This is a genomic window from Variovorax frigidus (assembly GCF_051216515.1).
Lineage (GTDB): Bacteria > Pseudomonadota > Gammaproteobacteria > Burkholderiales > Burkholderiaceae_C > Variovorax.
Genome location: NZ_JBPJZF010000008.1, coordinates 226,712 through 283,561, shown reverse-complemented (window position 1 = coordinate 283,561; position 56,850 = coordinate 226,712). Strand labels below are relative to the sequence as shown.

The 56,850-nt window shown below is 64.0% G+C and carries 51 protein-coding genes (2 of these 51 only partly in view); 33 read left to right on the top strand and 18 right to left on the bottom strand.

Annotated elements, in window-relative coordinates:
- The 5 genes from tcuA to ACSFBC_RS24515 all read right to left on the bottom strand — a co-directional run.
- A protein-coding gene (gene tcuA, locus ACSFBC_RS24535) for an FAD-dependent tricarballylate dehydrogenase TcuA (protein ID WP_435512943.1) crosses the window boundary here: on the bottom strand, nt 1–791 show its 5' portion. It extends 634 nt beyond the left edge of the window; only the first 791 of its 1,425 coding nucleotides appear in the window; its start codon is at nt 789–791; its stop codon lies beyond the left edge, outside the window.
- Between the two features lie 75 nt (nt 792–866).
- Nucleotides 867–1,793, bottom strand: a complete 927-nt coding sequence (locus tag ACSFBC_RS24530; RefSeq protein ID WP_435512942.1) for a LysR family transcriptional regulator — start codon at nt 1,791–1,793, stop codon at nt 867–869.
- Between the two features lie 106 nt (nt 1,794–1,899).
- Nucleotides 1,900–2,844: a ribosome small subunit-dependent GTPase A gene (gene rsgA / locus ACSFBC_RS24525; RefSeq protein ID WP_435512941.1), complete on the bottom strand. Its 945-nt coding sequence runs from the start codon at nt 2,842–2,844 to the stop codon at nt 1,900–1,902.
- Between the two features lie 9 nt (nt 2,845–2,853).
- The gene (locus ACSFBC_RS24520) at nt 2,854–3,198 is read right to left on the bottom strand and encodes a 4a-hydroxytetrahydrobiopterin dehydratase (protein WP_219210079.1); all 345 of its coding nucleotides are present in this window, start codon (nt 3,196–3,198) and stop codon (nt 2,854–2,856) included.
- 25 nt (nt 3,199–3,223) lie between these two features.
- Nucleotides 3,224–4,483, bottom strand: a complete 1,260-nt coding sequence (locus ACSFBC_RS24515; protein WP_435512940.1) for a M48 family metallopeptidase — start codon at nt 4,481–4,483, stop codon at nt 3,224–3,226.
- 70 nt (nt 4,484–4,553) lie between these two features.
- On the opposite strand from ACSFBC_RS24515, the gene orn reads away from it, so the two are divergent.
- The 18 genes from orn to ACSFBC_RS24425 all read left to right on the top strand — a co-directional run bounded on the left by orn (nt 4,554) and on the right by ACSFBC_RS24425 (nt 25,878).
- Complete coding sequence (orn, locus tag ACSFBC_RS24510; protein ID WP_435512939.1) at nt 4,554–5,150, top strand: oligoribonuclease; 597 nt, start codon at nt 4,554–4,556, stop codon at nt 5,148–5,150.
- A 242-nt stretch (nt 5,151–5,392) separates the two neighbouring features.
- A complete protein-coding gene (locus ACSFBC_RS24505; protein ID WP_435512938.1) occupies nt 5,393–7,366 on the top strand; it encodes a DEAD/DEAH box helicase in 1,974 nt (657 codons plus the stop codon).
- Between the two features lie 330 nt (nt 7,367–7,696).
- Complete coding sequence (locus tag ACSFBC_RS24500) at nt 7,697–8,482, top strand: hypothetical protein (protein ID WP_435512937.1); 786 nt, start codon at nt 7,697–7,699, stop codon at nt 8,480–8,482.
- Between the two features lie 73 nt (nt 8,483–8,555).
- On the top strand, nt 8,556–10,847 hold the full coding sequence (locus ACSFBC_RS24495) for a YjbH domain-containing protein (protein ID WP_435512936.1): 2,292 nt from the start codon (nt 8,556–8,558) through the stop codon (nt 10,845–10,847).
- 79 nt (nt 10,848–10,926) lie between these two features.
- Nucleotides 10,927–12,168, top strand: coding sequence for an oligosaccharide flippase family protein (locus ACSFBC_RS24490; RefSeq protein ID WP_435512935.1), 1,242 nt, complete (start codon nt 10,927–10,929; stop codon nt 12,166–12,168).
- Nucleotides 12,168–12,677: an acyltransferase gene (locus tag ACSFBC_RS24485; RefSeq protein WP_435512934.1), complete on the top strand. Its 510-nt coding sequence runs from the start codon at nt 12,168–12,170 to the stop codon at nt 12,675–12,677. Before ACSFBC_RS24490 ends, ACSFBC_RS24485 begins: the two co-directional genes overlap by 1 nt.
- 250 nt (nt 12,678–12,927) lie before the next feature.
- The gene (locus tag ACSFBC_RS24480; RefSeq protein WP_435512933.1) at nt 12,928–14,094 is read left to right on the top strand and encodes a hypothetical protein; all 1,167 of its coding nucleotides are present in this window, start codon (nt 12,928–12,930) and stop codon (nt 14,092–14,094) included.
- A 51-nt stretch (nt 14,095–14,145) separates the two neighbouring features.
- On the top strand, nt 14,146–15,219 hold the full coding sequence (locus ACSFBC_RS24475; RefSeq protein WP_435512932.1) for a glycosyltransferase family 4 protein: 1,074 nt from the start codon (nt 14,146–14,148) through the stop codon (nt 15,217–15,219).
- A gap of 10 nt (nt 15,220–15,229) precedes the next feature.
- Nucleotides 15,230–16,372 carry a glycosyltransferase gene (locus ACSFBC_RS24470; RefSeq protein ID WP_435512931.1) on the top strand — a complete coding sequence of 381 codons (1,143 nt, stop codon included), beginning with the start codon at nt 15,230–15,232 and terminating at the stop codon, nt 16,370–16,372.
- Nucleotides 16,365–17,417 (top strand): polysaccharide biosynthesis protein, encoded by a 1,053-nt coding sequence (locus tag ACSFBC_RS24465; RefSeq protein WP_435512930.1) that lies wholly within the window; start codon nt 16,365–16,367, stop codon nt 17,415–17,417. The genes ACSFBC_RS24470 and ACSFBC_RS24465 overlap by 8 nt, the downstream gene beginning before the upstream one ends.
- 3 nt (nt 17,418–17,420) lie before the next feature.
- Nucleotides 17,421–18,548 carry a UDP-2-acetamido-2,6-beta-L-arabino-hexul-4-ose reductase gene (gene wbjC, locus ACSFBC_RS24460; protein WP_435512929.1) on the top strand — a complete coding sequence of 376 codons (1,128 nt, stop codon included), beginning with the start codon at nt 17,421–17,423 and terminating at the stop codon, nt 18,546–18,548.
- A 19-nt stretch (nt 18,549–18,567) separates the two neighbouring features.
- Nucleotides 18,568–19,704 (top strand): non-hydrolyzing UDP-N-acetylglucosamine 2-epimerase, encoded by a 1,137-nt coding sequence (gene wecB, locus ACSFBC_RS24455; RefSeq protein WP_435512928.1) that lies wholly within the window; start codon nt 18,568–18,570, stop codon nt 19,702–19,704.
- Nucleotides 19,705–19,708: 4 nt separating this feature from the next.
- Complete coding sequence (locus ACSFBC_RS24450; protein ID WP_435512927.1) at nt 19,709–20,932, top strand: glycosyltransferase family 4 protein; 1,224 nt, start codon at nt 19,709–19,711, stop codon at nt 20,930–20,932.
- Nucleotides 20,929–21,537, top strand: coding sequence for a sugar transferase (locus ACSFBC_RS24445; RefSeq protein ID WP_435512926.1), 609 nt, complete (start codon nt 20,929–20,931; stop codon nt 21,535–21,537). Before ACSFBC_RS24450 ends, ACSFBC_RS24445 begins: the two co-directional genes overlap by 4 nt.
- Nucleotides 21,534–22,196, top strand: a complete 663-nt coding sequence (locus ACSFBC_RS24440; RefSeq protein WP_435512925.1) for an acetyltransferase — start codon at nt 21,534–21,536, stop codon at nt 22,194–22,196. The genes ACSFBC_RS24445 and ACSFBC_RS24440 overlap by 4 nt, the downstream gene beginning before the upstream one ends.
- Before the next feature lie 5 nt (nt 22,197–22,201).
- Nucleotides 22,202–23,377 carry a DegT/DnrJ/EryC1/StrS family aminotransferase gene (locus tag ACSFBC_RS24435; RefSeq protein ID WP_435512924.1) on the top strand — a complete coding sequence of 392 codons (1,176 nt, stop codon included), beginning with the start codon at nt 22,202–22,204 and terminating at the stop codon, nt 23,375–23,377.
- Nucleotides 23,374–23,739: a VanZ family protein gene (locus tag ACSFBC_RS24430; RefSeq protein ID WP_435512923.1), complete on the top strand. Its 366-nt coding sequence runs from the start codon at nt 23,374–23,376 to the stop codon at nt 23,737–23,739. The genes ACSFBC_RS24435 and ACSFBC_RS24430 overlap by 4 nt, the downstream gene beginning before the upstream one ends.
- 189 nt (nt 23,740–23,928) lie before the next feature.
- A complete protein-coding gene (locus tag ACSFBC_RS24425) occupies nt 23,929–25,878 on the top strand; it encodes a polysaccharide biosynthesis protein (RefSeq protein ID WP_435512967.1) in 1,950 nt (649 codons plus the stop codon).
- Nucleotides 25,879–26,250: 372 nt separating this feature from the next.
- Here ACSFBC_RS24425 and ACSFBC_RS24420 read toward each other — a convergent pair whose 3' ends face one another.
- The 3 genes from ACSFBC_RS24420 to ACSFBC_RS24410 are packed head-to-tail and all read right to left on the bottom strand — an operon-like array spanning nt 26,251 to nt 30,037.
- Nucleotides 26,251–28,479 carry a polysaccharide biosynthesis tyrosine autokinase gene (locus ACSFBC_RS24420; RefSeq protein WP_435512922.1) on the bottom strand — a complete coding sequence of 743 codons (2,229 nt, stop codon included), beginning with the start codon at nt 28,477–28,479 and terminating at the stop codon, nt 26,251–26,253.
- Nucleotides 28,476–28,910 carry a low molecular weight protein-tyrosine-phosphatase gene (locus ACSFBC_RS24415; protein WP_435512921.1) on the bottom strand — a complete coding sequence of 145 codons (435 nt, stop codon included), beginning with the start codon at nt 28,908–28,910 and terminating at the stop codon, nt 28,476–28,478. The genes ACSFBC_RS24420 and ACSFBC_RS24415 overlap by 4 nt, the downstream gene beginning before the upstream one ends.
- Nucleotides 28,907–30,037, bottom strand: coding sequence for a polysaccharide biosynthesis/export family protein (locus tag ACSFBC_RS24410; protein WP_435512920.1), 1,131 nt, complete (start codon nt 30,035–30,037; stop codon nt 28,907–28,909). Before ACSFBC_RS24410 ends, ACSFBC_RS24415 begins: the two co-directional genes overlap by 4 nt.
- Nucleotides 30,038–30,585: 548 nt before the next feature.
- On the opposite strand from ACSFBC_RS24410, the gene ACSFBC_RS24405 reads away from it, so the two are divergent.
- Complete coding sequence (locus ACSFBC_RS24405) at nt 30,586–31,758, top strand: nucleotide sugar dehydrogenase (RefSeq protein WP_435512919.1); 1,173 nt, start codon at nt 30,586–30,588, stop codon at nt 31,756–31,758.
- 81 nt (nt 31,759–31,839) lie between these two features.
- Here the strand turns inward: ACSFBC_RS24405 and ACSFBC_RS24400 are convergent, their stop codons facing one another.
- On the bottom strand, nt 31,840–32,091 hold the full coding sequence (locus ACSFBC_RS24400; RefSeq protein WP_435512918.1) for a DUF1508 domain-containing protein: 252 nt from the start codon (nt 32,089–32,091) through the stop codon (nt 31,840–31,842).
- A 245-nt stretch (nt 32,092–32,336) separates the two neighbouring features.
- On the opposite strand from ACSFBC_RS24400, the gene ACSFBC_RS24395 reads away from it, so the two are divergent.
- Nucleotides 32,337–32,717 carry a response regulator gene (locus ACSFBC_RS24395; RefSeq protein WP_435512917.1) on the top strand — a complete coding sequence of 127 codons (381 nt, stop codon included), beginning with the start codon at nt 32,337–32,339 and terminating at the stop codon, nt 32,715–32,717.
- Nucleotides 32,718–32,780: 63 nt separating this feature from the next.
- On the opposite strand, the gene ACSFBC_RS24390 is transcribed toward ACSFBC_RS24395, so the two are convergent.
- Complete coding sequence (locus ACSFBC_RS24390; RefSeq protein WP_435512916.1) at nt 32,781–33,440, bottom strand: hypothetical protein; 660 nt, start codon at nt 33,438–33,440, stop codon at nt 32,781–32,783.
- Between the two features lie 384 nt (nt 33,441–33,824).
- Here ACSFBC_RS24390 and ACSFBC_RS24385 point away from each other — a divergent pair, with 384 nt between their 5' ends.
- Nucleotides 33,825–34,337 (top strand): ClbS/DfsB family four-helix bundle protein, encoded by a 513-nt coding sequence (locus ACSFBC_RS24385; RefSeq protein ID WP_435512915.1) that lies wholly within the window; start codon nt 33,825–33,827, stop codon nt 34,335–34,337.
- Between the two features lie 119 nt (nt 34,338–34,456).
- Here ACSFBC_RS24385 and ACSFBC_RS24380 read toward each other — a convergent pair whose 3' ends face one another.
- Nucleotides 34,457–34,969: a hypothetical protein gene (locus ACSFBC_RS24380; RefSeq protein WP_435512914.1), complete on the bottom strand. Its 513-nt coding sequence runs from the start codon at nt 34,967–34,969 to the stop codon at nt 34,457–34,459.
- Between the two features lie 116 nt (nt 34,970–35,085).
- On the bottom strand, nt 35,086–36,126 hold the full coding sequence (locus ACSFBC_RS24375) for an endonuclease/exonuclease/phosphatase family protein (RefSeq protein WP_435512913.1): 1,041 nt from the start codon (nt 36,124–36,126) through the stop codon (nt 35,086–35,088).
- A gap of 227 nt (nt 36,127–36,353) precedes the next feature.
- Here ACSFBC_RS24375 and ACSFBC_RS24370 point away from each other — a divergent pair, with 227 nt between their 5' ends.
- On the top strand, nt 36,354–36,611 hold the full coding sequence (locus tag ACSFBC_RS24370; RefSeq protein ID WP_435512912.1) for an SWIB/MDM2 domain-containing protein: 258 nt from the start codon (nt 36,354–36,356) through the stop codon (nt 36,609–36,611).
- Nucleotides 36,612–36,777: 166 nt separating this feature from the next.
- Nucleotides 36,778–38,112, top strand: a complete 1,335-nt coding sequence (locus ACSFBC_RS24365; RefSeq protein ID WP_435512911.1) for a glycerate kinase type-2 family protein — start codon at nt 36,778–36,780, stop codon at nt 38,110–38,112.
- Nucleotides 38,113–38,118: 6 nt separating this feature from the next.
- On the opposite strand, the gene ACSFBC_RS24360 is transcribed toward ACSFBC_RS24365, so the two are convergent.
- Nucleotides 38,119–38,952, bottom strand: a complete 834-nt coding sequence (locus tag ACSFBC_RS24360; RefSeq protein ID WP_435512910.1) for an alpha/beta hydrolase — start codon at nt 38,950–38,952, stop codon at nt 38,119–38,121.
- 91 nt (nt 38,953–39,043) lie between these two features.
- Between ACSFBC_RS24360 and ACSFBC_RS24355 the strand changes: the two genes are divergently transcribed.
- Entirely contained in the window at nt 39,044–40,306 is a 1,263-nt protein-coding gene (locus ACSFBC_RS24355; RefSeq protein ID WP_435512909.1) for an Nramp family divalent metal transporter, read from the top strand.
- A 40-nt stretch (nt 40,307–40,346) separates the two neighbouring features.
- Here the strand turns inward: ACSFBC_RS24355 and ACSFBC_RS24350 are convergent, their stop codons facing one another.
- The 4 genes from ACSFBC_RS24350 to ACSFBC_RS24335 form a co-directional block, all read right to left on the bottom strand.
- Nucleotides 40,347–40,670: an NIPSNAP family protein gene (locus ACSFBC_RS24350; RefSeq protein ID WP_435512908.1), complete on the bottom strand. Its 324-nt coding sequence runs from the start codon at nt 40,668–40,670 to the stop codon at nt 40,347–40,349.
- A gap of 102 nt (nt 40,671–40,772) precedes the next feature.
- Nucleotides 40,773–41,750, bottom strand: coding sequence for a tripartite tricarboxylate transporter substrate binding protein (locus ACSFBC_RS24345; protein WP_435512907.1), 978 nt, complete (start codon nt 41,748–41,750; stop codon nt 40,773–40,775).
- Between the two features lie 32 nt (nt 41,751–41,782).
- The gene (locus ACSFBC_RS24340) at nt 41,783–43,468 is read right to left on the bottom strand and encodes a thiamine pyrophosphate-binding protein (RefSeq protein WP_435512906.1); all 1,686 of its coding nucleotides are present in this window, start codon (nt 43,466–43,468) and stop codon (nt 41,783–41,785) included.
- 147 nt (nt 43,469–43,615) lie between these two features.
- Entirely contained in the window at nt 43,616–44,503 is an 888-nt protein-coding gene (locus ACSFBC_RS24335) for a helix-turn-helix domain-containing protein (RefSeq protein ID WP_435512905.1), read from the bottom strand.
- A gap of 218 nt (nt 44,504–44,721) precedes the next feature.
- Here ACSFBC_RS24335 and xdhA point away from each other — a divergent pair, with 218 nt between their 5' ends.
- The 9 genes from xdhA (at nt 44,722) to ACSFBC_RS24290 (ending at nt 55,688) form a co-directional block, all read left to right on the top strand.
- Nucleotides 44,722–46,317, top strand: a complete 1,596-nt coding sequence (xdhA, locus tag ACSFBC_RS24330) for a xanthine dehydrogenase small subunit (RefSeq protein WP_435512904.1) — start codon at nt 44,722–44,724, stop codon at nt 46,315–46,317.
- Nucleotides 46,314–48,758, top strand: a complete 2,445-nt coding sequence (gene xdhB / locus ACSFBC_RS24325) for a xanthine dehydrogenase molybdopterin binding subunit (protein ID WP_435512903.1) — start codon at nt 46,314–46,316, stop codon at nt 48,756–48,758. The genes xdhA and xdhB overlap by 4 nt, the downstream gene beginning before the upstream one ends.
- A 46-nt stretch (nt 48,759–48,804) precedes the next feature.
- Complete coding sequence (locus ACSFBC_RS24320) at nt 48,805–49,758, top strand: LysR family transcriptional regulator (RefSeq protein ID WP_435512902.1); 954 nt, start codon at nt 48,805–48,807, stop codon at nt 49,756–49,758.
- Between the two features lie 127 nt (nt 49,759–49,885).
- The gene (locus tag ACSFBC_RS24315) at nt 49,886–51,424 is read left to right on the top strand and encodes an ABC transporter ATP-binding protein (RefSeq protein ID WP_435512901.1); all 1,539 of its coding nucleotides are present in this window, start codon (nt 49,886–49,888) and stop codon (nt 51,422–51,424) included.
- Nucleotides 51,417–52,568 (top strand): ABC transporter permease, encoded by a 1,152-nt coding sequence (locus ACSFBC_RS24310; RefSeq protein ID WP_435512900.1) that lies wholly within the window; start codon nt 51,417–51,419, stop codon nt 52,566–52,568. The genes ACSFBC_RS24315 and ACSFBC_RS24310 overlap by 8 nt, the downstream gene beginning before the upstream one ends.
- Nucleotides 52,568–53,488 (top strand): ABC transporter permease, encoded by a 921-nt coding sequence (locus ACSFBC_RS24305; RefSeq protein ID WP_435512899.1) that lies wholly within the window; start codon nt 52,568–52,570, stop codon nt 53,486–53,488. The genes ACSFBC_RS24310 and ACSFBC_RS24305 overlap by 1 nt, the downstream gene beginning before the upstream one ends.
- Before the next feature lie 165 nt (nt 53,489–53,653).
- Nucleotides 53,654–54,823, top strand: coding sequence for a BMP family ABC transporter substrate-binding protein (locus ACSFBC_RS24300; RefSeq protein ID WP_435512898.1), 1,170 nt, complete (start codon nt 53,654–53,656; stop codon nt 54,821–54,823).
- Nucleotides 54,824–54,955: 132 nt separating this feature from the next.
- Nucleotides 54,956–55,267, top strand: a complete 312-nt coding sequence (locus tag ACSFBC_RS24295; RefSeq protein ID WP_435512897.1) for a type II toxin-antitoxin system HigB family toxin — start codon at nt 54,956–54,958, stop codon at nt 55,265–55,267.
- A gap of 43 nt (nt 55,268–55,310) precedes the next feature.
- Nucleotides 55,311–55,688 (top strand): helix-turn-helix domain-containing protein, encoded by a 378-nt coding sequence (locus ACSFBC_RS24290; protein ID WP_435512896.1) that lies wholly within the window; start codon nt 55,311–55,313, stop codon nt 55,686–55,688.
- A 31-nt stretch (nt 55,689–55,719) separates the two neighbouring features.
- Here ACSFBC_RS24290 and ACSFBC_RS24285 read toward each other — a convergent pair whose 3' ends face one another.
- Nucleotides 55,720–56,850, bottom strand: the 3' portion of a protein-coding gene (locus ACSFBC_RS24285) for a SulP family inorganic anion transporter (RefSeq protein ID WP_435512895.1). It continues 321 nt past the right edge of the window; 1,131 of the gene's 1,452 nt are visible here — the last part of the coding sequence; the start codon falls outside the window, past its right edge; it ends in the stop codon at nt 55,720–55,722.

Genomic DNA, 56,850 nt, shown 5'->3' with positions numbered 1-56,850 from the left:
CAGTCGATGCGCGTGCAGATGCCGCCGTCGTAGAGCGGTGCGCGGGCGTCGATGGCCACCATGTGACCCTGCGAGGGATCGCCGACGGTGTCGGCGCCGGCATCGATCAATTGCCTGAGCAGGACGCCCTGGTTGAACCGCGTGCCGCGGATCAGGAAATTGTCGGCCGGCCATTCGCCACGCTCGTTCTGGCCCCAGGCCTCGCGCAGCCATTCGCGGTTCGACTCGAAGCCGCCGGCTGCGAGCACGCAGCTTCTTGCGGTGATGCGTTCACCGCCCTCCGTTCGGACGGCTGTGAAACGCTCGCCGTCGAGTTCCACCGACACCACCGGCGTCTCGTAGCGGATCCGCACGCCGAGGCGCTCGGCGCTGCGGTAGTAGGCGTTCATCAGCGCCTTGCCGCCGCCCATGAAAAACGCGTTGGTGCGCGCCACATGCAGTGCGCCCGAAAGGGGCGGCTGGAAGTGCACGCCGTGGCTGCGCATCCAGTCGCGACAGCTGGATGAAGCACGAATGACCAGCCGGGCCAGGTGTTCGTCGGTCAGCCCGCCCGTCACCTTGAGCAGGTCCTGCCAGTATTCTTCCTCGGGGTAGGCTTCGACCAGCACGTCCTGCGGCGCGTCGTGCATGCAGCGCAGATTGCGCGTGTGCTGCGAGTTGCCGCCACGCCAGGCCTTGGGCGCCGCTTCGAGCAGCAGCACGCTGGCGCCGGCTTCGCGCGCCATCAGTGCGGCGCAGAGTGCGGCATTGCCGCCCCCTATGACCAGTACATCGGCCTGCTCATCGCTCATCTTCGTCTCCTTGTGGGTCAGGAGACTTTAGGCACGCAGCCCTTCTGCCGAAAGGCTACTTCAGGCAACGGGCGTTCAGTTTTCGTGAAGGCTCGCGCCGACCCATCGGCCTTCGCGCACCAGCGCACGGGCGGTGTCCGCCATCACCACGCGGGTGGCCAGAGCGGCCGGTGACAGTTCGTCGTCCGACAGGCTGACCAGCAGGCTGCGACGGCCCACATGCGCATCGGTGATCTGGCTGCTGTGCACGCCGTCCGCTGCCTGCCGCGCGATGGCGGCCCCGGGCTGGATCGTCGCGCCCAGGCCGGCACGTACGGCATCCATCAGGAGTGCGAGGCCGTCGATCTCGGCGACGACGCGGGGCACGACGCGCGCCCTTTGGAACGCGGCAGTGAGCGTGGCGCGCAGACCATGTCCGGCGCTCGGCATGATCAACGGCACCTCGGCGAGCTGGGTCAGCCGCACCTTGGCGCCAGCCGGCCGCTGCGCCAGTTCGGTGGCGGCGAGGACGAAGAGCTTTTCATCGAGCAAGGGCTCGATGCTCCAACGACGCGGCGTGGTGGTCTCGAACAGCACGGCCAAATCGAGTTGGCGAGCCTGCAACATGCTGGCCAGATTGCCCGACAGCGACTCCACCAGGTGCAGCCGCACGTCGGGGTAACGAGCGCGCATGGCCTGCATCAGGGGCAGCCCGAGCACGGAGGCGGTGGTGGGCGCCAGGCCCACGCTCACGTGCCCCGACAGACGCGCCTGCTGCGCCGCGCGCACCGCCTCGTCGGCATGGCGGAGCGTCAGCTGCGCCTGCTGCAGGAAAGCCACGCCGGCGTCGGTCGGGCTGACGCCGGTGCTGCTGCGCTGAAGCAACCGTGTGCTGAGTTCGCCCTCCAGACGGCTGATCTGCTGACTCAGCGCCGATGTCACCACACCCAGCTCGATGGCAGCACGGCCCATGCTGCGCAACTCGCAGACTTTCACGAAATACCGAAGTTGGCGGAGTTCCATGGAGTGCGTCCAGCAGCCTGCGGTGGGCCATCGAGATGATGTCGCCCCATCGTAAGGGCAAGGCGAAATCGCAGCGTCGTGAGGTGGGCTCGGCGGTCGACAGGTGTCAGTAGCGCGTCTGGCTCAGCTCGGCAAAGAGCTCGCCGTAGATCCGATAGCGCGTGGTGTTGATCGCGCCCGGGTGCGCCGGCGAATCGACCTGCGCGATCACGCCGCAGCCTGGTTCGTGCAGGTGCGAGCAGTTGTAGAACTTGCAGTTGTCCGCATGCGCGGCGATGTCGGGCATCAGCTTGGCGAGCTGCATCGGCTCGATGTGGTTGAGCCCGAATTCCTGAAAGCCCGGCGAGTCGATCAGCCCCGTGGTGCGCTCTGCATCGACCCAGTACCAGGTGGTGCTGGTGGTCGTGTGCTTGCCCGAGTTGAGCGCGTAGGAAATCTCGTTGGTCAGCGCCGAGGCGCTCGGCACCAGCAGGTTGATCAGCGTGCTCTTGCCCGCGCCCGAAGGCCCGAGCACCAGCGTGCTCTTGCCGGCCAGCTGCTGCATCAGCACCGCGCGGTCGTCGGCGCCCGAAGCCGTGAGCGACAGCGGCAGCACGCCGGGGTACATGCGCCGATAGGGTTCGAGCCGGGCCCAGGCACGCGCGAAGGGCACGGCCAGGTCGCGCTTGTTGAGCGCGATGATCGGCGTGATGCGCTCGGCCTCGGCCGCGATCAGCGCGCGCGCCAGCTGGTGCTCGGAAAACTCGGGCTCCGCCGCGATCAGGATCAGCACCTGGTCGAGGTTGGCCGCGAAGGACTTGGTGCGGATCTCGTCCTGCCGGTAGAACAGGTTCTTGCGCTCCACCACCTTCTCGATGGTGCCCTCGTCCTCGCTGGCCTGCCACTTCACGCGGTCACCGACCACGGACTGGCTCTTCTTCCCACGCGGATGGCAGATGCGGCGTTCGCCGTCGGGCGTCTCGACCAGGCAATGGCGGCCGTGGCTCGCGATCACCAGGCCGTCGCGGAGGGCGGCGTTGGCGGCGGCCGTGGCGCTGCGTGGCTTAGCCACGGTCAAACCTCATGCAGCCGCCAGCAATGCGTCGGCCTGGGCCGCGCACTCGAAGTCGGTGGCCGAGATGCCGGCCACGTCGTGCGTGTTGAAGCGCACCACGCAGCGGTTGTAGTGCACCGAGAGGTCGGGGTGGTGGTCGAAGCGGTGCGCCACCAGGGCCAGCGCGTTCACGAAGGCGATGGTCTCGAAGTAGTTCGTGAAGGTGTAGGTCTTCTCGATCGCCACGGCCGCGCCGTCGCCGGTGAGCTTCCAGCCCTCGAGGCGGGCGAGGGCGCTGACAATCTCCGTGGCGCTCTGGGCACGCCGTGGCGGCGTGTTCTTCCAGTCCTTGATGTTGAGCATGCTGGTCATGGTGCGGAATCTCCAGAGAGGGGCATCAGGCCGTGCCCATGCGCGCGAGGCGCTCCGAGGCCGGCGGGTGCGAATAGTAGAACTTGACGAACACCGGGTCGGGCGTGAGCGTCGACGCGTTGTCCTGGTAGAGCTTGAGCAGCGCGGCGGCCAGGTCGGCACCGCTGGTCTGGGCCACCGCATAGGCGTCGGCCTCGAACTCGTGCTTGCGCGACATCCGGGCCGACAGCGGCGCCACGAAGAAGCCGAACACCGGCACCGCCAGCATGAACAGCAGCAGCGCCAGCGCGTTGTTGGGCGCGGCCATGTTGGGCTGCACGCCCAGGCCCGCGTAGAACCAAGACTGGCTCGACACCCAGCCCAGCAGCGCGAAGCCGGCCAGGCTGAGCGCGAACATCGTGACCATGCGCTTGACGATGTGGCGGTGCTTGAAATGGCCCAGCTCGTGCGCCAGCACCGCCTCGACCTCGCCGGCGTTCAGCTGGCGCAGCAGCGTGTCGTAGAACACCACGCGCTTGCTGGCGCCGAAGCCGGTGAAGTAGGCGTTGGCATGTGCGCTGCGGCGGCTGCCATCCATCACGAACAGGCCCTTGGCCGCGAAGCCGCAGCGCTGCATCAGCGCCGTCACGCGGGCCTTGAGGCTGGCGTCGTCCAGCGGCTTGAACTTGTTGAACAGCGGCGCGATGAAGCTCGGGTACACCAGCATCAGCAGCAGGTTGAAGCCGGTCCACGCGGCCCAGGCCCAGAGCCACCAGAGTTCGCCGGCCGCGCCCATGAGCCAGAGGATCAGCGCCGCGATCGGCAGGCCGATGACCGCGCCGAGCACCATGCCCTTGACCGCGTCGCCCAGCCAGAGCTTGAAGCTCATCTTGTTGAAACCGAAGCGCTCCTCGAGCCGGAAGGTCTGCCACAGCGTGAAGGGCAGGTCGAGCAGCCCGCCGATCAGCACGAAGGCCGCGAGCAGCGTCAGTTGCTGCGCCATGCCGCCGCCGATCCACACCAGCAGCACCTTGTTGAGCAGGTCGAGGCCGCCGAGCAGCGTCCAGGCCAGCAGCAGCGCCGCGCCCCAGGCCATCTCGAGCAGGCCGAAGCGGGTCTTGGCGACGGTGTAGTCGGCCGCCTTCTGGTGGGCGGCCAGGGTCATGGTCTGCGCGAAGACGGCCGGCACGGCGTCGCGGTGACGCGCCACGTGGCGGATCTGGCGCGTGGCCAGCCAGAACTTCACGGCGAGGCCGGCGATGAGTGCGGCGGCGAAGGCGCAGGTGAAGCCGAGTGCGTGGGACATGGGGCGCCGAGTTTAGCCCCCGGCCCGTGCATCCCCGCGGTGCCCGTACACCTTCGACGACAATCCGGCGATGTCCGAATCCATCGCTCCGACCCCCGCCGCACCCGTCCCCACGCTGAAGAAGAGCGACCAGAATCTGGTCTGGCTCGACTGTGAAATGAGCGGCCTCGACCCCGAAAAAGAACACCTGCTGGAGATCGCCGTGGTGATCACCGGCCCCAACCTCACGCCGCGCATCGAAGGCCCGGTGCTGGTCATTCACCAGAGCGACGCCGTGCTCGACGCGATGGACGCCTGGAACAAGGGCACCCACGGCCGCAGCGGCCTGATCGACAAGGTCAAGGCCTCGACCATCGATGAAGCGGCCGCCGAGAAGCAGCTGATCGAGTTCATCTCGCGCTACATCCCCAGGCAGGGCTCGCCCATGTGCGGCAACACCATCGGCCAGGACCGCCGTTTCCTGGTGAAGTACATGCCCAAGCTCGAGGCCTACTTCCACTACCGCAACCTCGACGTCAGCACGCTCAAGGAACTGGCCAAGCGCTGGAAGCCCGCGGCCTACACCAGCTTCAAGAAGCAGCAGGCGCACACCGCGCTGGCCGACGTGCACGAGTCCATCGAAGAGCTCGCCCACTACCGGACGACCTTTCTTCGCCTCGAAGACTAGTTTTTCCTTACAGCGTTAGGTAAAAACCCCGGGGTGTGCCATAATCGCTGGCTTCGCTGCACAGTGCAGCGTTTCTCGCATCTCCCTATCTTGCACACCGCGCCCGATGAACGGGCCGCAGCCAAGGCAGGCCTCCGGTAAACGGGTGGTCATGGCTCTTGCTGAATGTCGTTGGATGGTTGATGTTTTTAACCACCCGACGGGGCGCCGCCTACGGCAGCGCTCGCGTATGAGCTATCTACATGACCGACGCTTACATCCAAGCGCAGGGCGATTCCGCGCCTGTGCAATCCGCTGACGACTTCGCTGTTGTCATTGAATCCAACGCTGCCGACGTGCAAGTCCTGTACGACGTCGCCGAAACGGCCGACGTTGCCGACATCGCCATCGTTGCCGACATCGACGACGCCGAGCCGGCCGCCGAAGAAGCACCCAAGCTGCCCAACGGCTTCGTGCGCCTCGGCCTGGCCGCCGAACTCGTTGCTGCCGTCGCCGACCTGGGCTTCGACCAGCCGACCGCCGTGCAGGACAAGGTCATCCCCCTTGCACTGACCAGCTCGGAAGAGGGCAATGCCCGCTTCATCGACCTGATGGTGTCGAGCCAGACCGGCAGCGGCAAGACCGCCGCCTTCCTGCTGCCCGTGCTGCACACCCTGCTCAAGCAGGAAGCCGAAGCCGAAGCGGTTGCCAAGGCCGAGTTCCAGCGCCTGGCTGCCGAAGCCATCGCCCGCGGCGAAGCGCCCCCCAAGAAGGCCAAGCGCAAGGACCCGACCAACACCCGCAACTTCAAGGCCGCCACCCCCGGCGCCCTGATCCTGTGCCCGACGCGCGAACTCGCGCAGCAGGTCGCACACGACGCCATCGACCTGGTCAAGCATTGCCGCGGCCTGCGCGTGGCCAGCGTGGTGGGCGGCATGCCTTACCAGCTGCAGATCGCCAAGCTGCAGAACGCCAACCTCGTGGTCGCCACGCCCGGCCGTCTGCTCGACCTGCAACGCTCGATGCAGATCAAGCTCGACCAGGTGCAATTCCTGGTCGTCGACGAAGCCGACCGCATGCTCGACCTGGGCTTCTCGGACGACCTGGCTGAAGTCAACCAGCTCACCGTGGCACGCAAGCAGACCATGATGTTCAGCGCGACCTTCGCGCCGCGCATTCAGCAGCTCGCCACCCGCGTGATGCGCCAGCCGCAGAAGATCCAGATCGACTCGCCGCAGGAAAAGCACGCGAACATCAAGCAAGTGCTGTTCTGGGCCGACAACGTCCAGCACAAGCGCAAGATGCTCGACCACTGGCTGCGCGACACCACCATCAACCAGGCCATCGTGTTCGCCAGCACGCAAGTCGAGTGCGACGGCCTCGCCAACGACCTGCAGCAAGACGGCTTCAGCGCCGTGGCACTGCACGGTGCCCTGAGCCAGGGCCTGCGCAACCGCCGCCTGATGGCGCTGCGCCAAGGCCAGGTGCAGATCCTGGTGGCCACCGACGTTGCCGCTCGCGGCATCGACGTGCCGACCATCACCCACGTCTTCAACTTCGGCCTGCCGATGAAGGCCGAGGATTACACCCATCGCATCGGTCGTACCGGCCGCGCTGGCCGCGACGGCATTGCCGTGACCTTTGCCGAGTTCCGCGATCGCCGCAAGATCATGGACATCGAGCATTACAGCCACCAGCAGTTCAAGGCCGAGACCATTCCTGGCCTCGAATCCCAGCAACGCATGCCGCAATCGCGTCCGCAAGGCGACTTCGCCGGCCGTGGCCGTGACAACAACAGCCACTCGCGTGGCGGTGAACGCAAGTTCGGTGGTGGCGGCGGCGCAGGCCCCCGTGGCAACTTCGGCGGCGGCGGCAACTTCGGCGGTGGCGGTAACGACCGCGGTGGCAACGAGCGCAGCTATGCCGGTGCCAGCAGCTTCAACGACCGCGGCCCGCGTGGCGCGGCACCGGGTGCCCGTCCGCACCATGGCCACAACGCCGGTTTCGGCGGCGGCCGTGAAGAAGGCGGCGGCGGTGCAAGCTATGGCCGCAAGCCGGGCTGGGGCGACAGCGCTCCGCGCGGTGCCGGCGGCCCGTCGCGTGGCGAAGGCTTCGCTCCCCGCAATGAAGGTTTTGCCCCCCGTGGCGAAAACTTCGCGCCCCGTGGCGCAGCCGGCGGCGGCAAAGTGTTTGTTCCGCGCGACGCAGCCAAGCGGGCATTCAAGCCCAGCCGCTAATTAAATAGTATTCAACTTTCGAGTTGACCAAGGCCATGGAGTCACCCTCGGGTGACTCCATGGCCTTTTTTATTGCTTTCGATTTACTTTTTCGGCCCCGGGGTTTCACCGGCTTGCGGTCTGCCACAAATAGGGGATGCGCGCCGATTCGGGGCTGATACACTCGCGTCGCAACCGTTAACAATCGTCGAAATGACGAATTATTCGGTGCTTCCCCCCGCCTTATTCCTCTGCTTCGACTTGATCGACGGATGAATTCGTGCAGTTTTCAATTGTGCCTGGCACGCTTCGCGCACCGGGTTCCCCAGTCCTCACATAGCGGAAATCTAGATGACAAACTTCTCGCAATCGGCACGCGCCAAGTTCCTGGTTTCGGCCGTAGCCCTTCTCAGCCTGGCTGCATGCGGCGGCGGTGGTGGCGGCGGTAACGGCGCAGGTGCAGAAATCTCCGTCAGCGGCACGACGGCACGCGGCGCGGCCCTGGCCAGCGCCACCATCGAACTGAACTGCGCCAACGGCGCCCGCGTCGTGAGTTCGTCGAACACCAACGGCGGCTACACCAGCAACCCTGTGGCCATCACCTACCCCTGCATCGGCACGGCCAAGGCTGGCGCGATCACCTACCGCGGCATCCTGTTCTCGAGCAACATTGCCAACTTCACGCCCCTGACCGACATCCTCGTCGAGACGGTGCTCGCGGCCTCCGCGAGCGGCAGCGCCGGGCTCACCCTGGAGCAGTTCCTGGCCAAGGTCCGCTCGGACAGCACCTTTGCCGCCAACGTGAGCTCGTCGACCGCTGTGGCTTCGTACCGCGCTGCCGTGCTCAAGGTGGTCAAGGACCAACTGGTCGGCTCCGGCCTGACCAGTGCACAGGCCGACGCCATCATCGCCGCGGCCGGCAACTTCGAATCGACCAGCTTCACCATCGGCTCGCCGCTGGACAAGGTGCTCGACAACACCGCTTCGGTGCTGCAGAACACCGACGGCACGCTGAAGGCCGCCATCCTGGCTATCGCCAAGGCTGCAGGCGACGCACTGCCCGTTCCCGCCTCGGGCGGCACCGGTGGCACGGGCGGCACGGGTGGCACCGGCGGCACCGGTGGCACCGGCGGCTGATCGCGCACCGTACCCGCAATCGCCAGTCCTAGCCGCCGCCCTCGCGCTGCTCGGTCTGGCGGGCGCGGCGGCGGTGCCCCCAGCCCACGCACAGATCGCGCCCTCGCTCAATGCGAGCGGCGCGACCGGTTTATCGGTAACCCCTACGGCGCAGCTGCTGCGCTGGGGGAGTGCGTCGCTGGGTTACGACAATGAAGTGGTAGGGGGCCCGCAACGGGCGCCCTACGGCACCAGTGGCCACAACCTGGTGGCGGGCTTCGGCCTGTTGCCCAATCTCGAGGTGTCCGGCCGTATCGCCGCCAGCACGTTCAACACGAACTGCTACACCGACAACTGCGGCATTCGCGACCTCTCGTTCAATTTCAAGGCCGGCGCCCCGCTCGACCGTGATGGCCGCTGGCAGATCGCCGCGGGCGCCACCGACCTGGGCGGCCAGACCAGCAACTTCCGCTCCCTGTACGGCGTGCTCACGTACACGCCCGTCGACCCGCTCGACCTGACCGTGGGCTATGCCCGCCGCGGCACCGCACGCAACGTCAGCACGCCGCTCGACGGCCCCTTCGCCAGCGCGGCCTACCGTCCGTTGCCCTGGCTGCAGACCCACATCGAATACGTCGACAGCCAGGCCTGGGCCGGCGCACGCATCTACGCACCCTCCGAATGGCTGCCGACCGGCTGGTCGGCGCACGTCGGCGCCAATGTTCGGCTTCGCGGCGACGAACGCAGCGCGCGCAGCTGGGTGAACGTCGGCCTCACCGTGCCTCTGTACAAGGTGCCCGACAGTCGTCCTGCCGGCATGCCGACCGTCACCACCACGACGACCACGGCCACCGTGTTCCCTTCCGCACCGGCCCAGCCGGCGCCGTCGACCGAACGCAAGGCCTTCTCGCAAGATGGCCTGCGCGTGTCCGACGTGCCCTTGCAACCCGATCTGTCGCCGCCCAACGTGGGCCCACGCCCACCGGCGTCAGCGCTGCTCAGCGTCGCGCCCACCGCTTCGGCGGAGACCCTCGCAACGGTGGCGACCCATGCCGCCGCCGCATCGGCGCCTCCGCCGACCGCGCCCGTGACCGACGAGCAGCTCGTCGCGCTCGGCGAGGCGCTGCGCGCCAAGGGTTTCGAGGACATCCGTGTGGGCCGCGCGCCCGACGGCGCCGTGGCCGTGCGCGTGAACAACGCCAGCTACAACGTCAACACGGCCGATGGCCTGGGCGTGGCATTGGGCGTGATCGCACGCAACCTGGCTGCACAGCGTGCGGGCTACCGCCTGGTGTTGATGCAGCGCCAGCTCGACATCGTGGGCGTGACCGGCCAGGCCGACTGCCTGGCACAGTGGATTGCCCTCGGCCCGGCGCGCTGCACCGCAGGCCAGCTCTACACCCCCGGCACCACGGCAATCGGCGCGTTGCTGGCCGATGCCCGCTGGGTCGTCGACGGGCGTTCGCCCAGCTGGGCCACGCCGCGCATCATCCTGCAGCCGGTGATTCGCAGCGCCGTCGCCACGGAGTACGGCGTGTTCGATCATTCGCTGGCGTTGCGCGCCATGCTGCAGCAGCCGCTGTGGTCGGGCGCCTGGGCCGAAGTGGCGGGCAATACGCCGCTTCACGACTCCGACGACTACAAGCAAGGCCAGGTCTTCGGGCGGAGTCGCTTCGTCGATCAGGTCGACCGCTACATGGTCCACCAGATGTTCCGCCTGCCGGTGGAGCATCTGTTCGGCAAGGACAACGCCCAGACGGCCGCGATGTGGGGCGCCAACGCGCTCACGGGCCACGTGGCCGCCGGCCGCATCGATGCCAACTACCGCGGTGCGTATGGCGAAGTGCGCTGGGAGCCGGGCGAGGGCCGCCACCGTCTGCATGCGGAAGCAGGCCGTTTCGAACGCATCCAGTACTACGACGCCAACCTGCCGATTCATTCGCGCACGGCGCTGGCGAGCTATCGCTATGCCTACACACCCACGCGCACCTACGCGGAGGTCACGGCAGGGCAGTTTCTCTACAACGACCGTGGTGTGCGTTTCGGCATCAAGCAGTGGTTCGACGACGTCGCCATCACGCTCTATGTGCGGCGCACCAAGTTCGAGTGGGCGGCAGCCTCGCGGACTTCGGCCGGCATCGAGCTGTCGATTCCGCTCACGCCGCGTCGGGACATGTCGCCGACCTACCCAGTGCAGGTGACGGGAAATCCGAGGTGGTCGTATGGCATTGAAACCGTCATACGCGAAGGTTCCAATGTGCTGAGCACCAACCAGGGTGTGGGAGCCAATGTTTCCATGCTGGATCGGACGTTCAACTTTGATAGAAGTGGATTAATTTATTTTGAAGACGCAATGCCAAGAATTCGCAGCGCGGCGCGGCAATGATGAGCGGCTTATCATTTTTGCCTTTGCATCTTTAATCTGATAGCGAGCGAGAAGGCGTGCTTTACTTTTTAACAAATTCATGACTACTGCGGTATTGGCTAGGAGTGCATTCTGGACATTACTTAGCCATCTTCTATCGAGAGGGGCGGTAATGGCTGCCGCGATAGTTCTCGCCCGATCTCTAAATGCGAATGATTTCGCGGCGTATAGTTATTTTCAGTTGTCTGTGTCGGTTTTGTCGGCGTATGCCTCACTTGGGCTTGGTGTAGCTGCATCTCGTTTTTTTGCCGAAATAGAAGTCTCTGAGCGTGATGAGTTTCCTCCTGTGCTCACTCTCTGGACCTTATCTATATTTTTGGCGGTTGCGGTATTTTTTGTAATATTGTTGCTCCCTTCAAGTTTATTGAGTTCCAATCTTGCAATTCCAAAATGGATGTTCGCTATAGGCGTGATGGTGTATGTTTTGCAAATCGTTCCGTCTGGCGCGATATTGGGACTGGAGAAATATAAGGATGCTGCAAAAATATCTGCGATGTCGGGAGTATTCGTTCTTTCGGGCGTCCTGATTGCTTCATCTGAATCGTCGCCTTGGATTGCAATAGCTGCCTTGATTGGGGGCGCAGCTGTCCAGTTTCTTGGAGAGTCAGTTATCGTTTTTCGAAGCGTTCCAAGAAATGTTTGGCGTTTTATCCGTGTCAGGTTTTTGCCGGATTTGAGAGCTATTCTCAAACTTGCCGGGCCGATGCTTGGTGTGTCCCTATTGGCTGCATCGGGCACTTGGATCTTGGGGAGATTTTTGCTCTCCGGAGGAAACGGGACAGCGGAGTTTTCGATGTATTCGATTGGCCTTCAATGGTTTTCCTTAGTCCTGTTGCTGCCCGGCATGGTTTCACGTGTCATCTTGCCTCGTATTGTTCGAGCTAGTACCTCTCCGGGTGGTGGCGTCCAAAAGCTAACAAGGCAAGCTGCGGGCCTGGCCGCTCTGACGGCCGGTGGTATTGCACTGGTCGGAATTTTGTTGTCCTCGTACATAGCCAAGTTATATGGGCCCTTATATGCCGAGAGATACGGAGTGCTGGCGGCCTTCTTGATCGCAGGTGCGTTAAGCTCCGTTGTGAACACGATTGGAAATGCCATTGTGGGGCGCAATGGCCAGAAGGTGTGGTTATTTTTAACAGCAGTTTGGCTTATTTCGATCGTTGTTATTGGATTCGAAACCCGAGGGCTAGGCGCGATTTCGGGAGCCATCTCCTTGGGTGGCGCTGCATTAGTTCACACGCTTTTGACCTTGGTGATGGCGCGACGAATGGGAGTGCTTTAATGGTGAGCTCGAAAAAACTATTTCTTGTTTCTTTTTTATTTAAGCTGCTGCCGCCTACTCATTTGTTTGGCATGAAGAGACGTCTGCTTATTTGGGCTGGTTTGTCCATCGGTGATCAAGTAAAGATAACGTCCAGCACTAAATTTTTAATCACTGGCGATTTATCCATTGGGCGTGAGTCTTGGGTGGGACATGAGACTCTATTTGTTGGTGGAGATGCTGCTGTTTGTATTGGTTCCTATTGTGACATCGCGCCTCGAGTCGTGTTTTCCACTGGATCTCATCAGATAGAACGAGTTGGAAATAGAGTTGCGGGGAAAGGATACTCGAGTCCTATAAAAGTAGGGGACGGATGCTGGATTGGCTTAGGAGCCACGATCTTGGGTGGGGCGACGATTGGCGACCGATCAATTGTTGCAGCAGGGGCCGTAGTAAAGGGGACGTTTCCTGCAGAAGTGATTATTGCAGGAGTGCCTGCTCGGATAATTTCTAGTATTCACAAGGAGTAGCTCTTTCATGCAGCGTGATGATTTCGCTCTTGCTGAGCGCCTTGTAAAAGTCAATTTTTGAAATTAGCCTGGGTTTGAAAGCGTGCGTATAAGATCGTCCGGTCTCTTTGGTTTTTTGCTGGTTGTTGCAGTAGTTTTGCGAATTGGCGGAGGATCGGTTGCGGATCTCAGCTATTTGGTTCTCGCGTTATATGCCTTGTTGGGGCGTGCGCAGGTCATACATGCTCTTTCGCTTTCCTGGCTGTTTACGATGGGAAATCCATATTTCCTCCCAGAAGGTAGCGGGGGCGGGGCGTGGCGGTATTTTGTAATTCTTGCCGCTGTGGTTTCTACATTGATTAGAGAGCGCCGAGCTGACACTGGCCAGGCCTCAAAGTTAATGGTTTCAACTGCGGTATTTGCACTCTTTATTCTTCTGCACTCGATCTTTTTTAGTCCTCAACTTGATGTGTCGGTTCTTAAGCTGATGTCATGGGCTGCAGTAGTTTTAGTTCTACTTTCAGCTTGGGGCGGGATGTCAGCCGAACGACGTCAAAAGACCTTTGCTGCGCTAGAACAATCACTTGCGGCATTAATGCTTTTTAGCCTTCCTTTGCTTGCCTTGCCAGAGGCTGGCTACCGTGTAAATGGACAAGGCTTTCAAGGTGTGCTGAACCATCCTCAGGCTTTCGGGCCCATCGCTGCCCTGGCATGCGTTATATCCGCAACAAAAATTCTTGGAAATTCAAACTTTCAGTGGTCAAGTGTATTGTTCTTCATCCTTAGTCTGATGTTGGTTTTTTTGTCAGAGGCAAGGACTGCAGGGCTGGCCATGGTCCTCGGAATCGTCGCTGCAGTTGGGGTATTTTCGATTGTAGGCAAAGGAGCTCTGGCGAAGCAATTTTCTGGATTGGGGAATGGAAAGGGCTATATTTTACTTGCTGGTGGTGGGTTGGTTCTTATTCTGACTGGGCCGCTAATTGCGTCTAAAGCGGCGGATTTTGTCCTTAAGCGGGGAGATAGTACAAGTTTCCTTGATGCCGCTGACGCTTCGCGTGGCGCGCTTGTGCAAAAAATGTTGACTAATATTCAGACTAACCCTTGGGCCGGAATTGGATTTGGTATTGCTTCGGATGTCGAGTCGATGGAGGTTATTCGCGATCCAGTATTTAATTTGCCAGTGAGCGCGATTGTGGAGAAAGGGGTTATGCCTATAGCGGTCCTTGAGGAACTTGGAGTATTTGGTGCTTTGACAGCATTTTTTTGGCTCGCCATTATGCTAATGGCCGCAGTGAAAAATGGAGTTCCGGCTGTCGCTTTATTTTTGACAATAGTTTTTCTGAACCTTGGGGAAGCAACTTTTTTCTCGGTCGGTGGGACTGGATTGGTGTTGTTGGTGTTTTTTACCTCCACCTTATTTCAATGCCGGAAGGTATAGGCATCGTAAATGCTTAATATTTGGTTTTGGCAAAAAATAGTAAGCCCTCATATGTCTGAGCTTGCCGTGGAGTTGGCGAAACTTGGCCATAAGGTGACATACGTGGCGGAGCGGGAGATTTCTGAAATTCGAGTCCGCACTGGATGGAGTGTCCCAAAAATGCCAGGCGTCGAAATAAGATTCGCGCCTGACGCCCAGGCCGTTTCAAGCATTGTGGCGGAGGCGCCGGCTAACTCGATTCATATCTGTCAGGGCTTGAGGCGAAACGGCATGGTTGGCGTGGCGCAGCGTTATTTGACTAAGCGGCGGCTCTTTCAATGGGTAGTGATGGAGACTGTAAATGATGCCGGGCTTTTAGGGCTACTAAAGCGCTTGGAATACCGGCGGCTGTTTATGAGGCATGGGCGCGCAATGCGGGGAGTTTTGGCAACAGGTTCACGTAATGCAAAATGGGTGGTTTGCCGTGGATTTCCGGGGGAGAAAGTTTATCCGTTTGCATATTTTTTGCCAAACAATGATTTTCAGCCTGTCTGTGAAACGCCAGATAGGGTTGTAGTTCGGATTCTTTTTGTAGGACGTCTTGTCCCTCTTAAACGAGTCGACTGGATTATAAATTCTTTGGCTAAAATTGAGAAAAAGAACGTAGAACTATGGGTGGTCGGGGCCGGCCCTGAGGAAAAAAGGCTACGCTTGCTTGCCGACGACCTGCTAAGCGGGCAAGTTAAATGGCTCGGGCAGCTTCCTTTGCAAGAAGTTCCTGTGGTAATGAGCCAAGTTGATTGCTTAGTATTGCCCAGCACTCACGACGGTTGGGGTGCAGTGGCCTCGGAAGCGCTAATGGAAGGAACTTCCGTTATCTGCAGCGATACTTGTGGTGTAGCAGAAGTGGTGCGAAGGAGCGGTAGCGGCGGCGTTTTTAAATCTAGAGATTTTTCAGAACTAGTCAAATTGCTTTCCGCGCAAATAGACCTCGGAGTGACGTCAGATGCTCGGCGCAACGAATTAAAGGTCTGGGGTCGATGCTTGAGCGCAAAGGCCGGAGCAAGGTATCTCAGCGAAATTGTGGGCGCTGATCTCGGTCACACTATGCGGCCTTCTTCTCCGCCATGGGGTAAAAATGCATAGAAGTGCAATTTTGATTTTTACGCAGTATTACCTTCCCGGATTTCGAGGTGGCGGGCCAATTAAAACTATTTCAAATCTTGTGTCCTCTCTTGGCGACGAATTTGAATTTCTTGTTCTAACCGGGGATAGAGATCTTGGCGAAAAAAGTCCATACTCTTCAGTTTCGATTGGAAAGTGGACTGCGGTCGGCAAGGCTAAGGTTTTCTATGCGAATTCTGGAAAAGGCTATTTCATTGATGTAATTCGTCAAATTAGAACTAATAAAATAGACATTCTCTATCTGAATAGTTTTTTTTCCTTTAGATCTAGCATTTTTCCTATATTGGTTGCGAAGATATTTAGGAGGAACTTGCCGATTGTTCTCGCTCCTAGGGGGGAATTTTCAGAGGGGGCTTTGGCGATCAGGTCGAGTAAAAAGAATATCTTCTTAGGAGTGGTGAAATGTTTGCGAATCTACAGGGGTGTGGTATGGCAAGCATCTACCGATCATGAGTTAAAAGATGTCTCCCGGGTTATTGGGGTTGATGCAAATTGCAGGGTCGCTATTAATATATCCCTCCCAAAAGATGAAGTGCTGTTGCCGGCTTGTCGAGAAGGTGGGGTGTTTAAAATTATATTTCTTTCTAGAATATCAAGAAAGAAAAATTTGCTTGGCGCAATAAATATGCTTTATGGGATGCGTGGCCGTGTCTGTCTCGATGTTTATGGTCCAAAAGAGGATATTGGTTACTGGGATGAGTGTTTTGATGCTGCTTCTAAGTTGCCTGTAAATGTCGATTTTAAGTATTGCGGCGAGGCTGTTCCGGAGGATGTCTCAGGAATTTTGGCGCGCTATGATCTATTTTTTTTCCCGACGTACGGCGAAAACTTCGGGCATGTCATTGCTGAAGCTGTATCGGTGGGGTTGCCTGTTCTCATTAGTGATTTAACCCCATGGAGAAATCTTGAGGAAATTGGTTTGGGTTGGGATGTGTCCTTGGCTGAACCTGAAGTCTTTTTGAAGCACATTGAAGATTGCTGTGAAATGCCAATGGAGGCTTATCTTCAATGGAGAAGATCAATTCGGCAATGGGCTAGAGATAATCTTGGAAATGAGGAAGTAATGGAAGCGAATAGAAATCTTTTTCTGCAGCTGGGGGTGTCGCATGCGTGATGCTTTCGATGGCGAAGTGTTGCTTTTGACTGGCGGTACTGGATCTTTTGGAAATGCAGTGCTGAAGAGGTTTTTGAATTCCGCAATTTCTGAAATCCGAGTATTTAGTAGAGATGAAAAAAAGCAAGATGATATGCGAAAGCGTTACAATCATCCAAAACTTCGTTTTTATCTCGGGGATGTCCGTGATGAGCGTAGCGTCTCGTCTGCAATGCGAGGAGTGGACTATGTATTTCACGCCGCTGCACTGAAGCAGGTGCCGTCTTGTGAGTTTCATCCGATGCAGGCGGTCAGGACAAATGTCTTAGGGACTGAAAATGTCTTGGAGGCGGCCGTTGTTGCTGGTGTTAAGCGTGTGGTTTGTCTTAGTACAGATAAAGCGGTTTACCCCATCAATGCGATGGGAATTAGCAAGGCCATGATGGAGAAAGTTATGGTCGCGTCGAGTCGAAACCTTGAGGGGACCAGCACCGTTATCTGTGGGACTCGATATGGCAATGTAATGGCCTCGCGTGGCTCGGTGATTCCATTATTTGTTGATCAGATCCGTGCCGGGCAACCGATCACGATCACCGATCCCGAGATGACGCGTTTCATGATGACCTTGGCCGACGCGGTCGATCTGGTGCTTTATGCGTTCGAGCACGGAAATAACGGTGACATCTTCGTTCAGAAGGCGCCAGCCGCTACGGTGAGAGTTCTCACGCAAGCCATCTTGGAATTGATGGGTAAACCTGATCACGAAGTCCGCGAGATCGGTACTCGCCATGGAGAGAAGCTTTATGAGGCGCTTCTCGGACGCGAAGAAATGGCCTGTGCTGAAGACATGGGTGACTACTTCCGAGTGCCGCCCGATGCCCGCGATTTGAATTACGCGAAGTTCGTGGAAGAGGGCGAGCAGCGCTTGACCCGTAGCTCGCACAACGAGGACTACAACTCCCACAACACCACGCGCCTGGATGTCGAGGGTATGAAGAAGCTGTTGTTGAAGCTCGACTTCATGCAGCGCATCTCGCGCGGCGAACACGCCCTGGCCGAGGACTGAGTCGTGAAAGTCTTGATCACGGGGGCCAACGGCTTCATCGGTAAGAACCTCCGGCTGCATCTGGCCGAGCGAAAATCGCTGGAGGTCGTGTGCTTTGCAAGAGGCGATGACGTCGCCGAGCTGCCTGCGCTGCTCGAAGGTGTCGATTTCGTCTTTCACCTGGCGGGGATCAATCGTCCTCAAGACCCGAAAGAGTTCGTTACGGGTAACGTCGATCTGACGCAAGCGCTTTGCGATGCGATCGGCTCCAGCGTGTCGTCGAGCAGCCAACCTGTTTCCGTCCTCTACACCTCGTCGACGCAGGCAGCGCATCAGAATCCCTATGGGGAAAGCAAGCGCGGCGCAGAAGAAGTCTTGCTGACTGCGGCTCGCAGCGGAAAGATCAAGGCACACGTGTTCAGATTGCCGAACGTGTTCGGCAAGTGGTGCCGGCCAAACTACAACTCGGCGGTCGCAACGTTCTGCCACAACGTCGCGCGCGATCTGCCCATCCAGATCAACGACCCTTCGGCGCCTGTCACGCTCGTCTATGTGGACGACGTCATCGATCGTTTTTTGCAGCTGATGGATGGTGCCGATGCTGCGCCAGACGCCAACGGCTTCACCTCCGTTTCGCCGCAGTACACCACCACTGTGGGCGAGCTTGCGAGCCAGATCCAGGCTTTCAAGGACAGCCGCGCCAGCCTCGTCACCGAGCGCGTGGGCACAGGCCTGGTGCGAGCGCTCTACTCGACATACGTGAGCTACCTTCCCGTCGAGTCCTTTGCATACCCGCTGCAGAAACACGGCGATGCGCGCGGGGTGTTTGTCGAGATGCTGAAGACGCCCGATTGCGGGCAGTTCTCGTTCTTCACCGCACATGCGGGCATCACCCGCGGCGGGCACTACCACCACAGCAAGACCGAAAAGTTCCTGGTCATCAAGGGGCAGGCGCGCTTCAAGTTTCGGCACATGCAGACGGGCGAGACCTACGAACTCCTTACGGACGGCGAAACGCCGCAGGTCGTGGAAACCGTGCCTGGCTGGACCCACGACATCACCAACGTCGGAGCGGACGAAATGGTCGTGATGCTATGGGCCAATGAAATTTTCGACAGAGCTCGGCCGGACACTTTCGCCTGCCCGCTCTGATCGCTTCCAAGTCCTTTCCATGAAAAAACTCAAGGTACTCACCGTTGTCGGCACGCGGCCCGAGATCATTCGCCTGTCCCGTGTATTGGCGCGTCTCGATGAACATTGCGAGCATGTGCTCGTCCACACCGGCCAGAACTACGATTACGAACTCAATCAGGTCTTCTTCGATGACCTGGGTGTTCGCAAGCCCGACCACTTCCTGAACAGCGCGGCTGGCAGCACGGGCGCAGCCCACACCATCGGCAACCTGATCATTGCCGTGGACCAAGTGCTTGCACAGGAGCAACCGGAAGCGATGCTTGTCCTGGGCGACACCAACAGCTGCCTTTCTGTCATTCCCGCCAAGCGGCGAAAGATCCCGATCTTTCACATGGAAGCAGGCAATCGCTGCTTCGACCAGCGTGTGCCCGAGGAGACGAACCGTCGGATCGTGGACCATACGGCCGACGTGAATCTCACCTACAGCACCATCGCTCGCGACTACCTGCTGCGCGAAGGCCTGTCGCCGGACCTGGTGATCAAGACCGGCAGCCCGATGTTCGAAGTGCTGACGCACTATCGACCGAACATCGACGCTTCGGATGTGCTCGAGCGTCTGGATCTCACGGCAGGGCAGTACTTCGTAGTCAGCGCCCACCGCGAAGAGAACATCGAGTCGCCTCAGTCCTTCGGTAAGCTGGTCGATGTGCTCAATGCGGTTGCGGAGGACCACGGCCTTCCCGTCATCGTGTCGACCCATCCGCGCACGCAGAAGCGCATCGATGCCACCGGCGCGAAGTTCCACGCCAATGTGCAGTTGTTGAAGCCCTTGGGCTTCCATGACTATGTCAAGCTGCAGATGTGTTCACGCGCGGTGCTGTCGGACAGCGGCACGATCAACGAAGAATCTTCGATCCTGAACTTCCCCGCGCTTAACTTGCGGGAGGCCCACGAACGGCCCGAGGGCATGGAAGAAGCGGCTGTGATGATGGTCGGACTTGAAGTCGCACGGGTGCGGCAAGCGCTGGCCGTGCTGGCGACCCAGCCGCGTGGCGAGGAGCGCAGCTTGCGCCAGGTCGCCGACTACAGCATGCCGAATGTCTCAGACAAGGTGATTCGCATCGTCCACAGCTACACGGACTACGTGAATCGCGTTGTGTGGAAGAAGTACTGAGCACATGGCGACGCGTGTACTTTTGTTGACGCAGTGGTTCGATCCCGAACCCACGTTCAAGGGCATCGTGTTCGCTCGCGAGCTCGTGCGCCAGGGCTTCGAGGTCGAGGTGGTGACGGGTTTCCCGAACTATCCGGGGGGTGTGGTGTATCCCGGCTATCGCATCAAGTGGCTACAGCGCGAAGTGATCGATGGCGTTCAGGTCACGCGCTTGCCTCTGTACCCTGATCACGGTCAATCGGCTATCAAGCGGGTGTTGAACTACGCCAGCTTTGGTGCTTCGGCACTGGTCTATGGACTGTTCTTCGCTCGCCGGCCTGCCGTGATGTATGCCTACCATCCACCGCTGACGGTGGGCATCGCGGCGGGGCTCATCCGCCTGATCCGGCGTGTTCCTGTGGTGTATGACATTCAGGACATGTGGCCCGATACGCTCCGCGCCACCGGCATGGTGAACAGCGAGCGTGCGCTGCGCGTCGTTTCGGCCGTATGCAACTGGGTCTACCGGCGGATGGACCACATCGCTGTGCTGTCTCCGGGATTCAAGACGCTTCTCGTTCAGCGCGGTGTGCCTGTCGACAAGATCGATGTCATCTACAACTGGGCCGACGAGGCTTCCTTGAGCGCTCCTTCGGGCACAGTGCCGGCTGCATTTCCGGAGGCCGATGCATTCCGGATCGTCTTCGCCGGGAACATGGGCAAGGCGCAGGCGCTCGACGCCGTGCTGGATGCCGCGCTTCTCCTGCAAGAGCGGCAATCGCGTGTCTGCTTCGTCCTGCTGGGTGGCGGCGTGGAGGTCACGCGGCTGCAGGCGCGCGCATCGGAGTTGGGGCTGCGCAATGTCGTCTTCCTGCCGCCGGTTCCCATGCAGCAGGTCGGCACCTTGCTGGGGGCGGCGGATGCCTTGCTGGTACATCTTCGCGCCGATCCTCTGTTCAAGATCACCATTCCATCCAAGACGCAGGCCTACATGGCCGTCGGCAAGCCATTGCTGATGGCGGTGGACGGCGATGCGGCCGATCTGGTGAGAGATTCGTCGGGCGGCGTGGTCGCGGCATCGGAAAACGCCGAAGCCCTGGCCGCCGCAGCTGACTCCCTCGCGGCAATGGCACCCGAAGCTTTGACTGGGATGGGCGAGAACGCCCGTCGCTATTACCGGGAACATTTGGCGTTGGAAGTTGGCGTCAAGCGCTTCGGCCACCTCTTTCATCGTCTGGCGGCTTCATGAAAAGACTGTTCGATCTGATCGTTTCGGCTTCGGCACTGCTGTGCCTAGCCTTGCCGTTGCTGCTGCTGATGTGGTTGGTGAAAAGACGGCTGGGAAGCCCGGTTTTCTTCAGTCAGCTGCGCCCAGGCCTGCATGGACGTCCTTTCCGGATGCTCAAACTGCGGAGCATGAACGAGGCGCTTGGACCGGATGGCCTGTTGCTGCCCGATGCTGAACGCTTGACGCCTTTCGGCCGTTTCCTGCGCTCGAGCAGTCTCGACGAACTGCCCGGGCTGTGGAATGTCCTCAAGGGCGACATGAGCCTGGTCGGCCCTCGTCCCTTGCTCGTCGACTATCTGCCACTTTACTCCGCCGCACAGGCTCGGCGACATGAGGTTCGCCCCGGCATCACCGGCTGGGCCCAAGTCAACGGCCGCAACGCATTGAGCTGGGAAGACAAGTTCAAGCTCGACGTCTGGTATGTCGACAACCGGACGCTGTGGCTGGACCTCAAGATTCTGTTTCTCACCGTGCGCAAGGTGCTGGTGCGGGATGGCATCAGTGCCGCGGGCGAGGCCACGATGTCTCGATTCACCGGGCAACCCTCCCGCGATTCCGGGTCATGACCGCAGCCTTGTATGCCGTCTACGGTGCCAGCGGTTGTGGCCGGGGTGTCATGCCGCTTGCGCGGGCGCAGCTGCGCAATTTCGGTGTTCCGGATGACCGCTTGGTCTTCGTGGATGACGGCGCAGAAACCAAGATGGTCAACGGCCAGCGTGTGTTGAGCTATGCGGAATTCCTCGGTGAGCGAGCAGATTCGCGCCATGCCGTGCTTGCCATCGCCAATGGGACCGTGCGTGAAAAATTGGCCGCGCGCCTGGTCGCCGATGGCATCGTCGCTTGGACGGTCGTCGCGGCCAATGTCGTGACCATGGACGACGTGGTGATCGGCGAGGGCGCGGCGCTCAGTCCCTTTGTCACGATCACTTCCAACATTCGCATCGGCCGGCATTTCCACGCCAACCTCTACAGCTACGTCGAACACGACTGCGTGATCGGTGACTTCGTCACCTTCGCTCCAGGCGCCAAATGCAATGGCAACGTCGTGATCGAAGACCATGCCTACATCGGCGCCGGTGCCGTCATCAAGCAAGGCCGGCCCGGTAGGCCCCTGGTGATCGGGCGTGCTGCGGTGGTGGGCATGGGCGCGGTCGTCACGCGCGATGTGCCCGCTGGTGTCACGGTCGTCGGCAATCCCGCCCGACCTCTACTCATCAAAGATTGAATCCCGTGTTGAACTCTCCTTTTTCCCCCTGGCCCAGCTTCACCACCGAAGAGGCCGATGCCGTGCAGCGCGTGCTGCTCTCCAACAAGGTCAACTACTGGACCGGCACCGAATGCCGCGAGTTCGAGAAGGAATTCGCCAGCTGGTCCGAGACCGCGCATGCGGTCGCGTTGTCCAACGGCACCCTGGCGCTCGATGTCGCGCTCAAGGCGCTGAACATCGGCCCGGGTGATGAAGTCATCGTCACGCCGCGTACCTTCATGGCCAGCGTTTCCTGCGTGGTCACGGCTGGCGCCACACCGGTGTTCGCCGAGGTCGATGCAGACAGCGGCAATTTGTCCGCGGCCACCATCGCCAAGGTCGTCACACCTCGCACCAAGGCCGTCATCTGCGTCCATCTGGGCGGCTGGCCTTGCGACATGGACCCGATCATGGCCTTGGCGGCCGAGCACGGCTTCAAGGTCGTCGAGGATTGCGCGCAGGCGCATGGCGCGCGCTACAAGGGCCGGGCGGTGGGCTCCATCGGCCATATCGGCGCCTGGTCCTTCTGCCAGGACAAGATCATGACCACAGGCGGCGAAGGCGGCATGGTCACGACGAATGATGAGGCGCTGTGGCGTGCGATGTGGGAATACAAAGACCACGGCAAGAGCTACGAGGCCATCTACGAGCGCCAGCACCCACCGGGTTTCCGTTGGGTGATCGAGAGCTTCGGCACCAACTGGCGCATGCTCGAGATCCAGGCGGTCATCGGACGCATCCAGTTGCGCCGCATGGCCGACTGGACGGCGCAACGCACGCGCAACGCAGAAGCCATTGCTGCGGCCGCGAAGCCGTTCAGCGCGGTGCGTGTGCCGGTGCTGCCAGAAGGCAGCGTGCATGCGCAGTACAAAGCCTACGTCTACACCCGGCCCGACCGGCTCGCGCCGGGCTGGACGCGCGACCGCATCGTCGAAGCCATCAACGCCTTGGGCGTGCCGTGCTTCCAGGGCTCCTGCTCCGAGGTCTACCTCGAGAAAGCCTTCGACGATACGGGCTGGCGCCCGGCGGAGCGTTTGGCGGTCGCACGTGAACTGGGTGACACCAGCCTGATGTTCCTGGTGCACCCCACGCTCACGGCGGCCGAGATCGACAAGACCTGCGCTGCCATTCGCGAGGTGCTGGCGCAGGCGAGCGCATGAGCCTTCGCTGGCGCATGCCGAGCATCACCACGTGGAGATGTCTGCTGGCCATCGCCATGCTCGCCTTGCTGGTGCTCAGCCTGATGCCGCCGGCACCGCTCATGCCCACCACGGGCTGGGACAAGGGCAACCACATGCTCGGTTTCGCGGTGTTGGCGATGCTCGGGCATGCGGCTTGGCCGGGCCGCACCTGGACCGTGCTGTTGGGGTTGCTGGCCTACGGCGGCTTGATCGAAGTGCTCCAGTCCTTTACGCCCGATCGCTTGGCCGAGTGGGCCGATCTGCTGGCCGATGGGGTCGGATTGCTGGTGGGCAAGGGCTGCGCGTTGTTGTCAATGCACCGACGCAGGTTACCCGAATGAAAACTAAAGACTGAAGTTCACTGCATTTTTCAGGCCGTCCCATGAAGAGGGGAGTGCCGTTGTCATGATATCGAGACACAATTGGGCAACAGTCGACCAAATTGTGTTCGAGCTAGGAGTTTCCCGTTGATCAATCGTTTGGCAGAGCCTTTGCTCGGTCTGCCGCGCGCTGCCAAGCGCCTGCTGGCACTGGCCGTCGACGCCAGCCTGTGTGTTCTTTGCGTCTGGCTCGCCTTCAGCCTTCGCTACGAACAGTGGGTCGCCCTGCGCGGTGTTCAATGGACGGCCGTCGGCATGGCCATTGTGATGGCGCTTCCCTTGTTCGTGGTCTCGGGTTTCTACCGTGCCATCTTTCGATACGCGGGTGGCGCGGCGCTGTTGGCTTTGGTCAAGGCGTGCACGTTGTTCATGGTGGGCTATGCGCTGATGTTCAGCTTCGTCGGGGTGCCCGGCGTCCCGCGCACTATCGGAGTGATCACTCCGCTGCTGTTGTTTCTGGCCGTCGGAGGGTCTCGTTTGTTAGCGCGCTACTGGCTGGGCGGTTTATATGTGAGCACGCTGCGACGCAAGACATTGCCGCAGGTCGTCATCTACGGCGCCGGTGGTGCAGGGCGTCAACTCAGTGCCGCCCTGGCCCACAGCCAGGACATGGTCGTGCGGGCCTACATCGACGATGCCGAGCACCTGCATGGCAGCACGCTGAACGGCGTGCGCATCCATCCCTTGCGTTGGCTCAAGCTGAACAGCGCGGCACTGGGCATCACCGATGTGCTGCTGGCCATGCCCGCTGCGAGCCATCAGCGCCGCGCTGAGATCCTGAGCGAACTGCTGCCCCTTCATCTGCATGTGCGCACGCTGCCCGCCATGGCCGACCTGGCACATGGCCGCGTGCAGGTGCAGGACCTGCATGAAGTCGACATCGAAGATTTGTTGGGTCGCGACCCGGTGGCGCCGGTCGATGACCTGCTGCAGCGGCCGATCCGCGGGCAGGTGGTGCTGGTCACGGGCGCGGGTGGTTCCATCGGCAGCGAGCTGTGCCGGCAGATCGCGATGCAGTCGCCGAGCACGCTGTTGCTGGTCGAGTTGAGCGAATACGCGCTCTATGCGATTCATCAGGAGCTGCTGCAGTCAGCGCCGGGCCTGCGCGTGTTGCCCCTGCTGGCGTCCGTGCGCGACGAGGCTCGCATGCGCGAAATCATGAGCACCTGGCGCCCCGACACCGTCTACCACGCTGCCGCCTACAAGCACGTGCCCATGGTCGAGCACAACCCGGTCGAAGGTGTGAAGAACAATGCCCTGGGCACGCTGATCACGGCGCAGGCCGCCATGGCCAGCCAGGTGCGGCGCTTCGTTCTGGTCAGCACCGACAAGGCCGTGCGGCCGACCAACATCATGGGCGCGAGCAAGCGCGTGGCCGAGATGGCCCTGCAGGGGCTGGCGCAGCAGTCTGGGCAATCGGGCACCTGTTTCTCGATGGTGCGTTTCGGCAATGTGTTGGGCTCGAGCGGCTCCGTGGTGCCGCTGTTCCGCAAGCAGATCGAGGCGGGCGGGCCCATCACGCTCACGCATGCCGACATCACGCGCTATTTCATGACCATTCCCGAGGCGGCCCAACTGGTGATCCAGGCGGGCACCATGGCGGTGGGTGGCGATGTGTTCGTGCTCGACATGGGCGAGCCGGTGCGCATCATCGATCTGGCTCGACGCCTCGTTGAACTTTCAGGGCGCACCGTGCGCGACGAGGCCACGCCCGACGGCGACATCGCCTTCCATATCGCCGGCCTGCGGCCTGGCGAAAAGCTGTACGAAGAGCTGCTCATCGGGGATAACGCCATGCCCACGGCGCACTCGCGCGTGATGAAGGCGCATGAAGATTGCCCACCTTGGGAAGAGTTGTCGCGGCTGTTCGGCTTGCTGAATGCAGCGCTGTCGAAGAACGACGTGCCCGCGCTCAAGACCGTGCTCAAGCAGATGCTGCCGGGTTACCAGCCGCATGCCGACGTGGTCGATTGGGTGCATCTGGAGCACCAGCGCACACCCGCAGTGCCCTCGCTGGCCGACCGTCGCCGCAACCTCCAGACCTATGCCGACAGCGGCTGGTTGCCGGTAGAGCCGGAGGCGTTGGATGTACCGGCTTGATTGCTTCGGCGCGACGAATGTGATGGGCAGGTAGCCCCATCGCTCGATGAACGATGCCCCGCCCAAGCGGGGCATTTTTCATGGGGCCAAATGACAGGTAAAAGCTCTTTATGCATGGAGGCCTTGCCTGGCTCCCTCTCCCCCCGGGAGAGGGCAGGGGTGAGGGCTCCGAGCCTCAAGCCTCGCGCCACCTCTCATCCGCCCGCTATTACATCGATGTCAGACAAAGGCAGTGATGACGCGCCGCTTCTCATCATCGTGAGTACCCGCACTGCTGCTCACGGCCTTCGCAATGAAAAATGCCTGCCAGGCAAAGCACCTGGCAGGCATTTTTCGGTGAGTAGAAGAGCGCGCTGAGGCCCGCTCGCCCGCTCAGGCCTTGTACTTGTATTCGGTATAGCGGTAGCCACCGTACTTGTAGCCATAGCTGCCGTAATGGCGGCGCGTCATGTCCATGGCATTGAACAGCACGCCGCTTGCCGTCTTGCCGGCGTGGGCCAGGCGCTTGGCGCTTTCGTTGAGTTCGCCCAGTTGCGTCTGGTCGGCGCGCGCCACCAGCAGCACGACGCCGGCCTGCGGCGCCACGGCTGCGGCATCGGCTGCCACCAGCACGGGGGGCGTGTCGATCACGACCAGTTCGTACTGCTCCGACATCGCGTCCAGCAGGCGCGTGAAGGTCTCCGACATCATCATGTCCGCCGGGTTCGGTGGCAGCTTGCCGGTGGTCAGCACATCCATGTTGGGCAGCACCTGGCTGTGGATCGCCTGGGCGGGTGTGAGCACGCCGGCCAGCACCTCCGACAGGCCGTTCTCGCGTTTCATGCCGAGTTCCTGGTGGATATGGCCCTTGCGCATGTCGGCATCGATCAGCAGCACGCGCTTGCCCGCGGCGGCCATGATGGCCGCAAAGTTGGCGGAGATGAAGCTCTTGCCCACGCCTGGGGTGGCACCGGTGATCATCACGCGGTTGTTGCCGGACTCCAGCATGGCGAATTGCAATGCAATGCGCAGGCTGCGCAGCGCTTCGATGGCCGGGCTCTCGGGGTGAAGCACTGCGAGCAGTTGCACGCTCGAGGCATTGCGTTGGTCTACCGGAACCTGCTCTGGGGTGAAGGGGACCACGGAGTAGACATTGAGCCCTGTGTGCGCCTCGATTTCATCCGGGTTGCGGATGCCGCCCATGAACATGCTGCGAATGATGGCCAGCGCTGTGCCTGCCAGCAGGCCCAGCACCAAGGCCAGGGCCACGATCAAGGGCTTCTGCGGTTTGATCGGCTTCTTCGGTTGCACGGCCTGATCGAGCAGGCGCACATTGCCGACCTTGCCTTCCTTCACCAGGCGCAGTTGCAGCGCGCTGTTGAGCAGCGATTTGTAAAGTTCCCCGTTCACACGCACATCACGCTCGAGTCGCAGCGCATCCTGTTGAATGGTCGGCATGCCGCTCACACGGGAATTCAATGTGCCGAGCTCGCTCTGGATCGCGCCGATCTGGCCGTCGATCATCTTGATCCGCGGGTTGATGTCTGTGTACTTCGCCGCGAGCTCGCGGCGGTGTTGCTGCGCCTCGAGCAGCTTGGTTTGGAGTTCAACGGCTTTGCCCAGCACGCCCTTGGCTTCCTCGTCGAAAGCGATGGTGCCGTTCTTGTTGCGGAACTTGGTATAGGCGTCTTCAGAGGCCTCCAGCTGGCGCTTGAACTCCGGGAGTTGCTCATCGAGAAAGCCCAGCGTCTTCTGGGCCTCGGCAGCTTTTCGCTCGACGTTCTGGCGCACGTACTGCTCGCCGATGGCGTTGAGGATGCGCGAGAGGCGAGGGCGGTCGCTGTCTTCCAGCGTCACACTGATCACGTTCGACTGCTTGCCCTGCTCGCCGAGTTGCAGGCGTCTTTGAAGGTCTTCGATGGTGCCGAGGCGCGAGTCTCGCGTCACGACGAATTGGGCGCCGGGCTTGCCATCCAGCTGGGCAATCAGAAGCGTGATCGTGCCATCGCCGTCGGTATGCGCCAGCGGCTGACCCACAGTGCCGGTCAGTGTTTTGGGGAGGTCTTCGTTGCTCAGCGTATAACGGCCGTCCCCCAGCGCGGTGACGATAAATGGTTTGCCGTCTTCCAGGACCGTGGGCACATCGAACTGGGCGACCTCGATGTGTTCCTTGCCGGTCACATAGCCTGCCATGCCTAGAAAGCCAGGCTCGGACAGGCCCTCGGAGCGCCGCGCGAGCCACTGACCCATCAGCGGCAGATAACGTGGCTTTGCGTCGATGTACAGCCGCGTTTGGTCGACGGCGGCGCCGAGCACCAGGCGCGATCGAATGATCTGGATTTCGCCAGTGGCAGGTGTCTTTACGTCGAACAGGCTGGCCGAATCACCGAGAAACCCCTTGGCATCGGGCGCCGAGTCTTCCACCTGCACCAGCAGGTTCGACTGGTAGACGGGCGTCGAGAGCAATGCATAGGCCACACCGATCGCGACGGCCACGGCCGTGACGCCGGCCACCAGCCATTTGCGGTCGAGCAGGATGTCGACGTATTCCGACAGGTTGATTTCGTCGTCTTGTGCCGCAGGATTCTGGGGCGAGGTCGGGGCGGCAGCGGAAGGGGTCATTTGAATTTCTGTATCCGTTCGGCCCAGGCTTGGGTACCGGCGTCGATGAGTTGCAGGGCGTATTCAAAGGCGTCCTGGCCCTGGCGGTAAGGGTCGGGCACATCCTGCTTGAGGCTTTCGGCGAAGCGAAACACCTTGCCGCGCGTGAGCGGGTAGCGGCTTTCGATGTGGCGGCGCTGGCCTTCGTCCATGGTGAGGATCAGGTCGGCCTGCTGGCACATCAGTTGCGTGATCTGCCGTGCGCGATGGGCCTCGATGTCGAGGCCGCGCGCGCTCATCAGGGTCTTGGCGATGTCGTCGGCCGGGTGGCCGATGAGCGCGCCCGTGCCGGCGGACGACACCGCGATCTGCGGCAACGCGGCAGCCAATAGGGCTTCGCCCATCGGGCTTCGGCAGATGTTGCCGATGCAGACGACTAGAACGGACTTCACCGGGTGCTGATCTCGCTGCCAACGTTGACGACCTGTGCGCTCGGCAGGATCAGGCTGATGATGCGGTTCCATTGCACCAGCGGCACCGGGTCGATGTACACCACGTCGCGTGGCTTGAGCGCGAAGTTCTCGGCCAGTGCCAGGGCCGCGGGCGAGGCCGCGTTAAGGTGGAACAGCGCCGGGTCGCCCTGCGCGTTGTTGCGGATCACGTAGATCTGCGACGTGTTGGCCGAGAGCACATTGGCGCCGCCCGCCTCACCCAATGCCTGATTCAGGCTCAGGCGGCCGTTGTTCATGAGCAGCGCAGCGGGGCGTGTGACTTCGCCCATCACATACACCTTGTTCTCTTCGCGGCTGCGCACCGAGACCAGGTCGTCGCTCTGCAGCAGGATCTTGTTGGGGTTGACCCCCAGCGCGTCGAGCAGGGGAAGGTCGATGCGCGTCGTGACGTCGTTGCGCGTGAGCGTGACCATGGTGCGGTCGCCCGCGGTCGTGATGCCCCCCGCACGGCTGATGGCCTGTGGCAGCGTCATGGGCACGTCGGTAAAGATCTGCATACCAGGTGTGCGCACTTCACCTTCGACAAAGGCGCGGCGGCTGCGGAAGGATGCGATGCGGATCGTGACCTGCGGATCGCGGATGTACGGCGCCAGCTTCTTGGCGATCATGTCGCTGGCTTCGATTTCCGTCAGGCCCGCGACTTTGGTGCGGCCGATGTAGGGAAAGCTGATCTCGCCGCCAGCACTCACGATGAAGCCCGGTGCTGCGCTGATGCCGGTGGGATCGGTCGATTGGCTGATCACCGCGCCTGCAGAGGGCAGCAGGTCGGGATGGTCGTACACCACGATGCCGATCACGTCGCTGGGGCCGATGGTGTAGGGCGTGGGCGTGCCGAACAGCGCCTTGACTTCCGGCGCGATGTCGCGCGGCTGCGAGAGCCGCTGTGCCTGCACCAGTTCCTTGGTGATGGGGATGATCACGCCCTGCGGAGGGTTCTCCGGATCGCCGGCCACGTACTGCCCCAGCGGCACACTGGTGCGCGTGCCTGCGTCGGCATAGCCGAAGCCTGGCGCCGTGACCACTGCACAGCCTTGCAGCGCGAGAAGACTCGCGCAGACGGCAATCATCCACCCGCCTCGTACGGGATTTTTCGATGCAAAGCGCTTCAAAACTGGTTGTTCCTTGACTGTCTCGGTGATGACGCATAGCCGGTCAATCCGCTGCACGTTCGACTGCGTCGGGCGCAGAGGAAGGCATCGGTGAGACTGAAAGTCGGCGCGCACTTCAGGGACGAAGCAGCGTCAGTTTGCAATTGTAGCCATCGGTCAACGGTGGAATTTGACCGTCTCGCGACGATTCCGTGCATCAAAACGAGAGGGCATGCAATATGAGAAACCTTTGTATTCAACTTCTAACAGAGGGCAACCTGCGCAATGTCTCTCACGCGCAACTCAGGGCGTTCTTCGGGCACTTGGGGTTGGCCGATTCGATGCCTTCCTTCGTTTTTTGGCGTTAGGCAGGACCCAAGGCACAGTGGTTTACAGTGACGCCGCCGAATGTCCGCCTCGTCATCTGAGGCTGGTAGCCTCTGCGCCCACTCGGGCCGGCTGCGTCATCGCAAAGTGCGTGTCAGCACGCCGTCTCACATACATACCCCATGGGTCGACCACTCGGAATGACAAAAATCGCTATCGCTGGAACGGGCTATGTTGGCCTGTCGAACGCCGTCTTGCTTGCCCAGAACCACGAAGTGGTCGCACTGGACATCGACCCGTCCAAGGTCGCTTTGCTCAACGAGAGGCGCTCGCCAATCGATGACGAGGAGATCGAGCACTATCTCGCGCACAAGCCGCTGAATCTGCGGGCGACGCTGGACAAGCATGAGGCCTACGAGGGCGCTGCTTTCGTCATCATCGCGACGCCCACCGACTACGATCCCGAAACCAACTATTTCAATACCCGCTCGGTCGAATCGGTCGTGCGCGATGTTCTGGCCATCAACCCAAAAGCGGTCATGGTGGTCAAGTCCACGGTTCCGGTGGGCTTCACCGAGCGCATCAAGCGCGAGTTCGGCTGCGAGTCGCTGATCTTCTCGCCGGAGTTCCTGCGTGAAGGCCGTGCCCTCTATGACAACCTTCATCCCTCGCGCATCGTCGTGGGTGAGCGATCGGCACGTGGGCAGCAGTTTGCGGACATGTTGCGAGAGGGTGCGATCAAGCAGGATATCGAGGTTCTTCTCACCGAGAACACAGAGGCCGAGGCGATCAAGCTGTTTGCGAACACTTACCTCGCGATGCGCGTGGCGTTCTTCAACGAACTGGACACCTACGCCGCGGTACATGGTCTGGACTCTCGCCAGATCATCCAGGGCGTGAGCCTGGATCCCCGGATCGGCGGGCACTACAACAACCCGTCGTTCGGGTACGGCGGGTACTGCCTGCCGAAGGACACGAAGCAACTGTTGGCCAACTATGAGAACGTGCCCCAGAGCCTGGTGCAAGCCATCGTGGATGCGAACTCCACGCGGAAGGATTTCGTTGCGACGGACATCCTCAAGCGCAACCCTAAAACCGTGGGTATCTATCGCCTCGTCATGAAGGCCGGCTCAGACAATTTCCGAGCGTCGTCGGTCCAGGGCATCATGAAGCGATTGAAGGCGAAGGGTGTCGAGGTCATCGTTTACGAGCCCGTGCTCAAGGAGTCGGAATTTTTCCGTTCCAAGGTCTACGTCGATCTCCAGGCCTTCAAGTCGCATGCAGACGTGATCGTGGCCAATCGCTTGACGTCGGACCTCTGTGATGTCGAGGCGAAGGTCTACACGCGCGATCTGTTCGGCGGCGACGCCTGATCGGTCGCCCAGCGTTGGGTGACGGGCATTGCATAGCGCCACGCCGTGCGCCGTGCACGGCGGCAAACGGTGTCGGCGCTCCTATTTTGGCGGAGGTGTAACCTCCAGCACATTCCCCAGCGGATCGAAGATCTTGGCCTTCTGGGTCAAGGCGCGCACCGCATGGATGGCCTGCAACGCGGCATCGCGTGTCGAGAAACTTGCTGTGCTTCCGCACACCGCAACCCCTTCGGCGTCGCGCAGTTCCCAGACCCAGCGGCCGCCCCTGACGGGTATCACAACATATTTCATCGTTCGCTTTAGTCGGTTGCGCTCCATGACGGCGCTGGCCATTGTCTCTTCTTTGTAGGCCTGACTTCCGCGAAGCACTTACATTTTTGTTCACAGAGATGGCGCCTTGTCTGTAGGCGAAGCGCTGATCCTGTTTGCGGCCCGCTCACGCGGTGGATCGCGATGCCGCTAGACTTCCGCATGCATCCATCGGCGCGGTTTTTTGCGTCGAGCGCGTTGCTCTTTCTTGCACCGCCTTCGCATCGTCGAAGTGCCGTGATGTCGCGCCGACCTACCGCATTCCCTCCATGACGCTTCGTGTTTTCCTGGTTGAAGACAACCCTTCCATTCGTGACGTTCTCGTCGGACTGCTGGAGGACTCCGTCGACTGCGAGGTGGTCGGCATGGCGCCGTCGCAGGCGGAGGCCACCCGCTGGCTGTCTCGCAACGGGCAGGGATGGGACCTGATCGTGACCGATCTCTTCCTCGAAGAAGGCTCGGGCATGGAGGTGATCAAGGCCTGCGCGCAGCGGCTGCCGCACCAGCGTGTGGTGGTGCTCACCAACTACGCGGATGCATCGGAGCATCGCGCGATCTCGCAGGGCGCCGACGCGGTGTTCGACAAGGCCTCGCAGTTCGATGCCTTCATGGCCTATACGGGTGCGCTGGTGCGGGTGTCCGACACCTGAGGTGCATGCGGCGATGCCGCGGCCGTGGTGCCGCTCTGCCGCCGCACTGATCGACGGGTACCGTCAGCTTGGCGCCGGCATGGAGCGATCGTCTTGCCGCAGTCGCTCTTGAAGGCGCGGCCATGCGTCCGCAATCCGGAAACCGATGCCGGCATGGACGGCGCCGGCATGCGAGAAGGACAAGGCCGCGAAGGCGACGGCCAGTCCTGCATTGCAAAGCGCGCCGGTGAATGCGGGGAACGTCGTGTTCGCGATATTCGACAGCGGTATGGCCACATCGGGAAGGAAGCCGGAGGTCAACCCGACGACCAGGAACAGCACGGCACCGACGAGGCTGCTGGCGACGACGTGGCGTCGGGCCAGCGTCTGCCGATGGGTGAACGGTTTCCGGTGATGCTGCTGGTTGATGCACACGATCGCGGTCGCATTGCCGATGGCCACGATCACCGGCAGCGACCACCAGAACAGTGGGTGGTCGCTGTGGGCGTTGATCAGCAACGCACAGCCCACGATCAGGAAGGTGGGCGCGGTGACGGTGGCGATGGCCCATGCCAGCAGCTGCCACGCCCACCAAGGGCCGCGCCAGCGCAATGGCGGCATGGCGTTGATCCGGTGTTGCTGCGTGGCGGCGGCCGGCGAGGACGCATCCCGGGCCTGCGGCCACACCACCGACCGGATCCATGCGATGACCTCGATGCCCAGCAGCCGCACGAGCACGATCATCAGTTCTGCCAGCACCTTCGGCAGGGGCAGGTCTTCGGGCCGGGTGGTGCGACCCGTAGGGCGGTATGGCATGGCATGCCTTCTTGGCGAGGTGTCGGTCGGCCTGTCGCTGTCGTTGCGGCAGGGTCGATGCACGGTGCTCTGGTTCGAGTGATTGCCCCCGTCGATTCGCCGCGCTCCATGTATAGACGTTTGGCGACGAGGGAAACTGCAATCTTTCGTGGAATTGAGGCGTTTTGGGTACGGCACGCTGCGCTCCTGCGTGGGGCCGGATGCTGCATCCGGCCGGAAGCACTTCGCCATCGGTGTGCGCACCTTCCCCGGTCAACGGGAGAAAATGAAGACTTCAGCGGCCCTGCGGCCGCAGCACAGGAGCGAATCGGCATGGCTGTGCCAAACGACAAACAGGCGCTGCTGGACGCCATCCGCACCACCTACCGGAAGCTGGCGGCAGACCTCGGCAGCGTGCCGGCGGAACGTGCGCGCGAGGCGACATTGGAGGGCCATGCACAAGGCACGCAGATGAGCGTGGCCGACCTGGTGGCGTACCTGATCGGCTGGAACCTGCTGGTGCTCAAATGGTGCGATGCCAAGGCGCGTGGCCTGCCCGTGGATCTCCCTGACACCGGCTACAAGTGGAACGAGTTGGGCCGCCTCGCGCAGAAGTTCTATGCCGATCATGCCGGCACCGATTACCGTGACCTGCTGCGTCAGCTTGCGCAGGTCCACGACCGTATCGTCGCGCGGGTCGAACACGAGACCGAGGCTTCGTTGTACGGCGCGCCTTGGTACGAGAAGTACACCCAGGGCCGGATGATCCAGTTCAACACCTCGTCGCCCTATGCCAATGCGAGGGCGCGCTTGCGCAAGTGGAAGAAGGCCAACGGCATTGCCTGAACAGCAGTGCACGGACAACGCCGACGAAACGATCGGCCATTTCATCGATGACGGACATGGTGGCGGTGCGCTCCTTCCTGTATGGCCGTAACGGGTATGCGAGGCGTTGTACCGTGAGGTCACCCATTCGCAGGTGACGCCGGCAGCGCCTGCAGCGCCTGCAGCGCCTGCAACGCCGACCGCGTGCGATCGGAGAGCGGGACGCCGTTCGGCAGCAGCGCCAGGGCCTCTGCGCCACGCGCGGCGGTCTCCACATTGGCCGCAAAGGTAAGGGGGGTGTCGCGAAACGAGAAGATGAGGTTGAACGTGCCATAGCCCGTGCGCACGTCGACCTCACGGATGTCGGCAAAAGGGCGCTGGTGCTGGCGGATCACTCGGAAAACCAGTTGCTGGCTTTCGATGCAGAAAACGGGATTGAGGCTGTTGCTCGCGAAAGCGATCCATGGCAACCCGCGCAAACCGGTGAACGTTGCCAGCACGCGAACCTTGCCGTCCTTGATCGTCGCGGCGCCGGAACGGCCCTGGGCACGCGCACTGGCGCCACGCTTCTTCTTCTTCTTCCAGATCCAGTAGATGAACGCTATCGACAAGCCCTGTGCGGTGATGACCATGGTGGCCAGAAAGATGGCCATCGGATCGACTTCCAAAGTGCATTCCTCTCTACATGGATGGTTCGTACCGCCGTCGCCGGCCTTTCGGCCGGCGAGCGGCCCGACCTCAGTTGAGCACATTCACCCCCTGGCCGGCGTCAAACCCCGGTCTTGGCGATCGGCTTGTACTTGAACGTGGCGCGGATGATGCCGTGGTCGTTGGTGCCCAGGCCCTTGTGATCGTCGAAGTTCAGGTGGTCGTTGTTGATGATCAGGCCATCGAACATCCACAGCCGCTTGCGGCTGTTGTCGTAGAACTCCTGGCTCACCAGCACGTGGTCCAGCGATTCGCGGATGTCCTGATGGATGTGCGTGTAGTACACGTCGCGCGTGTCGCGGTACTCCTGCAGGGTCTGGGCCGTGTAGAGCGCCGTATCGCCACCGCCCTTCGAATCACCGACCAGGTAGCGGGGCTGGTCGGTGAGGATGTTGGCCGTGTTGCTGTGCTGGCCGTCGTTGATGTCGCCCAGCACGATCACGGGCGTGTCGTTGCCCTTCATCGACTCGCTCAGCAGGAAGCGCAGCGCGGCCGCCTCCGCGGTTCGGCGGATGGTGGACAGCGCCCCGCCCAGGCCATCGCCGTGTTTGCTGTAGGTCTCCTTGTCGTCCTTGTACCAGTCCTCGTTGAAGACCTTGGTGGGCGCTTTCGACTTGAAATGGCACACGTAGACATGCACGTCCGGGCCGTCCTCGCGCGGCTTGATCGTGAAGTGCAGCACCGGGCGCGAAAAACCGCGGATGTTCACCTCGATCAGCGGCGTCTGCGGATCATCGCCCTTGGAGCGCAGCACGAAGGCCTCGGGGAAGTCGCTGATCCATTCCGGCTCGCCGACCAGCAATTCCTTGCGCACGACGCCTGCGCAGACGATCTTCTCGCCCTTGGCGTCGCCCGGCACCAGCATGTCGTATCGGTCGGTCAGTCCTGCGGCATCGAGCACCCTGGTCAGCGAGTCCGCGTGCCAGAGTTCCTGGAACCCCACCACATCGGATTCAAGCAGCTGCAACTGGCGGGCGGTCCAGTCGATCTTCTTGTCGTATTGTTCCTGGCTCCACCCTTCCTGGTTCGTGTACATCCGAAGGCCAGGTTCGTTGAGATTGAACAGATTGAACGTGGCGATACTGAGCTGGGACAGTTTCATCATGCGCTCCTGAGTGGTTTTCCAGACCCTAGCCACGGCACGTGACAGGAGAAAGATGATCCTCCGCAGCCTATGGCCTGCCCCCCGGACCGGATCATGTCCTCACTCCGGCCACACCTTCGCGAAACGACAAGCCGTCGTCGACGGCATGCAGGTGACCCGCAGCCGATGTTCCTGTTTCAAAGCGGGTTGGAGCGGCTGTTAGAGTTGGCCGTTTGGGACCCCTTATGACGACTGTCAAGAAACCGAACGCTTTCAATCGTGCGCTGACCCCCAGCGCAGAACTGGCCCTGGTGATCGGCGCTGCGCCGCAACCCCGCACCGAAGTCGTGAAGCTTCTGTGGGAGTACATCAAGACCAACAATCTTCAGAACCCGGCGAACAAGCGAAACATCCTGTGCGATGCGAAGCTCAAGGCCGTCATGGGCAAAGACGAAGTGACGATGTTCGAAATGACCGGGCTGGTCGGCAAACACCTGAGCTGAGTGCCTGATCGTCACCCTGTCGCTGCGACCGGCGTGAGCCGACTGCAACGGTAACGGGGAGGGCGATGGCAACGATGAGGCCGGGCATGCGGCCCTCGTCGTGGGGGTGCAGGCGCTTGCCGGGCCGGGCGGTGTTGCAGAATTCGGGCATGGAGACACGCTGCACATGACCGCCCCGACCCCCGCGACCCTCCCCGATCCCCAGACGGCGCCGCGCGCCTTCCTCGAACATCTCTACCGCGTGGCGGTGGACCGCGCGCTGCCGCTGCACACGCTGGGCGCCCACCTGCCGTCGCCGCCCAAGGGCCGCACCCTGGTGCTGGGCGCGGGCAAGGCCGCCGGCTCGATGGTGCAGGCACTCGAGGCCTTGTGGCCGGCCGAGGCGCCGCTGTCGGGACTGGTGGTCACGCGCTACGCGCACATTCCGCCTCGGCCCGAAGGCGTATCCCAACGCGTCGAGATCGTCGAGGCCGCGCACCCCGTGCCCGACGCGGCCGGCATGCAGGCCGCCGAACGCATCCTCGCGCTCACGCAGGGCCTGACGGCCGACGACCTGGTGCTGTGCCTGATCTCGGGCGGCGGCTCCTCGCTGCTGGTGCTGCCGGCCGAAGGCCTGACGCTCGAGGACAAGCAGCGCATCAACAAGCAGCTGCTCGACAGCGGCGCGGGTATCGGCGAGATGAACTGCGTGCGCAAGCACCTGTCGCGCATCAAGGGCGGCCGGCTGGCCGCGGCCTGTGCGCCGGCCCGCGTGGTGACGCTGACCATCAGCGACGTGCCGGGCGACGACGCGGCCGTGATCGCGAGCGGCCCGACCGTGCCCGACGCCACCACCTGCGCGGACGCCCTGGCCATCCTCGACCGCTACGGCATCGAACTGCCGGCGCCGGTACGGGCTCGGCTCGAGCGCGGCGAGCTCGAGACGCCCAAGCCCGGCGACGCGGTCTTCGAGGGCCACACCACCCACATGATCGCCACGCCGCAGCAGTCGCTCGAAGCGGCGGCCCGGGCCGCGCGCGATGCCGGCATCGCGGCGCACATCCTCAGCGACGAGGTGGAAGGCGAGTCGCGCGAGGTCGGCAAGGTGCATGCGGCGCTGGCCCGCGCCGCGGCGCTGCGCGGCGAGCCTTTCGCGCGGCCCTGCGTGATCCTGTCGGGTGGCGAGACCACGGTCACGGTCCGGCCGCGCCAGCCCGGCCAGGCCAAGGGCCGAGGCGGGCGCGCGGGCGAGTTCTGCCTGGGGCTGACCGGCGCGCTCATGGGCCAGCCGCAGGTGTGGGCGCTGGCCGCCGACACCGACGGCATCGACGGCGTGGAGGACAACGCCGGCGCTTTCGTCACGCCCGACACGCTGGCGCGCGCCGCGGCGGCGGGCCGCAAGCTGTCCGACCACCTGGACCGCAACGACGCCTACGGGTATTTCGACGCGATCGGCGACCTGCTGGTCACCGGGCCGACGCACACCAACGTCAACGACTTCCGGGCGCTGCTGATCCTTTGACGAGGCTCAGTCGGCCTGGATCTCCGGCAGCGCCGCCGAGAGCGCGAAGTCGACGAGGTGCAGCCAGGTCGCTTCGAGGTCGACGATGTTGTGGTGGTCGGAGCCCGCCACCGTCTGCACGTGCACCGGCGTGGGCCAGGCATCGATGAGCTTCTGCGAGCGCACGGGCAGCACGACCACGTCGTGCGCGGCCAGCAGCACCTGGGTCTTGGCCGCGACCTCCTGGCTATGGGTCAGCGAGTCGAAACGGTGCCGCAGCAGCAGCGCGAGCGGCACCAGCGGGAAGCGCGCCTTCGCCACTTCCAGCATCGAGTCGTAGGGCGTCACCAGCTGCAGGCTCGAAAACTCGCGCCGCGCCGCCAGCTGGATGGCCACGCCCGTGCCCAGGCTGCGGCCGACCACGTGCAGCCGCGCGCGCGGGAAGGCCTTGCGCAGGTGGGTGGCGAACTGGATCGCGTCGGCGACCGAGGCGATCTCGGACGGATCGCCCTGCGAATCGGCCACGCCGCGGTAGTTGAAGGCCGCGAGGCCGAAGCCCTCGGGCAGCCAGTGCAGCGCCTGCGCCGTGGCGCGCACGTCCTCGCCGCGGCCCGCGAAGTAGATGAAAAGGTCCTGCAGGACGTCCTCGCCGTGCGGGTGGTAGACGTAGCCGCGCACCATGCCGCCCGGCACGGTGTGGGAGTAAATGGAGAAGTCCTCGGACAGATGCACCACCGGCAGCTTGCGGGCGTTGAACAGGATGTGCCCCTGCCGCGTGGCCAGGAGCGTCCAGTAGGCCGCGAGGCTGCCGAGGGCCGCGGCCGAGACGGACAGTGCGATGCGAGAGGCTTTGGATGACAAGAACGGGGCTCCGGACAAAAGACAGGCCCTAGTTTCGCCGGATTCCGAATTGGTCAGTTTCATCCAATACACGCGTGCTAGTTTCGCCCCGATGAAAAACCGGATCCCGTCCTTCCTCCGCCATGTCGGCCCCGGCGTCGTCACCGGTGCGGCGGACGACGATCCCTCGGGCATCGCCACCTACACGCAGGCCGGCGCCCAGTTCGGCACCGGCCTGCTCTGGACGGTCTTTCTCTCGCTGCCCTTCATGATCGCGATCCAGATGGTGTCGGCACGCATCGGCCGGGTCACCGGCAAGGGCGTGGCGGCCAACCTGCGCGACCACATGCCGCGCTGGCTGCTGCTCGGCCTGATCGGGCTGCTGGTGTTCGCCAACACCATCAACATCGCGGCCGACATCGGCGCCATGGGCGAGGCGCTGCAACTGGTGGTCGGCGGCGGCCAGCACTTCCATTCGCTGGTGTTCGGCGTGGTGACGGTGCTGCTGCAGGTCTTCGTGCCCTACCGGCGGCTCGCGCACATCCTCAAGTGGCTCACGCTGACGCTGTTCGCCTACGTGGCGACGGTGTTCGCGGTGAAGGTGCCCTGGGCCAGGGTGCTGCACGACCTGGTGGTGCCGCAACTGCAGTGGAGCAGCGACTACTGGATGATGATCGTCGCGCTGCTCGGCACCACGATCTCGCCGTACCTGTTCTTCTGGCAGGCCTCGCAGGAGGTCGAGGAACTGCGACAGAAGGGCGGTGGCGTCGGCGCCGTGGGCACCGAGGCCGAGATCTGGCGCGGCCTGCGGCGCGTCAAGCTCGACACCTGGATCGGCATGATCTTCTCCAACACCATCGCCTTCTTCGTGATGGTGGTGGGTGCCTCGGTGCTCTTCACCGCGGGCATCCACGACGTGACCTCGGCCGCGCAGGCCGCCGAGGCGCTGCGCCCGCTGGCCGGCGACTTCGCCTTCTGGCTGTTCGCGGGCGGCATCATCGCCACCGGCCTGCTGGCGGTGCCGGTGCTGGCCTCGTCGGCGGCCTATGCGGTGGCCGAGGCCTTCGGCTGGGAAGAAGGGCTGGAACTGCACTGGCGCGAGGCCAAGCCCTTCTACGGGATCATCGGCATCGCGACGCTGGTGGGCACCGCGCTCGATTTCACGCCGGTCGATCCGATGAAGGCGCTGTACTGGAGTGCGGTGGTCAACGGCGTGGTCGCGGTGCCGATCATGGCGGCCATGATGATGCTGGTCGCCCAGGAGCGCGTGATGGGCGTCTTCGTCTCGAGCCGACGCACGCGCTGGCTCGGATGGGGCGGCACCGCGCTCATGGGTTTCGCGGTGCTGATGATGGCGCGCGATCTGTTCGCCTGAGGCTTCGGGTCGGCGCGCCGACCCGGGGCGTGCCAGGGTGTCAGGCCTTCGGCTTGAAGAAGGACACCGGCGTCATCAGGCGGTTGTTCTGCGACTGCAGATAGCCCGCCTCGGCGCTCAGGGCCAGGTAGCGTGCCCAGGCCGGGTCGGCCTGCAGGGCGCTGCGCTTGCGCGCGCGGTCGGCCGCGTCGGTGTACACCCAGATGTGGACGTAGCTGTTGACGTCGCCGGTCTCGGTCTGCATGTAGACCAGCGGTTCGCCCAGATGCTGGCGCTGGATGTCGAAGCCGTGTTCGGCATACAGCGCCAGGTGTTTCCTGATGGTGCCCGGAATGCAGGCATAGGTTCTGACGTCGTAAAGCATGGGATCTCTTTTCGGGGGTGAATCGCGCCTCGGCAGGGGCCGAGGCGCAGGGGGCGAATCATCTCTCGGGATGTGGGCGGTGTGTGCGGGTCGGCACTCGGGTCATTCGGCGGTCGCGCCAGAGCGTTCCACCAGCGCGCCCCAACGCTTCACCTCTTGCGCAACGAAGGGCTGGAAGGTCTCGTGCCGGTCGCCGATGGGGTCGGCGCCGAGCTCCTTGAGCCGCGCCTGCACTGCCGGATCGGCCACGGCCTGCGCGATGGCGGCGGAAAGCCTGGTCACCACCGGTGCCGGCGTGCCGATGGGCGCGAACAGGCCGAACCACGAGCGGGCGTCCATCTGCGGATAGCCCGCTTCGGAGAAGGTGGGCACCTCGGGCAGATTGGCGCGGCGGGCCGATCCGGTGACGGCCAGCGGACGCAGCTTGCCGGCCTGGACCTGCGTCAGCACCTCCGGCAGGTTGGCGAACATGGCCTGCACCTGGCCGCCGATCAGGTCGGTCTGGGCCAGGGCGCCGCCCTTGTAGGGCACGTGCATCATGCGTGCGCCCACCAGCGTGTTGAACTGCTCGCCGGCCAGGTGGGCCGCCGTGCCGGTACCGCCCGAGCCGAAGTTGGACTTGTCGCCCGGCGTCTTCGCATAGGTGGCGAACTCGGCCACGTTGCGCGCCGGCACATTGGGATTCACCACCAGCAGCAGCGGCACGGAGGCCAGGTTCGACAGGGCCGCGAAATCCCTGGTGAGGCTGTAGTCGAGCTTGCGGTAGAGCGTCGCGTTGATCGCGTGGCTCGAGGTCGCCATCAGGATCGTGTAGCCGTCGGGTGCGGCACGTGCGACGGCCACGGCGCCGATGTTGCCGCTGGCGCCGGCGCGGTTGTCGACGACCACCGGCTGGCCCAGCTGGTCCGAGACCTTCTGGCCGACCACGCGCGCAATCACGTCGGTCGCGCCGCCGGCCGCGAACGGCACGACGATGCGGATCGGGCGCGATGGAAAGTCGTTCGCGCCTTGTGCATGGGCGGTCGCGAGCGCGCAGGCGCCCAGGGCCGCCAGGGCCGAGGCCCGCAGCATGGATGTCATGTCTTGTCTCCTTGTTATTGAAAAACCGGGTCTCAGGCCGCTGCGCGCAGGGCCTTTTCGCGCAGCTCGCTCAGCGTGGCGCGTGGTGTCAGGATTTCGGCCTCGATGGTCAGTTCGATCAGCGCGGCGCCGTCCCCTTCGAGTGCGCGCTGCAGCGCGGGCGCGAAGTCTTCGCTGCGCGCGACGCGTTCGGCACGCAGCCCGAAGGACCGGGCGTAGGCGACAAAGTCGGGGTTGCACAGGTCGGTGCCGATCGGGCGGCCCGGGTAGTTCGCTTCCTGGTGCATGCGGATGGTTCCGTACATGCCGTTGTTGAACACGATGAAGACGATGGCCAGGCCATGGCGCTTCACCGTGGCGAGTTCCTGCGAGGTCATGAGGAAACAGCCGTCGCCGGCCAGGCAGACGACCTGGCGCGACGGATGCCGCAGCTTGGCCGCGATCGCGGCCGGCACGCCGTAGCCCATCGCGCCGCTGGTCGGTGCGAGCTGCGTGTGCGGACGCGAGAACGGGTAGTAGCGGTGCGCCCAGGCGCTGTAGTTGCCGGCGCCGTTGGTGAGGATGGCGTCTGGCGACAGTGTGTCGCGCAGCGCGTGGATGACGTGTGCCGGGTCGAGCGCTGCCGCACGCGTGGACGGCGCCGTGTAGCGCGCGTGGTTGCGGCGCAGTTCGGCGAGCCAGCCGTGCCAGGGCGGTGCGTCGATGGGCGCCAGTGCTGCCGCGGCTTCGGCGAAGGGGTCGGGGTGGCCGAGCACCTTGAGCACCGGCTGGTAGACGCGGCCCAGCTCCTCGGCACAGGGCAGCACATGGACCAGCCGCTGGCGCGGCACCGGCACCTCGAGCAGCGTGTAGCCGCTGGTCACGATCTCGCCCAGGCGGGTGCCCACGGCAATCAGCAGATCGGCCTCGCGCACGGCTTTCGCGAGCTCGGGGTTGAGGCCGATGCCGACTTCGCCGACGTAGTGCGGATGGCGGTTGTCGAACAGGTCCTGGCGTCGGAAGGCACAGGCGACCGGCAGCCCGTTGGTTTCGGCGAAACGTTCGATGGCCGACCGGCCGGCGCCGCTCCAGCCCGGTCCGCCCAGCAGCAGAAGCGGTCGCCGCGCGCCGGCGAGTTCGGCGCGCAGGCGCTGCATCGCCTCGGGCGCGGGGTGCGACTGCGGCACTTCCACGCGCGGCACCATGGTGGGAGACGCGGAGTCGGTCAGCATGTCCTCGGGCAGCGCCAGGACCACGGGGCCCGGGCGGCCCGACATCGCGACCGAATAGGCGCGCGCCATCAGTTCGGGGATGCGCGCCGCGTCGTCGATCTGCGCGACCCACTTGGCGAAGGGGCCGAACATGCGTCGGTAGTCGACTTCCTGGAAGGCTTCGCGCTCGATCATGTCGCGCCCGACCTGGCCGATCAGCAGGATCATCGGCGTCGAATCCTGGAAGGCGGTGTGCACGCCGATGCTGGCGTTGGTGGCGCCCGGACCGCGCGTCACCATGCAGATGCCGGGGCGGCCGGTGAGCTTGCCGTGCGCCTCGGCCATGAAGGCCGCCGCGCCTTCGTGGCGACACACCACGACCTGCAGGGTTTCCTGCTGCGCATGGAGCGCGTCGAGCACGTCGAGGTAGCTTTCGCCGGGCACGCAGAACACGGTGTCGGTGCCCTGCGCGCGCAGGGCTTCGACGATCAGCTGGCCGCCGGTGCGGAGGGAGGAGGAGTCGTTCATCGCCAGCCATCGGACCGCCTGTGCAGCGGTGGAGTTGAGAGGCTTGAACTTTAGGCACCCCACCGTCCGATGCGGTAGGACGATTGCGAGCTCCAATGGCACTTTTTCGCAGCCCGGTCTAGGGGCTTACGCGAGGGGCGTCCGCCGCTAGCGGGGCGTGCCGTAGCGCTTCTTGAAGTCGCCGGGCGTCATCTGCGTGTGCTTCTTGAAGAAGCGGCCGAAGTAGGCATGGTCTTCGAAGTGCAGGTGGAACGCGATCTCGGCCACGCCCATGTCGGTGTTGCTCAGCAGCCGCTTGGCTTCGAGCACCAGCCGCTCCTGCACGAGTTGGCCGGCGGTCTTGCCGAGCGTGCGCTTGACCGCATCGTTGAGCTGGCGCTCGGTCACGTGCAGCCGCTGCGCATAGTCGCGCAGGGGCCCGAAGTCGAGGTAGTGCCGATCGATCAGCAGGTTGAAGCGCTTGGTCAGCGAATAGCTCTGCGGCGAGGCGCCGTCGCCGGTCCGCTCGGGGTAGAGACGGCGCAGCCGGGTGAGCAGCACCAGCAGGTAGGACCGCACGATGTCCAGCCGGGCCTCGGCCTTGCCCAGCATCTCCGTCTCCATCTCGAGCAGCAGCGGCAAAAGTGCGTCGTGCTGGGCCTGGGTCAGGTAGAGCACCGGGGCGTCGGATGCGATGTGGAAGAAGGGGTACTGCGCGATCTCGTCCGAGCGCGGGAACATCTGGACGAAGAACTCGGTGCTGAAGTTGACGACGAAGCCCTTGGGCTGCACCGTCGAAGCCCAGGCGTGCAGCTGGCCCGGGGACACGAAGAACACCGCGTTGGCGCGCGCCTCGAAGCTCTCGAAATCCAGCAGGTGGGTGCCGGCCGCCTCGCTCATCCACAGCAGGTGGTAGTAGTTGTGGCGATGCGGAAAACTGCGCGGGATGTCGGGCCGGTCCTCGAGCCGCACCAGGTCGAAATAGAACGCACCCGTCTCGCCGCCGAAGTCGGAGCTGTCGAAAGTCGGGAAGTCGGGAGCGTTCAGGGCGGCCAAAGCGGTGCGCTTGCAGGAGAGCGGACAGGACGGCCATTCTAAAAGCCGGCCTCCCGGCCGCCCTTGGCGCGACAATTGCTCTCGCTCGAAACCGATGCGCCCGCTCATCGCCCGCCATATAGGCACTATGGGCGCAGTGGTATGGAACGAGGTCCTGCAAGCATTAAGTTCCAGTGTCGGCACAAGACGCCCAACCCAGAACGAGACAGCCCGCGACCATGAGTCCCACGACGACATCACCGATCCGCTTTTTCCACCAGGGCCGCACCGTCGAGGTCGGTGGTGTGCATCCCACGCGCTCGGTGCTCGACTGGCTGCGCGAGGACGCGCATTGCACCGGCACCAAGGAAGGCTGCAACGAGGGCGACTGCGGTGCCTGCACCGTGGTCATCGGCGAACTGGCCCCCGAGGGCACGCCCGGCACCGTCGGCGGACTGAAGCTGGAAACGGTCAACGCCTGCATCCAGTTCCTGCCCACGCTGCACGGCAAGGCGCTGTTCACGGTCGAGGACCTGAAGACGCGTGGCGGCGCCGACTGCACGCACGATGCGGCGCGGCACGACAAGCACCCGGTGCAGCGCCTGCATCCGGTGCAGCAGGCGATGGTCGACTGCCACGGCTCGCAGTGCGGCTTCTGCACCCCCGGCTTCGTGATGTCGCTGTGGTCGACCTACGAACACCACCAGACCACCGGCACCCGCCCGAGCCGCCAGCAACTGGCCGACGACCTGTCGGGCAACCTGTGCCGCTGCACCGGCTACCGGCCGATCCTCGACGCCGGCCAGCGCATGTTCGACCTGCCCGCGGTGCCTTTCGACACCCGGCCGGTGGTGCAGGCGCTCGAAGGCCTGCGGCGCGAAAGCACCTTCGACTACGCCGCTGTTCGAGACGGTCGCCAGGACCACTTCCACGCGCCGACCACGCTCGACGCCCTGGCCGCGCTGCGCGAAAGCAAGCCCGCCGCGCGGCTGCTCGCGGGCTCGACCGACGTCGGGCTCTGGGTCAACAAGCAGTTCCGTGACCTGGGCGACATCGTCTACCTGGGCGACGTGGCCGAGCTCAAGGTGATCGAGGAGCGCGGCGACGCGCTCTACATCGGCGCCGGCGCCTCGCTCGAGGCCGCCTGGAGCGCGCTGGCGCAGCGGGCGCCCGCGCTGGTCGACGTCTGGCTGCGCTTCGCCTCGCCGCCGATCCGCCATGCGGGCACCATGGGCGGCAACGTGGCCAACGGCTCGCCCATCGGCGACGCGCCGCCCGTGCTGATGGCGCTGGACGCGCAGATCGAGCTGCGCCGCGGCGCGCACACGCGTCGCATGCCGCTCAGCGATTTCTACCTCGACTACATGAAGAACCGGCTCGAGCCCGGCGAGTTCGTCCAGGGCCTGGCGGTGCCGCTGGCCGCGCTGCAGCGCCAGGTGCGTGCCTACAAGATCAGCAAGCGCTTCGACTGCGACATCTCGGCGCTGTGCGCGGGCTTCGCGCTCGCGCTCGACGGCGACACGGTGAAGGACGTGCGGCTGGCCTTCGGCGGCATGGCCGGCATCGTCAAGCGGGCGGCCGGGGCCGAGGCCGCGCTGCTCGGCCGGCCCTGGTCGCAGCAGAGCGTCAAGGCCGCGCAGCAGGCGCTGGCGCAGGACTTCCAGCCGCTGTCGGACATGCGTGCCTCGGCCGCCTACCGGCTGCAGGTGGCGCAGAACCTGATCCAGCGCCTGTGGCTGGAAACCCGCGGAACCGATGCGCTGCCGCCCGCGGCCACCAGCGTCTGGAGCGTGATGCCGCACGATGTGCTGGCCGTGCAGGAGTCCTCGAAATGAACAAGCCCATCGACGCCCGACTGCTCCAGCCCGCCGAGGCCTTTGCCGACTACGAGGCCAACATCCTGGCGCGCATCGACCGCGGCGCCGAAGCCAAGGCGCACGACGGCGGCGCGCGCGTGGGCATCAGCCGCCCGCACGAATCCGCGCAGCTGCACGTGGCCGGCGAGGCCACCTACATCGACGACATCCCCGAGCTGCGCGGCACGCTGCATTGCGCGCTGGGCCTGTCGCCGGCGGCCAACGGCCGGCTCACCGGCATGAACCTCGACCTGCTGCGCGCACTGCCCGGCGTGGTGGCGGTGCTGTCGGCGGCCGACATCCCGGGCAGCAACGACTGCGGCTCGATCGTGCACGACGACCCGATCCTGTGCAGCGGCGACATCCGCTACCTGGGCCAGCCGGTGTTCGCGGTGATCGCACAGACGCGCGACATCGCCCGCCGCGTGGCCGCGCGCGCCAAGGAGGTGCTGAAGGTCGAGGCCGCGCCGCCGGTGCTCACGCCGCAGGACGCGCACGCGCGCGGCCAGTACGTGGTGCCGCCGATGCACCTGCGCCGCAGCGCCTCCGCGCCGGGCGGCGACGAACAGGCCGCGGTGCGCGCCGCCATCGCGGCGGCGCCGCATCGGCTGAAAGCCACGCTCGACGTCGGCGGCCAGGAGCAGTTCTACCTCGAAGGCCAGATCAGCTACGCGATCCCGAAGGAGGGCGGCGGCATGCACGTGCACTGCTCGACCCAGCACCCGAGCGAGATGCAGCACCTGGTGGCGCACGCGCTGCACCTGCATGCCAACGAGGTGCATGTCGAATGCCGGCGCATGGGCGGCGGTTTCGGCGGCAAGGAGTCGCAGTCGGGCCTGTTCGCCTGCGTGGCCGCGGTCGCCGCGAACAAGCTGCAGCGCCCGGTCAAATTGCGGCTGGACCGCGACGACGACTTCATGGTCACCGGCCGGCGCCATTGCTTCTGGTACGACTACGAGGTCGGCTACGACGACGAGGGCCGGCTGCTGGGCGCGGAGATCTCGATGGTCTCGCGCGCCGGCCACTCGGCCGACCTGTCGGGTCCGGTGATGACCCGCGCGCTGTGCCACTTCGACAACGCCTACTGGCTGCCCGAGGTGTCGATGCACGGCTATTCGGGCAAGACCAACACCCAGAGCAACACGGCCTTCCGCGGTTTCGGCGGGCCGCAGGGCGCGATCGCGGTCGAGAACATCCTCGACACCGTGGCGCGTGCGCTAGGTCGCGATCCGCTCGACGTGCGGCGCATCAACTTCTACGGCAAGGACGAGCGCAACGTCACGCCCTACGAGCAGGTCGTGACCGACAACGTGATCCACGAGCTGGTGGCCGAGCTCGAGCAGACCAGCGACTACCGCGCGCGGCGCGAGGACATCGCCGACTACAACCGCACGAGCCCGGTGCTCAAGCGCGGCCTGGCGCTGGCGCCGCTGAAGTTCGGCATCTCGTTCAACGTCAAGCACTTCAACCAGGCGGGCGCGCTGGTCCATGTCTACAGCGATGGTTCGATCCTGGTGAACCACGGCGGCACCGAGATGGGGCAGGGCCTCAACACCAAGGTGGCGCAGGTGGTGGCCCATGAGCTGGGCGTGGGCTTCGAGAGCGTGCGCGTGACCGCCACCGACACCACCAAGGTCGCCAACACCTCGGCCACCGCCGCCTCGACCGGCGCCGACCTGAACGGCAAGGCCGCGCAGGACGCGGCCCGCCAGATCCGCGAGCGGCTGGCCGTGTGCGCCGCCGCGCGCCACGGCGGCGAGCCGGCCGACGTGCGCTTCGCCAACGACCAGGTCGAGGTCAACGCCCGCACCCTGAGCTTCGCCACGCTGGTGGGCGAGGCCTACATCGACCGGGTGCAGCTCTGGTCCGACGGCTTCTACGCCACGCCGGGCCTGAGCTGGGACCGCGACCGGCTCAAGGGCCGGCCCTTCTACTACTTCGCCTACGGCGCGGCCGTGAGCGAGGTGGTGGTGGACACGCTGACCGGCGAATGGAAGCTGCTGCGCGCCGACATCCTGCAGGACGCGGGCCGCTCGCTGAACCCGGCCATCGACATCGGCCAGGTCGAGGGCGCATTCATCCAGGGCATGGGCTGGCTCACGACCGAGGAACTGGTCTGGCATCCGCAGAGCGGCAAGCTCACGACCCACGCGCCCAGCACCTACAAGATCCCGACCGCCAACGACTGCCCGCCGGTGTTCAACGTGCGGCTGTTCGACGGCCCCAACGCCGAGGATTCGATCCATCGCAGCAAGGCGGTGGGGGAGCCGCCGCTGCTGCTGCCCTTCTCGGTCTTCTTCGCGATCCGCGACGCCGTGTCGGCCGCAGGCGAGCACCGGGTCGATCCGCCGCTGCGTGCGCCCGCGACCAGCGAGGCGATTTTGAGCGCGATCACCGCAGTCCAGGCGGCCGCCGCCTGAAGCAGCGGTATAACCGTCCGCATATTGTGAAAATGTGTAGATTGTTATGAGAGATCAAGCCCTGTTCGACAAGATCGACTTGCACCTGATCCGTGTCCTTCACACCGTACTGACCGATCGCAGCGTCTCGCGCGCCGCCATCCGCCTGGGCATGTACCAGCCCGCCGTCTCGGCCGCGCTCAAGCGGCTGCGCGAACTGTCGGGCGACCCGCTGCTGGTGCGCTCGGGCTCGGGCATGGTGCCGACCGATGCGGCGCTGCGCATGATCGAGCCCGCCGCCAGCATCCTGCGCTCGGCCGAGGTGCTGTTCAGCGACGCCCGCGGCTTCGATCCGCAGACCGCCACCAACACCTTCCGCGTGGCCGCCAGCGACTACCTCGACCCGATGTTCCTGCCGATGTTCGTCACGCAGGTGAAGGCGCAGGCGCCGCTGTGCAAGATCGAGATCCATCCGCTGTCGCCGGACTCCAACTACCACGGCCACCTGTCGCTGGGCGACGTCGACCTGGTGATCGGCAACTGGCTCAAGCCGCCCGAGGACCTGCACATGGCGCGGCTGTTCGGCGACGAGATCGTCTCGCTGGTGAGCGCCGACCACCCGGTGGTGCGCCGCGGCTGGGATGCCGAGACCTGGCTGGCGGCCGAGCATGTCGCGCCCACGCCGATGCACCCGGGCGCGCGCGGCATCATCGACCAGATGCTCGACGCGCAGAACATGCAGCGCAACATCACGGCCCGCTGCGCGCATTTCAGCCTGATCCCCGACATGGTGGCCTCGAGCCTGCTGGTGCTGACCACCGGGCGCCAGTACTGCGAGCGTTTCGCGGCCCGGCTGCCGGTGCGCATCGTCGAATGCCCGGTGAGTCTTCCGCGCCTGATGTATTACCAGCTGTGGCACGAGCGAACGCACGCGTCGAGCTCGGCGCGCTGGCTGCGCGAGCGCATCAAGTCGGTGGCCGCCTCGCTGCGTTCGCCCGCCGGCATCGCTCCCGAACCCTGACCCGCCAGGCTCCGCGTGGCCTGTTTTCTGCTTTTGCTGCTGCCACGCCGACGACCTGCACACGAACAAAGATGGACCCACGGACCGATCCGGCCCCTACGACAACCACGATGCCACCGAGACACGCATGACCACGCCACGACTCCAGCTCTCCCACATCACCAAGCGCTATCCGGCGGTGGTGGCCAACAGCGACGTCTCGCTGGTGGTCCAGCCGGGCGAGACGCATGCCGTGCTCGGCGAAAACGGCGCCGGCAAGTCGACGCTGATGAAGATCATCTACGGCGCGGTCAAGCCCGACGAGGGCACGGTGCTGTTCAACGGCCAGGCCGTGAACGTGCGCAATCCGCAGGAGGCGCGCGCGCTGGGCATCAGCATGGTGTTCCAGCACTTCAGCCTGTTCGACACGCTCACCGTGGCCGAGAACGTCTGGCTGGGGCTCGACAAGCACCTGGCGCTGACGGAGGTCGCCCGGCGCATCACGGCCAAGGCGAGCGAGTACGGGCTGGACATCGACCCCTCGCGGCCGGTGCACACGTTGTCGGTGGGCGAGATGCAGCGGGTGGAGATCATCCGCGCGCTGCTGACCGACCCCAAGCTGCTGATCCTCGACGAACCGACCTCGGTGCTCACGCCGCAGGCGGTGGTCAAGCTGTTCGTGGTGCTGAAGAAGCTCGCGTCCGAGGGCTGCAGCATCCTCTACATCAGCCACAAGCTGCACGAGATCCGCGAGCTCTGCACCGCCTGCACCGTGCTGCGCGGCGGCAAGGTCACGGGCGTGTGCAATCCGCAGAACGAGACCAACGAGTCGCTCTCGCGGCTGATGATCGGCGCCGAACCGCCGCCGCTGCAGCACCGCGAGCTCAAGGCGGGCGCGGTGGCGCTGCGCGTCAAGGCGCTGACGCTGGCGCGCGAGGACCAGTTCGGCGTCGACCTCGACCGCGTGTCGCTCGACGTGCGCGCGGGCGAGGTCGTGGGCATCGCCGGCGTCTCGGGCAACGGCCAGAAGGAACTGCTCTATGCGCTGTCGGGCGAGGACACGCGCGCCGAGCCCGCGATGATCGAGGTCTTCGGCCAGGCCGCGGCGCGGCTGCGTCCGCGCCAGCGCCGTGCGCTGGGCGTGCACTTCGTGCCCGAGGAACGGCTGGGCCGCGGCGCTGTGCCCACGCTGGGCCTCGCGCACAACATGCTGCTCACGCGCAGCAACGCGGTCGGCAGGGGCGGCTGGATCCGCACCGGGCAACTCGCGCAGCATGCCAGCGAGATCATCCGGCGCTTCAACGTGAAGGCCGGCGGCCCGCATGCGGCGGCGCGCTCGCTGTCGGGCGGCAACCTGCAGAAATTCATCGTCGGGCGCGAGATCGACGCCAACCCCAAGCTGTTCATCGTCTCGCAGCCGACCTGGGGCGTGGACGTGGGCGCGGCCGCGCTGATCCGCAACGAGATCCTCGCGCTGCGCGATGCCGGCTGCGCGGTGCTGGTGGTGAGCGAGGAGCTCGACGAGCTGTTCGAGATCAGCGACCGGCTCTACGTGATCGCCAAGGGGCGGCTCTCGCCCTCGGTCGACCGCGCCGCGGCGACCGTGCCGAAGATCGGCGAATGGATGAGCGGCCTCTGGGAGGCCCATGGCGCACCCGCTGCCGCCAAGGAGGTGGCCCATGTTTAAGCTCGAACCCCGCCCGCAACTCTCGCGCTTCTGGACCTACGGTTCGCCGATCCTCGCGCTGCTGATCACCGTGGTGATCGGCACGGCGCTGTTCGCGCTGCTCGGCAAGGACCCGGTCAAGGGCCTGGGGGTGTTCTTCTGGGAGCCGATCAAGAGCGGCTATGCGCTGGGCGAGCTGATGGTCAAGGCCACGCCGCTGCTGATCATCGCGCTGGGCCTGGCCGTGTGCTTCCGCTCCAACGTCTGGAACATCGGCGCCGAGGGCCAGTTCGTGATGGGTGCGATCTTCGCCGGCGGCGTGGCGCTCCTGGCCGACAAGAGCACCGGTCCGTGGATCGTGGTGCCGATCCTGATGGCCGGCATCCTGGGCGGCATGGTGTGGGCCGGCATCGTGGCCTTCCTGCGCGACAAGTGCAATGCCAACGAGATCCTGGTGAGCCTGATGCTGGTGTACGTCGCGACGCTGCTGCTGGGCTACATGGTCTACGGGCCGTGGAAGGACCCCGCGGGCTACAACTTCCCACAGACCAAGAACTTCGACGCGGTCACGCAGATCCCGCGGCTCATCAAGGGCTCGCGCGTGAGCATCGGCCTCCTGATCGCGCTGGTGGGGGCGGGCGCGCTGTGGGTCTTCCTGTTCCGCACGCGGGCCGGTTTCGCGCAGCAGGTGGGCGGCCTGGCGCCGGCGGCCGCGCGCTATGCGGGCTTCTCGGCCCGGCGCGCGGTCTGGATCGCGCTGCTGACCTCGGGCGGCGCGGCCGGCCTGGCGGGTGCGCTCGAAGTGGCCGGCCCGATCGGCCAGCTCACGCCCTACGTGCCCGCGGGCTACGGCTTCGCGGCCATCATCGTGGCCTTCGTCGGCCGGCTGCATCCGGTGGGCATGATCTTCTCGGCCATCCTGATGAGCATGTTCTACATCGGCGGCGAGCTCGCGCAGTCGCGCCTGGGCCTGCCCAAGTCGCTGACCGGCGTGTTCCAGGGCCTGCTGCTGTTCTCGCTGCTGGCCTGCGACACGCTGATCGTCTACCGCGTGCGCCGCAAGGCCGCGGCCAAGGCGGCGACGACCGCGACCGCCACTTCTTCGCTGCAAGCCAGCACACCACTCACCGCGCCCGTGGCGCGCACCACCGGGGGACAAGTCTGATGGACTCCTACGCACTGCTCATCGGCTCCTCGCTGAGCGCCGGCACCGTGCTCGCCATCGCGGCGCTCGGCCTGTTGATCAACGAGAAGGCCGGCATCGTCAACCTCGGCGCCGAGGGCATGATGCTGTGCGCCGCCATCGCGGGCTTCGCGACGGTGGTGACCACGCACAACCCCTGGCTGGGCTTCCTCGCCGGCATGGCGGCGGGCGCGGCGATGGCCGCGATCTTCGGCGTGCTGGTGATCTGGCTCAACACCAACCAGTACGCGACCGGGCTCGCGCTGAGCCTGTTCGGCGTCGGCTTCTCGGCCTTCGTCGGCATCAACTTCGTGCAGGCCAAGCTGCCCGACAGCGTGTCCTATGCGCTGCCGGTGCTGGGCGACATCCCGCTGGTCGGACCGGCCCTGTTCCGACACCACCCGATGGTGTATTTCGCGGTGGCGCTGACCGTCGGCCTGATCTGGTTCCTCTACCGCACGCGCGCCGGCCTGGTGCTGCGCTCGGTGGGCGAATCGCCCGAGTCCTCGCATGCGCTGGGCTATCCCGTGCGGCGCATCCGCTTCATGGCGGTGGTCGCGGGCGGCGCGCTGTGCGGGCTGTCGGGCGCGTATCTCTCGACCGTCTACACGCCGCTGTGGGTCGAGGGCATGGTGGCCGGCCGCGGCTGGATCGCGCTGGCGCTGACCACCTTCGCCACCTGGCGGCCGGTGCGCGTGCTGCTGGGTGCCTACCTGTTCGGCGGCGTGTCGATGCTGGGTTTCCACCTGCAGAGCACGGGCGTCGACGTGCCCAGCCAGTTCCTGAGCATGCTGCAGTACATCGCGCCCATCGTGGTGCTGGCGCTGATCTCGCGCAACCCGGCGTTCATCCGCATCAACATGCCGGCCTCCATTGGGAAACCTTTCTACCCCGGCTCATAATGAGCCCACCCCGAATCGGCCACTTCGTGTGGCCGAGCCCCCCTCAAGGGGCAACACCAGCGGCCCGGCAAAGCCGGTTCCGCGGTGTTCGCGCTTCGGCAGCGCCGGTCTCGACCATTGCCATCGCTCTTGATTTTTCCGTCAACCTATCGAGGATCTCGACAAATGAATGATTTGAACAAGCGCTCCCTGCTCAAGCTGGCCGCTCTCACGGCCGTCGCTTCCGCCGCCCTGATCGGCTGTGGCAAGAAGGAAGAGCCGGCGGCCGCCGCACCGGCACCCGCGCCCGCACCGGCCGCCGCTGCCGCGCCGGCTGCCGTCGCGCCGCTCAACATCGCATTCGCCTATGTCGGCCCGGTGGGCGACGGCGGCTGGTCCTTCGCGCACGACAACGGTCGCAAGGCCCTCGAGAAGGAATTCGGCGACAAGATCAAGACCACCTTCGTCGAAAGCGTGCCCGAGTCGGCCGACGCCGAACGCGTGTTCCGCGACCTCGTGGGCCAGGGCAACAAGCTGATCTTCGGCACCACCTTCGGCTACATGGAGCCGCTGCTCAAGGTCGCCACCGACAACAAGGAAGTCAAGTTCGAGCACGCCACCGGCTACAAGACCGCCGAGAACATGCGCACCTACGACAGCCGCACCTACGAAGGCGCGTACATGGCCGGCGTCATCGCGGGCGCGATGACCAAGTCGAACACGCTGGGCGTGGTCGGCTCGGTGCCGATCCCCGAAGTGCTGCGCAACATCAACAGCTTCACGCTGGGCGCGCAGTCGGTGAACCCGAAGATCACGACCAAGGTGGTGTGGGTCAACGAATGGTTCAGCCCGCCGAAGGAAACCGAAGCGGCCACCGCGCTGATCAACGGCGGCGCCGACGTGCTGTTCCAGAACACCGACTCGCCGGCCGTGCTCAAGACCGCACAGGAAAAGGGCAAGCGCGCCTTCGGCTGGGATTCCGACATGACCGCCTACGGCCCCAAGGCCCATCTGGCATCGGCCGTGATCAACTGGGGTCCGTACTACGTCAAGGCCACCCAGGACGCGCTCGACGGCAAGTGGGCGACCGGCCAGAGCTGGTGGGGCGTGAAGGAAGGCGCGATCGACCTGGTGTCGGTGGCCGAAGACGTGCCGGCCGACATCAAGACCAAGGTCGAGACCGTGAAGGCCGGCCTGAAGGACGGCAGCTTCTCGATCTGGAAGGGCCCGATCGTCGGCCAGGACGGCAAGGAAGTGGTTGCGGCCGGTGCCGTGGCCGACGACAAGTTCCTCTCGGGCGTGAACTTCTACATCAAGGGCGTCGAAGGCAAGGTGCCGGGCGGCGACAAGAAGTAAGGCGCGCTGCGCTGATCCAGAGGCCGCCTTCGGGCGGCCTTTTTGATGGGTTCGGCGCATTGGTCGACAGAAGAGAGCCGCCGCAGTTTGGGTTCGGATTTTCAAAGTCCCAAAATGGGACTAAAATCAGATATGCGAGTCATTGCGCTTTCCACACTTCGGAACTTCTGGGCTTCGCACGCACATCGCGACGCCGAGCAACCGCTGAAGGCCTGGTATGCAGAAGCAATGGCTGCGGCATGGACTCAGCCTGCGGACATAAAGGCTCGGTATGCGAACGCAAGCATCCTCAAAGGAGGGCGGGTGATCTTCAACATCAAGGGGAACGACTACCGTCTGATTGCGGCGATCTCCTATAAGCAGCAGGCCGTCTATGTGAAATTCGTCGGCACGCATGCGGCGTACGACCAGGTCGATGCCGAGACCATCGACCAGACCCAGTAGAAGGCTTCTTCAAAGACGCGGTGTCGCGTTTGGAGTGAACAACATGAACATCCATCCGATCAGGACGCAAGCAGACCACAAGGCAACGCTTCGTGAGGTCTCTGCCCTCATGGAGCGCGACCCGGATTTGGGTACACCGGACGGCGATCGTCTCGACATTCTGCTCACACTTCTTCAGGCCTACGAGGCGAAGCATTACCCCATCGATCCGCCGGACCCCATCGAGGCCATCAAGTTCAGGATGGATCAGGCGGGCATGACGGTAAAAGACCTCGTGCCCTACATCGGCCCGCTCAACCGGGTGTACGAAGTGCTGGCGTACAAGCGCCCGCTGTCGCTCGGCATGATCCGCAGACTCGCGGACGGCCTTCGCATCCCGGCCGAAGTGCTGATTCGCGAATCGGACGCCGTCGCAGCCTGAAGCGCGCGGCATGGGGCGCTGCGAGCGATCGTTATGCGCCCCGACCCAGGCGATCGATCAACACCCGGCTCGCCGCATTCATGCCCACCACCTCGACCGCGCTGCCGTGCTTGCGCAAGCGCTGCACCACGGTGTCGAGCGCCTCGACCGCGGTCACGTCCCAGAAATGTGCCTGGGTCACGTCGATGCGCACGGGGCGGTCTTCGGTGTCGCGCGGGTCGAAGGCATCGACGAACAGGTCGGCCGAGGCGAAGAAGACCTGGCCGGTCACCCGGTAGACGCGGGCGCCGTCGGCCGCATCGGCCTCGATGGCCACGCCCATCAGGCGCGAGACCTTGAAGGTGAAGAACACGCCGCTCAGCATCACGCCCACGGCGACGCCGGCGGCAAGGTTCTCGGTCGCGACGGTCACCGCCACGGTGGCCAGCATCACCGCGCTCGACACGCGCGGATGGCGGACCACGCCGCGCAGCGAGCCCCAGTCGAAGGTCGAGGCCGAGACCATCACCATGATCGCCACCAGCGCGATCACCGGCACCTGCGACACCCAGGGCTTGAGCAGCACCATGAGGATCAGCAGGAAGGCGCCCGCGAACAGCGTGGACAGCCGGCCGCGGCCGCCGTAGCGCACGTTGCTCACCGTCTGGCCGATCATTCCGCAACCCGCGATGCCGCCGAACAGGCTGGCCGCCACGTTGGCGATGCCGAGGCCCGCACACTCGCGGTTCTTCGAACTGGGCGTGTCGGTGAGTTCGTCCACCACCTTGGCCGTCATCATCGATTCGAGCAGGCCGACCATGGCGATGGCCAGCGCCGGCAGCGCGATCAGGCGCAGCGTGGCCAGGTCGAGCGGCACGTCGGGCCAGCCGAACATCGGCAGCGCATCGGGCAGCTGCCCGAGGTCGGCCACGGTCGTCACCGGCAGGCCGGCCACGGCCGCCAGCACCGACAGCACCACGATGCAGACCAGCGGCGAGGGCACCACCGATGTCAGCCGGGGCAGCAGATAGATGATCGCCAGCCCGAGCGCGAGCAGTGCCCAGGTCGCGCCGTTGGCGCCCACCAGGTGTGGCATCTGGGCGGCGAAGATCAGGATCGCGAGCGCATTGACGAAGCCGGTGCGCACCGAAGACGAGACGAAGCGCATCAGCGCGCCGAGCCG

Excerpts from the sequence above, each read along its gene's own strand:
- ACSFBC_RS24420 (WP_435512922.1), bottom strand. The coding sequence starts at position 28,479 with ATGACCCCTTCCGCTGCCGCCCCGACCTCGCCCCAGAATCCTGCGGCA.
- ACSFBC_RS24500 (WP_435512937.1), top strand. The coding sequence starts at position 7,697 with ATGACAAACTTCTCGCAATCGGCACGCGCCAAGTTCCTGGTTTCGGCC.
- ACSFBC_RS24485 (WP_435512934.1), top strand. The coding sequence starts at position 12,168 with ATGGTGAGCTCGAAAAAACTATTTCTTGTTTCTTTTTTATTTAAGCTG.
- ACSFBC_RS24320 (WP_435512902.1), top strand. The coding sequence starts at position 48,805 with ATGAGAGATCAAGCCCTGTTCGACAAGATCGACTTGCACCTGATCCGT.
- ACSFBC_RS24410 (WP_435512920.1), bottom strand. The coding sequence starts at position 30,037 with ATGATTGCCGTCTGCGCGAGTCTTCTCGCGCTGCAAGGCTGTGCAGTG.
- ACSFBC_RS24295 (WP_435512897.1), top strand. The coding sequence starts at position 54,956 with ATGCGAGTCATTGCGCTTTCCACACTTCGGAACTTCTGGGCTTCGCAC.
- ACSFBC_RS24445 (WP_435512926.1), top strand. The coding sequence starts at position 20,929 with ATGAAAAGACTGTTCGATCTGATCGTTTCGGCTTCGGCACTGCTGTGC.
- ACSFBC_RS24430 (WP_435512923.1), top strand. The coding sequence starts at position 23,374 with ATGAGCCTTCGCTGGCGCATGCCGAGCATCACCACGTGGAGATGTCTG.
- ACSFBC_RS24440 (WP_435512925.1), top strand. The coding sequence starts at position 21,534 with ATGACCGCAGCCTTGTATGCCGTCTACGGTGCCAGCGGTTGTGGCCGG.
- ACSFBC_RS24365 (WP_435512911.1), top strand. The coding sequence starts at position 36,778 with ATGACCGCCCCGACCCCCGCGACCCTCCCCGATCCCCAGACGGCGCCG.
- wecB (WP_435512928.1), top strand. The coding sequence starts at position 18,568 with ATGAAAAAACTCAAGGTACTCACCGTTGTCGGCACGCGGCCCGAGATC.
- ACSFBC_RS24465 (WP_435512930.1), top strand. The coding sequence starts at position 16,365 with ATGCGTGATGCTTTCGATGGCGAAGTGTTGCTTTTGACTGGCGGTACT.
- ACSFBC_RS24395 (WP_435512917.1), top strand. The coding sequence starts at position 32,337 with ATGACGCTTCGTGTTTTCCTGGTTGAAGACAACCCTTCCATTCGTGAC.
- ACSFBC_RS24390 (WP_435512916.1), bottom strand. The coding sequence starts at position 33,440 with ATGATCGTGCTCGTGCGGCTGCTGGGCATCGAGGTCATCGCATGGATC.
- ACSFBC_RS24350 (WP_435512908.1), bottom strand. The coding sequence starts at position 40,670 with ATGCTTTACGACGTCAGAACCTATGCCTGCATTCCGGGCACCATCAGG.
- ACSFBC_RS24385 (WP_435512915.1), top strand. The coding sequence starts at position 33,825 with ATGGCTGTGCCAAACGACAAACAGGCGCTGCTGGACGCCATCCGCACC.
- xdhA (WP_435512904.1), top strand. The coding sequence starts at position 44,722 with ATGAGTCCCACGACGACATCACCGATCCGCTTTTTCCACCAGGGCCGC.
- ACSFBC_RS24305 (WP_435512899.1), top strand. The coding sequence starts at position 52,568 with ATGGACTCCTACGCACTGCTCATCGGCTCCTCGCTGAGCGCCGGCACC.
- ACSFBC_RS24380 (WP_435512914.1), bottom strand. The coding sequence starts at position 34,969 with ATGGCCATCTTTCTGGCCACCATGGTCATCACCGCACAGGGCTTGTCG.
- ACSFBC_RS24450 (WP_435512927.1), top strand. The coding sequence starts at position 19,709 with ATGGCGACGCGTGTACTTTTGTTGACGCAGTGGTTCGATCCCGAACCC.
- ACSFBC_RS24530 (WP_435512942.1), bottom strand. The coding sequence starts at position 1,793 with ATGGAACTCCGCCAACTTCGGTATTTCGTGAAAGTCTGCGAGTTGCGC.
- ACSFBC_RS24505 (WP_435512938.1), top strand. The coding sequence starts at position 5,393 with ATGACCGACGCTTACATCCAAGCGCAGGGCGATTCCGCGCCTGTGCAA.
- ACSFBC_RS24310 (WP_435512900.1), top strand. The coding sequence starts at position 51,417 with ATGTTTAAGCTCGAACCCCGCCCGCAACTCTCGCGCTTCTGGACCTAC.
- ACSFBC_RS24355 (WP_435512909.1), top strand. The coding sequence starts at position 39,044 with ATGAAAAACCGGATCCCGTCCTTCCTCCGCCATGTCGGCCCCGGCGTC.
- ACSFBC_RS24345 (WP_435512907.1), bottom strand. The coding sequence starts at position 41,750 with ATGACATCCATGCTGCGGGCCTCGGCCCTGGCGGCCCTGGGCGCCTGC.
- ACSFBC_RS24475 (WP_435512932.1), top strand. The coding sequence starts at position 14,146 with ATGTCTGAGCTTGCCGTGGAGTTGGCGAAACTTGGCCATAAGGTGACA.
- ACSFBC_RS24490 (WP_435512935.1), top strand. The coding sequence starts at position 10,927 with ATGACTACTGCGGTATTGGCTAGGAGTGCATTCTGGACATTACTTAGC.
- ACSFBC_RS24515 (WP_435512940.1), bottom strand. The coding sequence starts at position 4,483 with ATGTCCCACGCACTCGGCTTCACCTGCGCCTTCGCCGCCGCACTCATC.
- ACSFBC_RS24480 (WP_435512933.1), top strand. The coding sequence starts at position 12,928 with ATGGGAAATCCATATTTCCTCCCAGAAGGTAGCGGGGGCGGGGCGTGG.
- xdhB (WP_435512903.1), top strand. The coding sequence starts at position 46,314 with ATGAACAAGCCCATCGACGCCCGACTGCTCCAGCCCGCCGAGGCCTTT.
- ACSFBC_RS24340 (WP_435512906.1), bottom strand. The coding sequence starts at position 43,468 with ATGAACGACTCCTCCTCCCTCCGCACCGGCGGCCAGCTGATCGTCGAA.
- ACSFBC_RS24315 (WP_435512901.1), top strand. The coding sequence starts at position 49,886 with ATGACCACGCCACGACTCCAGCTCTCCCACATCACCAAGCGCTATCCG.
- ACSFBC_RS24300 (WP_435512898.1), top strand. The coding sequence starts at position 53,654 with ATGAATGATTTGAACAAGCGCTCCCTGCTCAAGCTGGCCGCTCTCACG.
- ACSFBC_RS24375 (WP_435512913.1), bottom strand. The coding sequence starts at position 36,126 with ATGAAACTGTCCCAGCTCAGTATCGCCACGTTCAATCTGTTCAATCTC.
- ACSFBC_RS24290 (WP_435512896.1), top strand. The coding sequence starts at position 55,311 with ATGAACATCCATCCGATCAGGACGCAAGCAGACCACAAGGCAACGCTT.
- ACSFBC_RS24370 (WP_435512912.1), top strand. The coding sequence starts at position 36,354 with ATGACGACTGTCAAGAAACCGAACGCTTTCAATCGTGCGCTGACCCCC.
- orn (WP_435512939.1), top strand. The coding sequence starts at position 4,554 with ATGTCCGAATCCATCGCTCCGACCCCCGCCGCACCCGTCCCCACGCTG.
- ACSFBC_RS24405 (WP_435512919.1), top strand. The coding sequence starts at position 30,586 with ATGACAAAAATCGCTATCGCTGGAACGGGCTATGTTGGCCTGTCGAAC.
- ACSFBC_RS24400 (WP_435512918.1), bottom strand. The coding sequence starts at position 32,091 with ATGGCCAGCGCCGTCATGGAGCGCAACCGACTAAAGCGAACGATGAAA.
- ACSFBC_RS24520 (WP_219210079.1), bottom strand. The coding sequence starts at position 3,198 with ATGACCAGCATGCTCAACATCAAGGACTGGAAGAACACGCCGCCACGG.